General features: G+C 68.2%; 61 protein-coding genes (2 of these 61 cut by a window edge). 48 read left to right on the top strand and 13 right to left on the bottom strand.

Annotated elements, in window-relative coordinates:
* Positions 1–691, top strand: the 3' portion of a protein-coding gene (gene prfA, locus AMK34_RS35665; RefSeq protein ID WP_037341383.1) for a peptide chain release factor 1. 380 nt of this gene lie to the left of the window's left edge; 691 of the gene's 1,071 nt are visible here — the last part of the coding sequence; its start codon lies beyond the left edge, outside the window; it ends in the stop codon at positions 689–691.
* 11 nt (positions 692–702) lie between these two features.
* On the opposite strand, the gene AMK34_RS35660 is transcribed toward prfA, so the two are convergent.
* The gene (locus tag AMK34_RS35660; RefSeq protein ID WP_073848280.1) at positions 703–1,191 is read right to left on the bottom strand and encodes a hypothetical protein; all 489 of its coding nucleotides are present in this window, start codon (positions 1,189–1,191) and stop codon (positions 703–705) included.
* Positions 1,192–1,220: 29 nt separating this feature from the next.
* Entirely contained in the window at positions 1,221–1,958 is a 738-nt protein-coding gene (locus AMK34_RS35655) for a hypothetical protein (RefSeq protein WP_073848279.1), read from the bottom strand.
* Between the two features lie 144 nt (positions 1,959–2,102).
* On the opposite strand from AMK34_RS35655, the gene AMK34_RS35650 reads away from it, so the two are divergent.
* Positions 2,103–3,830 carry a hypothetical protein gene (locus AMK34_RS35650; RefSeq protein WP_073848278.1) on the top strand — a complete coding sequence of 576 codons (1,728 nt, stop codon included), beginning with the start codon at positions 2,103–2,105 and terminating at the stop codon, positions 3,828–3,830.
* Positions 3,831–3,834: 4 nt separating this feature from the next.
* Here the strand turns inward: AMK34_RS35650 and wsfD are convergent, their stop codons facing one another.
* Positions 3,835–5,268 carry a glycan biosynthesis hexose transferase WsfD gene (wsfD, locus tag AMK34_RS35645; RefSeq protein WP_038522471.1) on the bottom strand — a complete coding sequence of 478 codons (1,434 nt, stop codon included), beginning with the start codon at positions 5,266–5,268 and terminating at the stop codon, positions 3,835–3,837.
* Between the two features lie 31 nt (positions 5,269–5,299).
* Positions 5,300–6,085, bottom strand: a complete 786-nt coding sequence (locus AMK34_RS35640; RefSeq protein WP_073848277.1) for an alpha/beta fold hydrolase — start codon at positions 6,083–6,085, stop codon at positions 5,300–5,302.
* 59 nt (positions 6,086–6,144) lie between these two features.
* Between AMK34_RS35640 and AMK34_RS35635 the strand changes: the two genes are divergently transcribed.
* From AMK34_RS35635 to AMK34_RS35550, 18 genes are all read left to right on the top strand, one after another.
* Complete coding sequence (locus AMK34_RS35635; RefSeq protein ID WP_073848276.1) at positions 6,145–6,492, top strand: MerR family transcriptional regulator; 348 nt, start codon at positions 6,145–6,147, stop codon at positions 6,490–6,492.
* A gap of 7 nt (positions 6,493–6,499) precedes the next feature.
* Entirely contained in the window at positions 6,500–7,048 is a 549-nt protein-coding gene (locus tag AMK34_RS35630; RefSeq protein ID WP_073848275.1) for an HD domain-containing protein, read from the top strand.
* Positions 7,049–7,132: 84 nt separating this feature from the next.
* On the top strand, positions 7,133–7,999 hold the full coding sequence (gene prmC / locus AMK34_RS35625) for a peptide chain release factor N(5)-glutamine methyltransferase (protein WP_007028336.1): 867 nt from the start codon (positions 7,133–7,135) through the stop codon (positions 7,997–7,999).
* Positions 8,000–8,198: 199 nt separating this feature from the next.
* A complete protein-coding gene (locus AMK34_RS35620; protein ID WP_073848274.1) occupies positions 8,199–10,184 on the top strand; it encodes a M6 family metalloprotease domain-containing protein in 1,986 nt (661 codons plus the stop codon).
* A 340-nt stretch (positions 10,185–10,524) separates the two neighbouring features.
* Positions 10,525–11,175 (top strand): L-threonylcarbamoyladenylate synthase, encoded by a 651-nt coding sequence (locus AMK34_RS35615; protein ID WP_038508918.1) that lies wholly within the window; start codon positions 10,525–10,527, stop codon positions 11,173–11,175.
* 73 nt (positions 11,176–11,248) lie between these two features.
* Complete coding sequence (locus AMK34_RS35610) at positions 11,249–12,400, top strand: glycosyltransferase family 4 protein (RefSeq protein WP_038508920.1); 1,152 nt, start codon at positions 11,249–11,251, stop codon at positions 12,398–12,400.
* Between the two features lie 57 nt (positions 12,401–12,457).
* On the top strand, positions 12,458–12,913 hold the full coding sequence (locus AMK34_RS35605; RefSeq protein WP_038508922.1) for a hypothetical protein: 456 nt from the start codon (positions 12,458–12,460) through the stop codon (positions 12,911–12,913).
* 379 nt (positions 12,914–13,292) lie between these two features.
* Entirely contained in the window at positions 13,293–14,087 is a 795-nt protein-coding gene (gene atpB, locus AMK34_RS35600; protein WP_005150355.1) for a F0F1 ATP synthase subunit A, read from the top strand.
* A gap of 61 nt (positions 14,088–14,148) precedes the next feature.
* Positions 14,149–14,403: an ATP F0F1 synthase subunit C gene (locus tag AMK34_RS35595; protein ID WP_038508924.1), complete on the top strand. Its 255-nt coding sequence runs from the start codon at positions 14,149–14,151 to the stop codon at positions 14,401–14,403.
* 33 nt (positions 14,404–14,436) lie between these two features.
* Complete coding sequence (locus tag AMK34_RS35590; protein ID WP_038508926.1) at positions 14,437–15,003, top strand: F0F1 ATP synthase subunit B; 567 nt, start codon at positions 14,437–14,439, stop codon at positions 15,001–15,003.
* Between the two features lie 6 nt (positions 15,004–15,009).
* Positions 15,010–15,831, top strand: a complete 822-nt coding sequence (locus tag AMK34_RS35585; RefSeq protein ID WP_038508928.1) for a F0F1 ATP synthase subunit delta — start codon at positions 15,010–15,012, stop codon at positions 15,829–15,831.
* A gap of 53 nt (positions 15,832–15,884) precedes the next feature.
* The gene (gene atpA / locus AMK34_RS35580; protein ID WP_038508930.1) at positions 15,885–17,522 is read left to right on the top strand and encodes a F0F1 ATP synthase subunit alpha; all 1,638 of its coding nucleotides are present in this window, start codon (positions 15,885–15,887) and stop codon (positions 17,520–17,522) included.
* An 11-nt stretch (positions 17,523–17,533) separates the two neighbouring features.
* A complete protein-coding gene (locus AMK34_RS35575) occupies positions 17,534–18,472 on the top strand; it encodes a F0F1 ATP synthase subunit gamma (RefSeq protein ID WP_038508932.1) in 939 nt (312 codons plus the stop codon).
* The gene (atpD, locus tag AMK34_RS35570) at positions 18,472–19,896 is read left to right on the top strand and encodes a F0F1 ATP synthase subunit beta (protein WP_038508936.1); all 1,425 of its coding nucleotides are present in this window, start codon (positions 18,472–18,474) and stop codon (positions 19,894–19,896) included. The genes AMK34_RS35575 and atpD overlap by 1 nt, the downstream gene beginning before the upstream one ends.
* Before the next feature lie 114 nt (positions 19,897–20,010).
* Positions 20,011–20,376, top strand: coding sequence for a F0F1 ATP synthase subunit epsilon (locus AMK34_RS35565; RefSeq protein ID WP_016336851.1), 366 nt, complete (start codon positions 20,011–20,013; stop codon positions 20,374–20,376).
* A gap of 25 nt (positions 20,377–20,401) precedes the next feature.
* Entirely contained in the window at positions 20,402–20,836 is a 435-nt protein-coding gene (locus tag AMK34_RS35560; protein WP_016336850.1) for a DUF2550 domain-containing protein, read from the top strand.
* A 104-nt stretch (positions 20,837–20,940) separates the two neighbouring features.
* Entirely contained in the window at positions 20,941–22,176 is a 1,236-nt protein-coding gene (gene aroA, locus AMK34_RS35555; RefSeq protein ID WP_073848273.1) for a 3-phosphoshikimate 1-carboxyvinyltransferase, read from the top strand.
* A gap of 59 nt (positions 22,177–22,235) precedes the next feature.
* Positions 22,236–22,388 carry a hypothetical protein gene (locus AMK34_RS35550; protein WP_228694870.1) on the top strand — a complete coding sequence of 51 codons (153 nt, stop codon included), beginning with the start codon at positions 22,236–22,238 and terminating at the stop codon, positions 22,386–22,388.
* A gap of 32 nt (positions 22,389–22,420) precedes the next feature.
* Here the strand turns inward: AMK34_RS35550 and AMK34_RS35545 are convergent, their stop codons facing one another.
* A complete protein-coding gene (locus AMK34_RS35545) occupies positions 22,421–22,993 on the bottom strand; it encodes a cob(I)yrinic acid a,c-diamide adenosyltransferase (protein WP_038508942.1) in 573 nt (190 codons plus the stop codon).
* Positions 22,994–23,054: 61 nt separating this feature from the next.
* Here AMK34_RS35545 and murA point away from each other — a divergent pair, with 61 nt between their 5' ends.
* Positions 23,055–24,329: a UDP-N-acetylglucosamine 1-carboxyvinyltransferase gene (murA, locus tag AMK34_RS35540; RefSeq protein WP_038508944.1), complete on the top strand. Its 1,275-nt coding sequence runs from the start codon at positions 23,055–23,057 to the stop codon at positions 24,327–24,329.
* Here the strand turns inward: murA and AMK34_RS35535 are convergent, their stop codons facing one another.
* The 4 genes from AMK34_RS35535 to AMK34_RS35520 form a co-directional block, all read right to left on the bottom strand.
* A complete protein-coding gene (locus AMK34_RS35535) occupies positions 24,330–25,202 on the bottom strand; it encodes a trypsin-like serine protease (protein ID WP_083650093.1) in 873 nt (290 codons plus the stop codon).
* 71 nt (positions 25,203–25,273) lie between these two features.
* Positions 25,274–25,936, bottom strand: a complete 663-nt coding sequence (locus AMK34_RS35530) for a hypothetical protein (RefSeq protein ID WP_241832937.1) — start codon at positions 25,934–25,936, stop codon at positions 25,274–25,276.
* A gap of 62 nt (positions 25,937–25,998) precedes the next feature.
* The gene (locus AMK34_RS35525) at positions 25,999–26,622 is read right to left on the bottom strand and encodes a LysE family translocator (RefSeq protein ID WP_073848271.1); all 624 of its coding nucleotides are present in this window, start codon (positions 26,620–26,622) and stop codon (positions 25,999–26,001) included.
* On the bottom strand, positions 26,619–27,245 hold the full coding sequence (locus AMK34_RS35520; RefSeq protein ID WP_037341425.1) for a LysE family translocator: 627 nt from the start codon (positions 27,243–27,245) through the stop codon (positions 26,619–26,621). The genes AMK34_RS35525 and AMK34_RS35520 overlap by 4 nt, the downstream gene beginning before the upstream one ends.
* Before the next feature lie 746 nt (positions 27,246–27,991).
* Here AMK34_RS35520 and AMK34_RS35515 point away from each other — a divergent pair.
* From AMK34_RS35515 to ehuA, 7 genes are all read left to right on the top strand, one after another.
* A complete protein-coding gene (locus AMK34_RS35515; RefSeq protein WP_073848417.1) occupies positions 27,992–28,543 on the top strand; it encodes a hypothetical protein in 552 nt (183 codons plus the stop codon).
* Between the two features lie 87 nt (positions 28,544–28,630).
* Positions 28,631–29,254 (top strand): hypothetical protein, encoded by a 624-nt coding sequence (locus AMK34_RS35510; RefSeq protein ID WP_038508949.1) that lies wholly within the window; start codon positions 28,631–28,633, stop codon positions 29,252–29,254.
* A 144-nt stretch (positions 29,255–29,398) separates the two neighbouring features.
* The gene (locus tag AMK34_RS35505; protein ID WP_073848270.1) at positions 29,399–31,420 is read left to right on the top strand and encodes a protein meaA; all 2,022 of its coding nucleotides are present in this window, start codon (positions 29,399–29,401) and stop codon (positions 31,418–31,420) included.
* 117 nt (positions 31,421–31,537) lie between these two features.
* Entirely contained in the window at positions 31,538–32,431 is an 894-nt protein-coding gene (ehuB, locus tag AMK34_RS35500; RefSeq protein WP_073848269.1) for an ectoine/hydroxyectoine ABC transporter substrate-binding protein EhuB, read from the top strand.
* A gap of 13 nt (positions 32,432–32,444) precedes the next feature.
* Positions 32,445–33,140, top strand: coding sequence for an ectoine/hydroxyectoine ABC transporter permease subunit EhuC (ehuC, locus tag AMK34_RS35495; RefSeq protein ID WP_073848268.1), 696 nt, complete (start codon positions 32,445–32,447; stop codon positions 33,138–33,140).
* Positions 33,140–33,796, top strand: coding sequence for an ectoine/hydroxyectoine ABC transporter permease subunit EhuD (gene ehuD, locus AMK34_RS35490; protein WP_038508955.1), 657 nt, complete (start codon positions 33,140–33,142; stop codon positions 33,794–33,796). Before ehuC ends, ehuD begins: the two co-directional genes overlap by 1 nt.
* Positions 33,797–33,803: 7 nt before the next feature.
* Positions 33,804–34,568 (top strand): ectoine/hydroxyectoine ABC transporter ATP-binding protein EhuA, encoded by a 765-nt coding sequence (gene ehuA, locus AMK34_RS35485; protein WP_073848267.1) that lies wholly within the window; start codon positions 33,804–33,806, stop codon positions 34,566–34,568.
* 203 nt (positions 34,569–34,771) lie between these two features.
* Here ehuA and AMK34_RS35480 read toward each other — a convergent pair whose 3' ends face one another.
* Positions 34,772–35,335: a cysteine hydrolase family protein gene (locus AMK34_RS35480; RefSeq protein WP_073848266.1), complete on the bottom strand. Its 564-nt coding sequence runs from the start codon at positions 35,333–35,335 to the stop codon at positions 34,772–34,774.
* Positions 35,336–35,407: 72 nt separating this feature from the next.
* Between AMK34_RS35480 and AMK34_RS35475 the strand changes: the two genes are divergently transcribed.
* Positions 35,408–36,394 carry a GlxA family transcriptional regulator gene (locus AMK34_RS35475; RefSeq protein ID WP_073848265.1) on the top strand — a complete coding sequence of 329 codons (987 nt, stop codon included), beginning with the start codon at positions 35,408–35,410 and terminating at the stop codon, positions 36,392–36,394.
* A complete protein-coding gene (locus AMK34_RS35470; RefSeq protein ID WP_037341443.1) occupies positions 36,367–37,140 on the top strand; it encodes an enoyl-CoA hydratase-related protein in 774 nt (257 codons plus the stop codon). The genes AMK34_RS35475 and AMK34_RS35470 overlap by 28 nt, the downstream gene beginning before the upstream one ends.
* A 7-nt stretch (positions 37,141–37,147) precedes the next feature.
* On the opposite strand, the gene AMK34_RS35465 is transcribed toward AMK34_RS35470, so the two are convergent.
* Positions 37,148–37,690 (bottom strand): NUDIX domain-containing protein, encoded by a 543-nt coding sequence (locus tag AMK34_RS35465; protein ID WP_073848264.1) that lies wholly within the window; start codon positions 37,688–37,690, stop codon positions 37,148–37,150.
* 37 nt (positions 37,691–37,727) lie between these two features.
* Here AMK34_RS35465 and nucS point away from each other — a divergent pair, with 37 nt between their 5' ends.
* Entirely contained in the window at positions 37,728–38,387 is a 660-nt protein-coding gene (nucS, locus tag AMK34_RS35460; protein ID WP_034308895.1) for an endonuclease NucS, read from the top strand.
* A 72-nt stretch (positions 38,388–38,459) separates the two neighbouring features.
* Here the strand turns inward: nucS and AMK34_RS42885 are convergent, their stop codons facing one another.
* Positions 38,460–38,660, bottom strand: a complete 201-nt coding sequence (locus tag AMK34_RS42885; protein ID WP_143202714.1) for a hypothetical protein — start codon at positions 38,658–38,660, stop codon at positions 38,460–38,462.
* Here AMK34_RS42885 and AMK34_RS42880 point away from each other — a divergent pair.
* The 15 genes from AMK34_RS42880 to AMK34_RS35385 all read left to right on the top strand — a co-directional run bounded on the left by AMK34_RS42880 (position 38,638) and on the right by AMK34_RS35385 (position 53,359).
* Entirely contained in the window at positions 38,638–39,138 is a 501-nt protein-coding gene (locus AMK34_RS42880) for a hypothetical protein (RefSeq protein WP_143202713.1), read from the top strand. The two genes, AMK34_RS42885 and AMK34_RS42880, sit on opposite strands and share 23 nt — an antisense overlap.
* 6 nt (positions 39,139–39,144) lie before the next feature.
* Entirely contained in the window at positions 39,145–40,107 is a 963-nt protein-coding gene (locus AMK34_RS35450; RefSeq protein WP_037341448.1) for a patatin-like phospholipase family protein, read from the top strand.
* A gap of 44 nt (positions 40,108–40,151) precedes the next feature.
* Positions 40,152–40,928 (top strand): hypothetical protein, encoded by a 777-nt coding sequence (locus AMK34_RS35445; RefSeq protein ID WP_038508970.1) that lies wholly within the window; start codon positions 40,152–40,154, stop codon positions 40,926–40,928.
* 147 nt (positions 40,929–41,075) lie between these two features.
* Positions 41,076–42,509 (top strand): DUF4331 domain-containing protein, encoded by a 1,434-nt coding sequence (locus AMK34_RS35440; protein ID WP_073848263.1) that lies wholly within the window; start codon positions 41,076–41,078, stop codon positions 42,507–42,509.
* A gap of 75 nt (positions 42,510–42,584) precedes the next feature.
* Positions 42,585–43,922: a tetratricopeptide repeat protein gene (locus AMK34_RS35435; protein WP_073848262.1), complete on the top strand. Its 1,338-nt coding sequence runs from the start codon at positions 42,585–42,587 to the stop codon at positions 43,920–43,922.
* Positions 43,923–43,963: 41 nt separating this feature from the next.
* Positions 43,964–44,335, top strand: a complete 372-nt coding sequence (locus tag AMK34_RS35430; protein ID WP_073848261.1) for a hypothetical protein — start codon at positions 43,964–43,966, stop codon at positions 44,333–44,335.
* Positions 44,336–44,499: 164 nt separating this feature from the next.
* Positions 44,500–46,197 carry a sodium:solute symporter family protein gene (locus tag AMK34_RS35425; protein WP_037342516.1) on the top strand — a complete coding sequence of 566 codons (1,698 nt, stop codon included), beginning with the start codon at positions 44,500–44,502 and terminating at the stop codon, positions 46,195–46,197.
* 10 nt (positions 46,198–46,207) lie between these two features.
* The gene (locus tag AMK34_RS35420) at positions 46,208–46,471 is read left to right on the top strand and encodes a hypothetical protein (protein ID WP_038508976.1); all 264 of its coding nucleotides are present in this window, start codon (positions 46,208–46,210) and stop codon (positions 46,469–46,471) included.
* 47 nt (positions 46,472–46,518) lie between these two features.
* Positions 46,519–47,520 (top strand): DUF3558 domain-containing protein, encoded by a 1,002-nt coding sequence (locus tag AMK34_RS35415; protein WP_241832936.1) that lies wholly within the window; start codon positions 46,519–46,521, stop codon positions 47,518–47,520.
* A 69-nt stretch (positions 47,521–47,589) separates the two neighbouring features.
* Positions 47,590–48,591, top strand: a complete 1,002-nt coding sequence (gene dhaK / locus AMK34_RS35410; protein WP_073848259.1) for a dihydroxyacetone kinase subunit DhaK — start codon at positions 47,590–47,592, stop codon at positions 48,589–48,591.
* Positions 48,591–49,214: a dihydroxyacetone kinase subunit DhaL gene (gene dhaL, locus AMK34_RS35405; protein ID WP_073848258.1), complete on the top strand. Its 624-nt coding sequence runs from the start codon at positions 48,591–48,593 to the stop codon at positions 49,212–49,214. Before dhaK ends, dhaL begins: the two co-directional genes overlap by 1 nt.
* Positions 49,211–49,885 (top strand): dihydroxyacetone kinase phosphoryl donor subunit DhaM, encoded by a 675-nt coding sequence (dhaM, locus tag AMK34_RS35400; RefSeq protein ID WP_073848257.1) that lies wholly within the window; start codon positions 49,211–49,213, stop codon positions 49,883–49,885. The genes dhaL and dhaM overlap by 4 nt, the downstream gene beginning before the upstream one ends.
* Positions 49,886–50,369: 484 nt before the next feature.
* Entirely contained in the window at positions 50,370–52,145 is a 1,776-nt protein-coding gene (locus AMK34_RS35395) for a 3-hydroxyacyl-CoA dehydrogenase family protein (protein ID WP_038508985.1), read from the top strand.
* A 10-nt stretch (positions 52,146–52,155) separates the two neighbouring features.
* Positions 52,156–52,515, top strand: coding sequence for a hypothetical protein (locus tag AMK34_RS35390; protein WP_038508987.1), 360 nt, complete (start codon positions 52,156–52,158; stop codon positions 52,513–52,515).
* A gap of 10 nt (positions 52,516–52,525) precedes the next feature.
* Positions 52,526–53,359 (top strand): hypothetical protein, encoded by an 834-nt coding sequence (locus tag AMK34_RS35385; protein ID WP_073848256.1) that lies wholly within the window; start codon positions 52,526–52,528, stop codon positions 53,357–53,359.
* Here AMK34_RS35385 and AMK34_RS35380 read toward each other — a convergent pair whose 3' ends face one another.
* Positions 53,360–53,833 (bottom strand): Lrp/AsnC family transcriptional regulator, encoded by a 474-nt coding sequence (locus AMK34_RS35380; RefSeq protein WP_016336815.1) that lies wholly within the window; start codon positions 53,831–53,833, stop codon positions 53,360–53,362.
* Between the two features lie 59 nt (positions 53,834–53,892).
* Here AMK34_RS35380 and AMK34_RS35375 point away from each other — a divergent pair, with 59 nt between their 5' ends.
* Complete coding sequence (locus tag AMK34_RS35375; protein WP_073848255.1) at positions 53,893–55,011, top strand: trans-sulfuration enzyme family protein; 1,119 nt, start codon at positions 53,893–53,895, stop codon at positions 55,009–55,011.
* Positions 55,012–55,071: 60 nt separating this feature from the next.
* Positions 55,072–55,405: the 5' portion of a DUF6401 family natural product biosynthesis protein gene (locus AMK34_RS35370; protein WP_038508993.1), read on the top strand. The gene runs 50 nt beyond the window's last position; 334 of the gene's 384 nt are visible here — the first part of the coding sequence; it begins with the start codon at positions 55,072–55,074; the stop codon falls past the right edge of the window.

Here is a 55,405-nt window from a genome sequence, read left to right as displayed (position 1 = left end):
CATGTACCTGCGCTACGCCGAGCGTCACGGCTGGAAGGCGGAGGTCCTCGACTCGGTCGACTCGGATCTCGGCGGCTTCAAGGACGTCACCGTGTCCATCAAGAGCCGTTCGGCCGAGGCCGACGGCGTCTGGGCGCGGCTGAAGTTCGAGGGCGGGGTGCACCGCGTGCAGCGCGTGCCCGCCACCGAATCGCAGGGCCGCATCCACACCTCCGCCTCGGGCGTGCTCATCTACCCCGAACCCGAGGACGTCGAGGTCGAGATCGACCCCAACGACCTGCGGATCGACGTCTACCGCTCGTCCGGCCCCGGCGGCCAGAGCGTGAACACGACCGACTCGGCCGTGCGGATCACGCATATCCCCACCGGCGTTGTCGTCTCGTGCCAGAACGAGAAGTCGCAGATCCAGAACCGCGCCCGCGCCCTGCAGGTGCTCCAGGCTCGCCTCCAGGCGATCGCCGAGGAGGAGGCCGCCGCGAAGGCGTCGGACGCGCGCCGTTCGCAGGTCCGTACCGTCGACCGCTCCGAGCGGGTCCGCACGTACAACTTCGCCGAGAACCGCATCGCCGACCACCGGGTGAACTACAAGGCGTACAACCTGGACCAGGTCCTCGACGGCGACCTCGACGGCGTGCTGGACGCGCTCATCACCGCGGACCGCGAGGAGCGGCTCGCCGCCCACGCGGGCTGATCCGCGCCGTCCTAAGGAATCTCGAAGTTCTTGGAAACCGACAGCAAATAGTCGCCTGGCCGTACTCCCAGGTCCTTTTCGTCGAATCTGCTGAACATCGCCGTCACCGCTGTGCCGGCGACACGAATCACGGACTGGCGATCGATGAGGTACGGCTCTTCGATCGAGTACCCGATATGGGCATCGTCGAGGGCGGCCCGGAACTCGTGTTTGGTCACGGTCGACTCGTGCGGCCCGCCCTTGGGTGTCAAAGGTGACGGCACGGAAAAGGTGTGCCCTGGCCATGTTTCGAGTTTGATGGACGAAACCCGGTCGCGGGTGACGTCCAAATACAGGCTGTCCCAACGGTAGGGATATCCATCGGCTTTGCCGCCGAGCAGACGGATCGCCGGATGGGGATGACCCGGACCCAGCACGGCGGAGGCCGCTGCCAACGTCATACCGCCGTGGATCGGCCCGACGCGGCCGGTGCCGGCGAACTCGATCAGCAGGTCCATCATGCCGCGATATTAGCCAGCCGGGGCGGGTATCAGCCCGGCTCGGTGTAGAACGGATCGTCCTCCAGCGCGGTGTGGATCGCCCGGACGGACATGCTCACGTGCGAAAGCCTGTCGGTCACCTCGTGCGTCACCCGGCTGAGCGCCTCTTCGCCGCTTTCCCCGGCGAGAGCGGGAAAAGCCGACAGCAGCACCGCTTCACAAGGGCCCGCGTCCGTGCTGATCCGGACCAGCGACGCCGAAAGGTCGGTCGCGGGGCGGCCGCACAGGTCCACGGCCAGCCGAAGGTCGCCGGTGGGGACGTAGAGATGCACCCGTGAAATGACATCGGTTTCCGCGCGCGGGGTGAAATCGTGCCTGGTGACGTACGCGGGTTCGCGGGGATCGGTGCCGCCGACGGACGCCATCAGCGAATAGAGTGTGAATCCGTCGGCCGGGGTGTCGTAGGCGTCGTAGCTTCCGTATTGGCCGGTCTCCGGCGTGCCGTGGATTTCGAATAATTCCGCATTCAGACCGAAGTGAAAAAGTGCGGGTACCGCGGCCCGATGCAGTGTTTCGACGGGATCTTCGCCGTCGGCCGGAGGCGTGCGATAGCCGACGGAGACCAGGTATCCCGTCCAGCCGCCTTCCGGGTCCGCCCGGCAGATCTCCAGCTCGGTGGCCTCGAACTCGCCGATGAGACGTTCGCCCAGCGCGGCGGCCGCGGCGAAATCCTCGGTTTCGATATTCGCCGATATCCGCGTGACGACCGTCGTTTCCCGGAGATCCATGACTGTTTCTTGAGCCCTTCGGCGCGTACAGGTTCGTTCAGCCTACGGGTGGCGGGGAGCGGCGTCCGATCGGGCCTGTCGTCGATTCCCCGCTTCCGCTACGGTCCCTGGTCGATAAGGGGAACCCGTCCCGGGAGAACACGAATGGAAAGATCGTTTCCGGCGACCCGGAAACGTGTTCCGCGAGCTCTCGTTCTCGTCGCCGGAACGGGACTGCTGAGCGCGGCCGTCGTCGCGAGGATCGGCCGGTTCGGGTTCAACCCGACCGACCAGGGCTTCGTGCTCGCCCAGGTGTGGCGCGTCCTGCACGGCGAGATCCCGCAGGTCGATTTCCTCGGGCCGAGGCCGTTCGGTTCGGCCTATCTGCATCTGATCGATCATCTCGTCCCCGCGCCGCTGATGATCGGCTCGGGTTTCGTGATGATGGTGCAGCTGACCGTCGCCACGGTCGCCCTCGCCGCGTTCCTGACCGGGACCTCGCCGCTGGACTGGGGCCCGACGCGGCTCGGGCTGGTCTTCACCGCCGTTCTGGTCGGCCTGAACACGTATCCGGTGATGGCCTGGCACACCGTCGACGGTGTCTTCCTGGTCGCGGTCGGCTGGTGGCTGCTCGACGGCGGGCTGCGTTCGGGCTCGCGATGGCGGCGTCTGTCCGGCCTGTTCTGCCTCGGGTTCGCGGTGATCGTCAAGCAGAGTTTCCTGTTCGCGGTCCCGATCGGGGTGCTGATCCTGCTGTTCCACCCCGCCGCGCCGCCGAGAAAGGTGCCGCGTCTGCTGGGTGACCTTCTGATGCTCGGCGCGGCGCCGTTGCTGTACTTCGGCATGGTCACCGCCGCCGGAGGCCTGCGGTCGGCGACCGCGCAGCTCTCCAGCGGCACTCAGACCTGGGGTGAAGGCCTTTTCCGGTTCTGGACGGCGGAATTCGCGGGCCGGGCGGACCCGCGGACGTATTTCGTCCCGGTGCTGCTCGGGATATGCGTGCTGGCCGTGGCGTGGTCGGCCCGCGACCAGTTCGGCGAGCCGGGCCGATGGCTCCGGGGCGCGACGGGCTTGTGCGTCGTGGCGGTCGTGGTCTTCGTCGTGGCCGACGGCGGATTCGAGCACGCGGGCGGCTGGCCGGTCACCCTGCTGTGGCTCTTCCTGGCCGCCGCCGTGCTCGACACCGTCGTCCGAAGACGGTTGCCCTGGCGGTACCTGGCGATCGCCGCGCTCGGCTGGATGGCCAGCCTGTCCTGGGGCTACCCGCTTCCCGGCCTGCTGGCCGGGATCTTCGCGCTGGGAGTGCTGGAAGCGGTGCCGCCGCCGCGCCCGTCCGAGTCCGCGGGCGGGGTTTTCGCCGCGGCCGCGTTCGTGCTCGCCGGGCTGCTGCTGATGTCCGCGCACGACAAGGCGCCGTACGCGGACCGGCCGCAGGGCGAACTGACGAAGGATCTGGGGGACATCGCCCCGGCGCTGCGCGGCGTCCGCACGAATCCCAGCGTCTACACCTACGTCGCCCAGATCCGGGGCTGCCTCGACCGTTATCCGGCGTCGAAGGTCGCGGTCCTGCCGGACAATCCGTTCGTCGCCCCGGTTTTCGGGGTCCGCAACCCGTTCCCGCTGGACTGGCCGTTGCCGATGGAACTGACCGGCGACAGTCCGGAAAGGATGGTCGCTGCGGCGGAAAACCTTGACCCCGAGGGGGATTACCTCGTGCTCTTCCAGACGGTGAAAGCCGTTTCGCTGACCGCGGGCGCCCCCGTCCCTGAAGCCGTCGGCCCGGACACGCCGACGATCGCTTACACCGGCGTGGAAAAGCGGATCCAGGACGAGCTCACGGGCGCGAGGGTCGCGTGCGGCAGCTTCGCCGGATTCTGGGAACCGGCGCGTTGATGCCTCAGGCGGAGAGGGAGGCCGTCTCCGGTTCGCGTTCCTCGGCCACCGGCGGTTCTTCCTTGCGCTTCGGCAGGAACGAGAGTGCGGCGAAGGCGGCGGCGAGCAGGGTCGGGTAGATCGTCAGCTGCTGGTGCTTGACGTTCTCGATGCCTTCCGCGAGGCCGGACACCAGGATCTGGCCCATCGCGAAGAGCAGGAACATGAGCACCACGATGCCGACGTCGCGGCGTCCGGTGCGGTTCCGGAAGGCGCGGAGGCCCGCCCACCCGATGAGCAGCCAGATCGGCAGCAGGGCGAACAACCCCAGCGGCGCGAGCCAGCCGGTGATCCCGGACAGGACCGGGACCCGGTACTCCTTGGCGAGCGGCGGCTGCCCGGCGTGCTCACCGAAGCTGCCGAGGTTCGGCACCCGCGCGGTCAAGGTCTCCTGCGCGGACCGGTGCAGCATCTCGACCACGCGCACCGGGTGGTCGAGGTAGTACTGGGCGACGTTGCGGCGGCTGATCTTGTCGCGGTACTTCGCGTACTCGGGGTCGCGCCAGGCCGCGTTCGCGCTCCACCAGCCGGTGCCGACGTACTTCGCGAACTCGGGCGGGAGGCCCAGCGCGGCGAGGTCGCCGGTGGTGTCGTGCTTCCCGTCGACGATCCCGTTGAACACGACGTGGTACATGTTGGCCTCGCGGTACTCCGCGTTGGCCGAGTCGCCCGCCCCCTGCACCAGCGCGGTACCGGTGCCGACGACGGCGAGCACGGCCAGCGGTAGCGCCCACCGGGCCAGGCCGCGGCTGCCTTCCGGCCGGACGAACAGCAGCGCGAGCGCGAACAGCGGGATCAGCAGCAGCGTCTGCGACTTCGCGTTGATCCCGATCATCGCGCCGAGCACGGTGACCGCGGCGCCGGTGTAGCGCCACGGCCCGGTGCGGTGCATGAGCAGGAGCCCGCCGGCGAGCAGCAGCATCCCGACGAAGGCGGCGCCCTCGCTCAGCACGGAGGCGAAGTACCCGAAGAAGGCCGAGTCCGCCGCGACCAGCAGCAGCGCGGCCGTGGCGATGACGCTGTTCCGGACCGAAAGGCGCAGGCCGACGACGATCGCGGCGATCCCGCCGGCGACCAGCAGACAGCCCAGCACACCCAGTACCAGCAGGTTCAGGATCGCGGACGAGCCGAGCAACTGCCCGATCTCGCTGGCGATCTTGTCGATCCAGCTCTGGCTGGAGATGTACTCGCTGTTGCAGGCCGGGGCGGGGCCGTAGGAGAAGCGGACGAAGTATTCCGAAGGCCGGTCGAGCTCGCGGGCGCCGAGCCGGCACAGAATGCGCCAGCCGTCGCCGTTGTCCGCCATGCCGATCGGACGCGGCACCAGGAAACGGACGAGGAGCACCCCGAGCGCGGCGAAAAACACGCCCAGGGTCAGTCGGATTTCCCGGATCTTCACCCGCGTCACCTTAGAAGATTCCGCAGGGTGATCAGTTCGTACCCTCTCTAACACTTGCGGAGAGGAACTTCTGGATCACGCCGAGCCATTCGTCGCGGGCCTCGACGCCGATACCGTGCCCGGACTCGATCTCGACCAGTTCGGCGCCGGGGATCCCGGCCGCGAGTTCGCGGGAGTGGGCGGGCGGGGCGAGTCCGTCGAGCGTCGTGGCGATGACGAGGGTGGGGACCGAGATCCCGGCCAGCTCGGCCCGGGTGTCGACGCTCGCGACGAGGCCGACGTGTTCGGGGCTGCCCTCCGGGATGAATCCGGCGAGGCCTTCGATGGCGGCTTCGAGATCCGAAGGTGACAGCGCGTTCAGGTGCTTTTCGCCGGTGGCGGCGAAGGTGAGGAACTTCGCCAGCAGCTTCCGGTCGCCGCCCAGCAGTTCGCGCCAGATGTCGACGGCCAGCAGGAGCCGGTTGTCCGGTTTCGTGAACCCGGCGGTCAGGATGAGCCCGGTGACCCGATCGGGGTGCCGGGTGGCCGCGCGGACGGCGACTCCGGTGCCGAGCGAGTAGCCGAGGATCGCGAAGCGTTCGAGGCCGGCATCGACGGCGATGGAGACCAGCTCGTCCGCGACGGTGTCGAGGTCCAGCGGCTCGCTGCTGCGCGGCGTGGCCCCGGAGCCGGGGTAGTCGGGGCCGACGACGGTGTGGGTGCGGGCGAGGTCGTCGAGGATGCTCCCGAAGTTGCCCTCGACGCTGCCGCCACCACCGTGGGCGAGCAGCAGGCCGGGACCGGAACCGCGGACGACGTGCGCGAAATGATTCGTCATGCCGGCGACGTTAGGTACTGACATCGATGTGAAGGTCAAACTCGGATGACGGGGGTCACATGCTGATCGGCGAGCTGTCCCGGCGGACCGGCGTGAGCCAGCGGCTGCTGCGCTACTACGAGGAGCAGGGTCTGCTGGTGTCGCGGCGCGATTCCAACTGCTACCGCACCTTCGACGAAGACGCGGTCACCACGGTGCGGCAGATCCGCGCGCTTCTCGCGGCCGGGCTGAGCACGCACGTCATCGCGAAAATGCTGCCGTGCGCGAACGGTGAACTGCCGGAACTGGACATGTGCCCGACCGTGGTGGCGGAGATCCGGCGCGAACTGGCCGAAATGGACGACCGCATCGACACGCTCAGGCAGCGGCGCGGGACACTGGCCGGATATCTCACCGTCGACGCCTAGGAGAACTGTGGAAGCCCTGGCCAGATTCGGCTTCGAACTGGGTGTGCTCAAGCGGATCCGGCGGGCCGGATGGTGGCAGGCGGGCGTCCGCGATCCCGAATCGGTGGCCGAGCACACCACGCGGGTCGCGCAGCTGGCCGGCCTCCTCGCGGCCGAGGGCGGCGCGGACCCGGCGAGGGCGGCGTATCTCGCGCTGTGGCACGACACGCAGGAGACGCGCACGGGCGATCTCCCGCACACGATCAAGGGTTTCGTCGAGAAGCCGGATCCGCGGGCGATCACCGCCGCGCAGACGTCGGCCCTGCCCAGCGTGGCGCGTGACTCGGTGCGTGACGCCGTCGACGAGTACGAGTCCGCCGAAAGCCCCGAAGCGCTCTACGCGCGCGACGCGGACAAGCTCGAAATGCTGCTTCAGGCCGTCGAGTACCGCGACATCGGTGTACGGAACGTGGACGAATGGATCGCTTCGGCGACGAAGAGCCTTCAGACCGACCTCGCGCGGCGGGTGGCCGAAGCGGCCCTGACGTTGTCCTCGCTCTCGTGGCGGGTGCGCTGAAAGGAATCGATACCCTGAGCCCGCGTGTATCGACCCCGGCACGCGTGCCTCGTGTGTCAGGCTTGACTCTGTGAAGGAACACCAGTGAACCGGCAGCCGTTGCGCCTCGCCATCATGGAAGCGACCCGCATCCTCACCGAGGCCGGAGTGGCGTCACCGCGTTCGGACGCGGAACTGATCGCCTCCCACGTCCTCGGTGTCGAACGCGGCCGCCTGCCGATGGTGCCGCTGGTGGACCCGCCCGTCATCGACGCGATCGGCCAGCTCGTGAACCAGCGGGCCAAACGGATCCCGCTGCAGTACCTCACCGGCTGGGCCGCGCTCGGCGACATCACGGTCAACGTCGGCGCCGGGGTGTTCGTCCCGCGCCCGGAGACCGAACTGCTCCTGGAATGGGGCCTCAAACTGCTGCACGGGCGCGAGTACCCGGTGGTGGTCGACCTGTGCACCGGCTCCGGCGCGCTGGCGCTGGCCGTGCAGCACGCGCGGCCGGACGCGGTCGTCTACGCCGTCGACATCGACGCGCAGGCCCTCGCGTGGGCCCGGCACAACGCCGACGTCCACGCCGACGCGGGGGACACGCCCATCCGGCTGTACTCCGGCGACGTGGCGGACAGCACGATGTTCGCCGAACTCGACGGGCTCGTCGACCTGGTCCTGTGCAACCCGCCGTACGTCCCGGAAGGCACGCCGGTGCCGGCGGAGGTCGCCGAGCACGACCCGCCGCGGGCGGTGTTCGCGGAGGAGAGCGGGCTGGCGGTGATCCGGCACGCGATCGCGGCCGCCGCGCGCCTGCTGCGGCCCACCGGCGGGATGGCGATCGAGCACGACGACACGCACGGTTCCGCCGTCCCGGCGCTCGTGCGGGCGCGGCGGGTGCTCACGGACGTGCAAGGTCACCTCGACCTCGCCGGACGCCCGCGTTTCGTCACCGCCCTGCGCGTCTCCTGACCCCCGCGTTTCGTCCTCTGGATGCGGTAGTTCGTGGTGCGAACCACCGCATCCAGAGGACGAAACGCGGGATGGAGCAGGGCGTTGGGCCGGATAGTTAGCGAGACTCACGACTTCCGGCGGTGCCGAGGGCAAAGCCCACCTCCTAACGTCGATCACGGCCGCCTCATCGGCGGTCCGACTGGGAGGTGTACCCCGAATGCGATCGTCTCTCCGACGAGCCCCACTCAGAACACTCGCCGTCCTCGCCACCGTCGCGCTACTGCCGGGTCTGGTCGCCCAGCCCGCGTCCGCCGCGGCGCCGGTCCGAGGCTGGCCCGCCGCGATCGACGGGTCGACCTGGGAGAACCAGGACCACATGACGTGGGACGACTACCGCAAACCGCCCGGCACCAACTGGGCCGACCCGGCGCTGAAGCCCACCAAGCGGATGTTCAAGGGTGCCGTGGTGCTCGCGGACTACCCGGATCAGGAATTCGCCGTCACGCAGCCCCCGCGTTCGACGGTGTTCGGCAACCCCGGCCCCGCCGCGAGCAACATCCCCCGCGCGGAGGTCGCGAAGTTCTACCAGGACTTCCTCAACAAGCCGCAGGCGCTCAACCAAGGCCACACGATCAACGAGTACTGGATGGAGGACTCCGGCGGCAGGCTGGGCGTCGAACTGACCGCGTTCGGCCCGTACCGCCTGCCCGGCAAGTCCTTCGAATACGGCATGGAGTTCCAGCCCGACGCGTGTCCGCCGGGCGCGAACTGCAAACGTGACCTGCGCGCCGACGCGGGAGCCGCCTGGCGGGCCGACGTGGGCGACGTGTCCAAGCAGTTCGACTTCGTCTTCTATCTTTCCGCCGGTCAGGACGAGAGTTCGACCTGGCAGGAATTCGGCGTGATGAAGTTCGGCGAAAAGGAGAACGTCCCCGACGCGTTCGGCCCCGGCGTCGCCGGGATGCCGAACGCCGCGTCCACCCGCTACGTCCCGTGGACGTCGTGGAAATCCGCGGCGAGCATCTGGCCGAACGCGGTCACCGGCTCCTCGACCCAGGCGGAAAGCTCGGGCCAGGGCGTCTACGCGCACGAGTTCAGCCACATCCTCGGCATCGGAGACAATTACAACAATCCCTTCGGAAACCCGCCGTCCCGTACCTACACCGGGCCGTGGGAAATGATGTCGCGCGGCAGTTTCAACGGCCCCGGCGGACCGCACACCCGCTGGCAGATCCCGGCGACGCAGGGCGGCTCGATGGGCTCGCACCACATGCTGCGCACCAAGATGAAGCTCGACATCATCGACCCCGAAGACGTCCTGAAGCTCGACCGGAACTCCCTCGCCAAGACCGGCCCGGTTTCGGCAAGGATCACGGCGCGTTCGGTCCTGCCGGGACAGGGCGCCTACAGCGGTATCAACATCGCGCTCACCGGCGGTGACCTTTCGCCGAAATGCGACCGCTCGAAGGATCCGTTCTGCGACGGCGGCGGCTACAACAATTACACCGTCGAGGTCGTCGACCGGATGGGCAGCGATTCCTTCGCCCCCGATTCCGGTGTCCTCATCGCGAAGACGAAGAACCAGGACAACGCGCCGTTCGAATGGATCGTGGACGCGAACCCGGCCGACATCGGCATGACCGACTACAAGAAGCCGGACGGCACCCCGGTGCCGATCCCGATCGGCGACTACCGCCAGCTCAACGACGCCGCGTTCAAGGCGGGCACCGGCTCCGCGAGCAAGTACGAGTACACCGACGAGGCGAACAGGCTGAAGTTCCTCGTCTCCGACGTCGAGCGCGACCGCAAGGGCGTGCTGTCCTACGTCATCACGGTGGCTTCGCTCGACGGCTCCGGCTCGCAGGCAAGGGGCGTTTCGCTGTGGCCGTCGGCACCGGCGTTCGCCAAGCAGGGGCTCGCGAGCTGCTCGTTCCCGGTGATCAACACGGGCAACGCGAAGGGCTCGGCGGCGCCGTTCAACACCGACACCTACCGCCTGAGCGCGTCCACCAGCGCGAAGGGCTGGGAGGTGCGGCTGCCGAACGAGCTGTCCACCGTCCCGTTCGGCGGGCGCTCTTCGGCGACCGCGCACGCCAAGCGGGCCGCGGGCGGTGACCACGTCGCGCACATCAAGCTGACGGCGACGTCGATCGCGGACCCGGCGAAGACGGCGACGTCGGTCTGTACCGCTTTCGCCTTCTGACGGTCGCTCCGCATGCCATGAAAGGTCCTTTCCTTGCAAAGTTTGCAAGGAAAGGACCTTTCATGGCGCGGGCGTGGCTCATTGGTGACGATTCGGGTTCTGGCGGCGAGTGGGGAGGATTGGGGACGTCCAGCGTCCGAAATCCTCCCCACTCGGTTGCGTACCGAGTCGTAGCAGCCAAACCTCGCACGGTCAGGTGACCCGTCACATTCGTCCTGCTCAAGTCTGACTGGGCAGATAACCGGTCCGCTCCACCCCGGATCGCCACCCCGGCCGACGCGGCGGCCGAGACGGGCACCTTGGCGAGACCCGCGACACCGCAGCGCTACGCTCACTGGCCATGAGCGCGGTGTACGACTGCAGCAAGCACGAATCCCGGGCCGACGGGCTCGCCGCGGCGGCGAGCGCGGTGCGCTCCAGCCGCCTCGTCGTCCTCCCGACCGACACGGTCTACGGAATCGGCGCGGACGCCTTCGACGGCGGCGCCGTCCAGTCCCTCCTGCGGGCCAAGCAGCGCGGCCCGGACATGCCGGTCGGTGTCCTGGTCGGCTCCTGGTCCACTGTGGACGGACTCGTGCTCGGCACGCCCCCGCAGGCCCGCGCGCTCATCGAGGCGTTCTGGCCCGGCGACCTGTCCATCGTCCTGCCGCACGCCCCGAGCCTGCAGTGGGATCTGGGCCAGTCACGCGGAACGGTGATGCTGCGGATGCCGCTTCACCCGGTCGCGTTGGAACTGCTGCGCGACGTCGGCCCGATGGCGGTCTCGAGTGCCAACGTCTCCGGTCGCCCGCCCGCCTCCACCGCGCAGGAGGCCGTCGACCAACTCGGCGACAGTGTCGCGGTGTACCTCGACGGCGGATCCACCGGAGAGCCCGTTCCGTCCACGATGGTCGATCTCACCGGCGACGACCCGGTCATCCTGCGGGAGGGCGCGGTCAGCCGTGCCGCCGTCGCGGAAGTACTGGGTGTGCCCGCGGAGTCACTGGCCTAGGACCGTCGGCCGCCGTATCCCCCGCACGCGGTAGCGTGTTCGAGTGACTTGGACCTCGGCGGCGTAACGCACCATGCCTCCTACGCAAGGCCTCCCGATCCGGGAGTACATCCTCGTCGCCCTCACCGCGGCGGCCGTGACCTTCCTGCTCACCGGTGTCGTGCGCCGGGTCGCCATCCGGATCGGCGCGATCGCCAACCCGCGGGCCCGCGACGTCCACGTCACCCCGATCCCGCGGATGGGCGGTATCGGCATCTTCCTCGGTGTCGCCGCCGCGATGGGGCTGGCGCATCAGCTGCCCGCGCTGAGCCGCGGCTTCGACTTCTCCTTCGACTCGCTGGGCGTCCTGCTCGCCGCGGGCGTGATCTCCCTGATCGGCGCGCTCGACGACCGGTTCGAACTGGACGCCTGGACGAAACTGGCCGGCCAGGTCATGTGCGCCGGGATCCTGGTGATCTTCGGGGTGCAGTGGGTGTCGTTCTGGGTGCCGTGGGGCGGCGGTGGCGAGTCCTTCGGCCAGGTGTTGGTGCTGGACAAGAACCAGGGCGCGTTGCTGACCGTCGTGCTGGTGGTCGTCATGGTCAACGCGATGAACTTCGTCGACGGTCTCGACGGGCTCGCCGGCGGCCTCGGCTTCATCGCCGCCGCGGCGACTTGTTCCTTCTCTCTCGGCCTGCTCGACTCCTCGGGCGGCGACGTCGGCGCGTACCCGCCCGCGCTCATCGCCGCCACGCTCGCGGGGGCCTGTCTCGGCTTCCTGCCGTACAACTTCCAGCCCGCGAAGATCTTCATGGGCGATTCGGGCTCGATGATGATCGGGCTGATGCTGGCCGGCGCGACGACGTCCGCGTCGGGCCGCGTGCCGTATCCGCAGTTCAGCGGCAAGGACGCGCTCGCGCTGCTCTCGCCGCTCGTCGTGGTCGCCGCGGTGCTGTTCGTGCCGCTGCTCGACCTGATCATGGCGGTGATCCGCCGCACCCGCCGCGGCGAGAGCCCGTTCGCGGCGGACAAGATGCACCTGCACCACCGCCTGCTGGAGATCGGCCACTCCCAGCGCCGCGCGGTGCTGCTCATCTACTTGTGGGCGGGTCTGCTCGCGTTCGGCGCCGTTTCGGTGACGCTCTTCGACAGTGTCGCGGTTTTCTGGATTGTCGGATTCGGTTTCCTGCTGGCGACCCTGGTGTCGATCGTGCCCAGGCTCCGGTCCCGGAACCGGACCGCCTGAACCGCGCGCATCGGCACGGGCCTACACTGGCGGGCTGAGACGACCAGGGAGTTTTCTGTGAGCGAGACCGAGAAGACCGTCGAGGCGGAGGAGAACCCCCACGCCAAGGTGGTTCTGCAGGCGGCCAACTCGATGATGAAGGCTTCCCTGAAGCTGGTTCCGCCCGCGGTGCTGATCTGCGTCGTGCTCTTCACCATCCTCAATGGACTCCCGGGTCTGCTCGGCTCGGTCATCGGTGGCGTGCTCGCCATCGTGTCCGCCCTCGCGACGCTGGGCCTGATGCGCTTCAGCGCGGGCATGGACCCGATGTTCGTGATGGTGATCGCTCTCGGTGGTTACGTGCTCAAGATCCTCCTGCTCTTCGGGGCGCTGAGCCTGCTTCGCGGAGTGTCCTCGATCCACCCGACGGCCTTGGGTGTCACCATGATCGTCGCGATCCTCGTGGCCGCCGCGGTGGAGTTCGCCGCCTTCCGCAAGACCAAGATCCCGACGATCATCCCCGCCTCCCGCTGAGGTCGGGACCGAGGTCCTGACCTGGGACGGGACCTAGGTCCTCGGCCGATCGGGGGCAATGTAGTACGCCTGTACGGCCCGTCCGAACCTGCTGATATGGTCCGCGTATGGGCGGCGGCCTCGGCTGCCGGCTCCTGATGACGAACCCCGAACAGCAGTGTGGCGGCGGCGTTGAATCGTCCCTCATTACCCGCTGGTAGGCGTCTGTCTCCCGGGAGCACTGCATCGAGAATCCTCGTGTGCGGAACGTGAAACCGTGTTCAGCACATCGTGGGGTGGCCGCCTCCGACGGCCCGATACGTGTCGGGTACGTTAAGTCCAGATCGTGACGATTCCCCCGGCGGAGTGAACGCCGGCCGGGAGAACCGGAAGGAGCCCAGTGGGCGCGCTGGTACTAGCCGAGGGTGCGGAGTTCGCGCCGCCTGGTGTCAAAGACTTCAACCTGCCGCCGTTGTTCGGTTCCGGCTGGTTTGCTTTCACCAAGCCGATGCTGCTGGTGGTCATCTCCCTGATCATCATCATCACCTACTTCATGGTGACGTCTCGCCGGTTGAAGGTCGTCCCGGGCAAGGGACAGTTCATCGCCGAAAGCATCTACAACTTCGGCCGCAACAACATCGCGCGTGAGCAGATCGGTTCGGCCGACTTCAAGCCGTTCATTCCGCTGATCCTGGGTCTGTTCAGCTTCGTGCTGGTGAACAACCTGTTCGGGATCATCCCGTTCTTCCAGTTCCCGACGATGGCGCGAATCGGTTTCCCGGTCGCCCTCGCGTTCCTTGTCGTTTACCCGGTGTACCACTACGTCGGGTTCAAGCGCCACGGTTTCAAGGGTTACCTGAAGAAGGAACTGGCGCCGGCGGGTATTCCCGGGTTCGTTCTGCCGCTGTACTCCACCATCGAGTTCGCGCAGAAGTTCTTCATCGCGCCGGCGACCCTGGCCATCCGGGTTTTCGCCGCGATGTTCGCCGGCCACCTCATCATCATGGTCTTCACGCTCGGTGGCAGCTTCCTGCTGACCGAGGGCGAAGGTCTCGTGAAGGTCGCGTCGCCGGTGGCGTTCCTCTTCGCCATCGCGATGACCTTCCTGGAGGCATTCATCCAGGTCCTGCAGGCATTCATTTTCGCACTGCTGTCCGCAGGCTACATCGGCGCCGCGCTGGCGTCGGAGCACTGAGAACACCAAAAGACCCCCGATCCGCGTGAGTCGCGCGGACCGAGTTTGAAGGGAAACGCACGTGAGCAACATCGTTCTTGCGCAGGCCGCCACCGAGGCCGTCAGCATCAACAAGGGTCTCGCCGCCATCGGTTACGGCCTCGGCGCGATCGGCCCCGGTATCGGTGTGGGTCTCATCTTCGCCGCCGTCATCAACGGCACCGCCCGTCAGCCGGAGGCCCAGGGCAAGCTGCAGAGCATCGCCTTCTCGACCTTCGTGCTGACCGAGGTGCTGGCGCTGATCGGTATCGTCATCTACTTCCTCGCCTCCGCCTAAGGCTGAGTTTCGCTCATCGCTTAAGGAGACGTTGTGCTGAAGACCGAATTGGTGTTGGCCGCCGAAGAGGTGCCCAACCCGATCGTGCCGCACGTTCCCGAGCTCATCCTCGGGTTCATCGCCTTCCTTCTGCTGCTGTTCGTTCTGAAGAAGTACGTCGTCCCGCGTTTCGAGGCGACCTACGAAGAGCGGACCAAGCTGATCGAGGGTGGCATCGAGCGAGCCGAGAAGGCGCAGGCCGAAGCCGAAGAAAACCTTGCGCAGTACAAGGCGCAGCTGGCGGAAGCCCGTGCCGAGGCCGCGAAGATCCGTGACGACGCCCGGCTCGAAGCCGAGCAGATCAAAGCGGAACTGCGGGCCGAGGCCGAAGCCGAGTCCCAGCGCATCGTCGCCCAGGGTCAGGCTCAGCTGCAGGCCCAGAAGGCGCAGATCATCGCCGAGCTGCGCGCCGAACTCGGCCGTAACTCCGTCGAGCTGGCCAGCCGCATCGTCGGCGAGTCGCTCGCGGACGACGCGCGCCGTCACGGCACCGTGGACCGGTTCCTGGCCGAATTGGAGACCGCGGGCGCCAACGGTGCCGGTCTCGGAGCGGGGAAGTAGACCAGAATGACGCTGCATGCTGCGAGCCGTGAAGCGCTCGACCTCGCCGAGAAGCGTCTCGGCGAGGTTCTGGCCGAAGCGGGTACTGACCCGGCGACGGTCGGCGACGAGCTGCTTTCGGTCGTCGCCCTGCTGGACCGGGAGATCGGCCTGCGCCGGGCCGTCGCCGACGGTTCGGCCTCGTCCGAAGCCCGGATCGGCCTCGCCCGCGGGATCCTCGCGGGCAAGGTTTCCGAACCGGCCCTGCAGGTGCTCGACTCCGTGGCGGGCAGCCGCTGGTCGAGCCCGCGCGAACTGACCGACGGGCTCGAGGCCCTCGGCCGCTCGGCGCTGCTCACCAGTGCGGAGAAGTCCGGGAACATCGACGCTGTCGAAGACCAGCTGTTCCGGGTCAGTCGTATCGTCGCGGGTGAGCCGGAGCTCGAACGGGCACTCTCCGACCTGACCGCCCCCGCGGAGGCGAAGCGGACCCTGGTCCGCACCTTGTTCGCCGACAAGGTGGACGTGGTCACCAAGACCCTCGTCGAGCAGGTCGTCCTGCGCGCCAAGGGCCGCGGGGTCGGCAACGCCCTCGAAGAGCTGGTCCAGCTGGCCGCGGAACGCCGTGAGCGCTCGGTCGCCCGGGTGACCAGCGCGAGCGCGCTTTCCGACGAACAGCAGGCTCGGCTGAGCGAGAAGCTCAACGCCCTTTACGGGCGGCAGCTCGCGCTGCACGTCGAGGTCGACCCGTCACTCGGCGGCGGACTTGTCGTCCGCGTCGGCGACGAGGTCATCGACGGCAGCACCGCGGGGCGGATCGACGCCCTGCGTCGCCGGTTGGCCGGCTGACCCACAACAACGACTTTGCACACTGGCACGAACGAAGCGAGAGCGGGAACGAAATGGCGGAGCTGACGATCTCCTCGGATGAGATCCGTAGCGCGATCGAGAACTACGTCTCGAGTTACGCCCCGGACGTGAGCCGGGAAGAGGTTGGCGTCGTCGTCGACGCCGGTGACGGTATCGCCCACATCGAGGGTCTTCCCTCGGCGATGGCCAACGAGCTGCTCGAGTTCCCCGGCGGGGTCCTCGGCGTGGCGCTGAACCTGGACGCGCGCTCCATCGGTGCCGCGATCCTCGGTGACTTCGAGACCGTCGTCGAAGGTCAGGAAGTCAAGCGGACCGGTCAGGTCCTCTCGGTTCCGGTCGGCGAGGGCTACCTCGGCCGCGTCGTGAACCCGCTGGGCGCCCCGATCGACGGCCTCGGCGAGATCGAGACCACCGAGCGCCGCCCGCTGGAGGTCAAGGCCGCTTCGGTGGTCGAGCGCCAGCCGGTGGCCGAGCCGCTGCAGACCGGTATCACCGCGATCGACGCGATGACCCCGATCGGCCGTGGCCAGCGCCAGCTGATCATCGGTGACCGCAAGACCGGTAAGACGGCCGTCGCGGTGGACACGATCATCAACCAGAAGGCCAACTGGGAGACCGGCGACCCGAAGAAGCAGGTTCGCTGCATCTACGTCGCGGTCGGCCAGAAGGGCTCCACGATCGCCGCGGTCAAGAAGTCCCTCGAGGACGCCGGCGCGATGGAGTACACCACCATCGTCGCGGCCCCCGCGTCGGACTCCGCCGGCTTCAAGTGGATCGCGCCGTACACCGGCTCGGCCATCGGCCAGCACTGGATGTACGAGGGCAAGCACGTCCTCATCGTGTTCGACGACCTGACCAAGCAGGCCGACGCCTACCGCGCGATCTCGCTGCTGCTGCGTCGCCCGCCGGGCCGTGAAGCCTTCCCCGGCGACGTCTTCTACTTGCACTCCCGTCTCCTCGAGCGTTGCGCGAAGCTCTCGGACGAGCTGGGCGCGGGCTCGCTGACCGGTCTCCCGATCATCGAGACCAAGGCGAACGACGTGTCGGCCTACATCCCGACGAACGTCATCTCGATCACCGACGGTCAGTGCTTCTTCCAGTCGGACCTGTTCAACGCCGGTCAGCGCCCGGCCATCGACGTGGGTATCTCGGTTTCCCGCGTGGGTGGTGCCGCGCAGGTCAAGGCGATGAAGGACGTTTCGGGTTCGCTCCGTATCGACCTGTCGCAGTACCGCGAGCTGGAGGCCTTCGCGGCCTTCGCTTCGGACCTCGACGACGCGTCGAAGGCGCAGCTCGAGCGCGGTGCCCGCCTGTACGAGGTGCTCAAGCAGCCGCAGTACTCGCCGATCCCGGTCGAGGAGCAGGTCGTCACGGTGTACCTCGGCACGAACGGTCACTTCGACACCGTTCCCACCGAGGACGTGCGCCGCTTCCGCGACGAGTTCGTCGACTCCGCGCGTCGCAAGCACGGAGAGCTCCTCAAGGACATCCGCGAGTCGGGCAAGTTCTCCAAGGAGACCGCTTCCGGGCTGGTCGACGCGGTGAACGAGTTCAAGAAGGAGTTCACCACCTCCGAGGGCAAGAGCCTGGTCGAGGTCTCCGACGCGATGGACGCCGAGAAGGTCGGGCAGGAGACCGTCAAGGTCAACAAGCCCGCCCCGAAGAAGTGAGCTGATAGCTCATGGCCGCACAACTCCGAGAACTCCGGTCGCGTATCAAGGCGACCAAGTCCATCGGCAAGATCACCAAGGCGATGGAGCTCATCGCCACCGCGCGCATCACCAAGGCGCGGGCGAAGGTCGCGGCTTCCCGGCCGTACTCGGACGAGATCACGAACGTGCTCTCGGCCCTGGCCGGAGCCTCGGCGAACCTCGACCACCCGCTTCTGGTCGAGCGTCCGAACCCGAAGCGCGCGGCGGTCCTCGTGATCACCAGCGACAAGGGCCAGTGCGGTGGGTACAACTCCAACGTGCTGAAGGCGACCGAGGAGCTCCTCACGCTGCTGCGTGAGCAGGGCAAGGAGCCGGTGCTGTACGTGACCGGCAACAAGGGCCTGAGCTTCTACCGCTTCCGTGGCCGCGAGGTGGCCGAAAGCTGGACGGGCTTCTCCGACCAGCCCGGTTACGTCAACGCCGCGGAGGCCGGTGAACTCATCGTCGAGTCGTTCCTGAACGGCGCCGACGACGAGGCGGGCAACGCCGACGGCATCCTGGGTGTCGACGAGATCCACGTCGTCTACACCGAGTTCGTCTCGATGCTCACCCAGCGTCCCGTCGCCAAGCGCGTCGCGCCGCTCGAGGTCGAGTACACCGAGGGCGAAGAGGAGAAGCCCGAAAGCCTGCTCCCGAGCTACGAGTTCGAGCCCAGCGCCGAGAAGCTGCTCGCCGCGTTGCTGCCGAAGTACATCAACACGCGGCTCTTCGCGGCGATGCTCGAGTCGGCGGCGTCCGAACTCGCGGCCCGCCGTACCGCGATGAAGGCGGCGTCGGACAACGCGAACGAACTGGTGAACACGCTGACGCGGGAGGCGAACCAGGCCCGCCAGGCGCAGATCACCCAGGAGATCTCCGAAATCGTCGGTGGGGCGAACGCTCTCACCGCAGCAGGAAGTGATGACTGATGACCAGTACTGAAGCCCGTGCCAAGGGGCGCATCGTCTCGGTGACCGGCCCGGTCGTCGACGTCGAATTCCCGCGCGGTTCCGTTCCCGACCAGTTCAACGCGCTCAAGGTCGAAATCGAGTTCGAGCAGCTGCGCAAGACGGTGACGCTCGAGGTCGCCAGCCACCTCGGTGACAACCTCGTCCGCACCATTTCGCTCCAGCCGCAGGACGGCCTCGTCCGTGGCGCCGAGGTCACCGACACCGGCGGCCCCATCACGGTCCCGGTCGGCGACAAGGTCAAGGGCCACGTCTACAACGCGCTCGGCGAGTGCCTGGACGAGCCCGGCTACGGCGAAGACCTCGAGCGCTGGGGCATCCACCGCAACCCGCCGTCCTTCGACCAGCTCGAAGGCAAGACGGAGATGCTGGAGACCGGCCTCAAGGTCGTCGACCTGCTGACCCCGTACGTGCAGGGTGGAAAGATCGGCCTGTTCGGCGGTGCCGGCGTCGGCAAGACGGTGCTCATCAAGGAGATGATCACCCGTGTCGCCCGGAACTTCGGTGGTACCTCGGTGTTCGCCGGTGTCGGCGAGCGCACCCGTGAGGGCAACGACCTCTTCCTGGAGATGTCCGAGGACGGCGTCATCAACGACACCGCCCTCGTCTTCGGCCAGATGGACGAGCCGCCGGGCACCCGTATGCGGGTCGCGCTGTCCGCGCTGACCATGGCGGAGTACTTCCGCGATGTGCAGAACCAGGACGTGCTGCTCTTCATCGACAACATCTTCCGGTTCACCCAGGCCGGTTCCGAGGTGTCGACCCTGCTGGGCCGCATGCCTTCGGCCGTGGGTTACCAGCCGACGCTGGCCGACGAGATGGGTCAGCTCCAGGAGCGGATCACCTCGACCCGTGGTCGTTCGATCACCTCGATGCAGGCGATCTACGTCCCCGCGGACGACTACACCGACCCGGCCCCGGCGACGACGTTCGCCCACCTGGACGCCACCACGGAGCTTTCCCGGGGCGTGTTCCAGAAGGGCATCTTCCCGGCGGTGGACCCGCTGGCGTCGACGTCGACCATTCTCGACCCGGCCATCGTCGGTGAGGACCACTACCGCGTGGCCTCCGAGGTCATCCGGATCCTGCAGAAGTACAAGGAGCTGCAGGACATCATCGCGATCCTCGGTATGGACGAGCTGTCGGAAGAGGACAAGCTCACCGTTCAGCGCGCGCGCCGCATCGAGCGGTTCCTGTCGCAGAACATGCTGGTCGCCGAGGCGTTCACCGGTCAGCCGGGTTCGACCGTGCCGCTGTCGGAGACCATCGAGTCCTTCGACCGCATCACCAAGGGCGACTTCGACCACTACCCGGAGCAGGCGTTCCTGGGTATCGGTGGCCTCGAAGACCTCGAGAAGAAGTACAAGGAAATCACCAAGAAGTGATGTTCCGATGAGCGGCGGGATCAGTGTCTACTGTGGACGCTGGTCCCGTCGTTCGCATACCGGGATCGTTGACTATTACACTCGGTGCCAGCACCTGAGGTGAAGGGAAGCTACGTGGCTGAGATTTCTGTCGAGCTGGTAGCCGTCGAGCGCCGTCTCTGGTCCGGTACCGCCACGTTCGTGGTGGCGCAGACCACCGAGGGCGAGATCGGCATCATGGCCGGTCACGAGCCGGTTCTCGGCCAGCTCGTCGAGGGTGGTGTCGTGAAGGTGACGACCACGGACGGCGAGACCGTGACCGCCGCGGTGCACGGCGGGTTCCTGTCGGTCACCGCGACCGGCGTGAGCATCCTCGCCGAGAGCGCGGAGCTTTCGGACGAGATCGACGTCGACGCGGCCAAGAAGGCGCTGACCGGCGAAGACGAGCAAGAGCGGGCTAGGGCGACCGCCCAGCTTCGCGCGGCCGGTCAGTCGGTCTGACCGGGCGAAGGACAGGGGCCGGGCCGTGGAAATCGCCGTGGGTGTTCTCGGGGCCCTGACCGTCCTGGCCGTTCTCGCGGCCTGGTATTCGTTGCGGTGGGTCCGGATGCGCCGCGGTGGCGGCGTGAGCGTCGCGCTGCGGTGGCGTCCGGACGAGGCGCGGTCCAGCTGGCATCTGGGGCTGGGCCGCTACGAGGGCGAGAAGTTCGTCTGGTTCCGGGTGTGGAGCCTGCGGACGGGCCCGGATCGCGTGTTCGAGCGCGAAAGCATGGAGATCGCGGACCGGCGAGACCCCTCCGGCACGGAGGCGTACGCCGTCCCCGAAGGTTCGATCGTCCTGCGGTGCGAGTCCGCCAAGCAGGAGGCGATCGAGATCGCGATGGGTCCCGGCGCCCTCACCGGCTTCCTGTCCTGGCTCGAGTCGGCCCCGCCGGGCCGCCGCCTGCCGCGCGCTTCCTGATCACGCGTGTCGTCCGTCTGATCACGCGTGTCCCGCCTTCAATCACGCGAGTCCCGCGTCTGATCACGCGAGTTCGCCGTTCGGGCACGCCGTATGCTCACGCCGTGACCATCGTCGACATCCCCGGTTCGAAGTCGATCACCGCCCGAGGCCTGTTCCTCGCGGCCGCCGCCCACGGGACGACCGTGCTGAGCAGGCCGCTGCGTTCGGACGACTCCGAGGGCTTCGCCGAGGGCCTCCTCAAACTCGGCTACCAGGTCTCCCGCGCTCCCGGCGAGTGGACGATCGAGGGCAGGCCCGAGGGCCCCGCCGTCGACAGCGCCGACGTCTTCTGCCGTGACGGCGCCACCACCGCGCGGTTCCTGCCGGCACTGGCCGCCGCCGGCCACGGCACCTTCCCTTTCGACGCCTCCGAGCAGATGCGCGCCCGGCCGCTGGGCCCGCTCACCGACGCGTTGCTGGAGCTGGGCGTCGACCTGACCTTCGAAGGCTCGCCGGGCCACCATCCGCTGGTGGTGCGGGCCGCCGGGATCAAGGGCGGCGAGCTGACGCTGGACGCCGGGCTGTCGTCGCAGTTCCTGACCGCGTTGCTGCTGGTCGGCCCCTTGACCGCCGAGGGCCTGCGGATCACCGTCACGGACCTCGTTTCGGTGCCCTACGTCGAGATCACCATCGCGATGATGCGGCGCTTCGGCGTCGAGGTCGTCCGGGACGGCGACACGTTCGTCGTGCCGCCCACGCCGTATCAGGGCTGTCGCTACGAGATCGAGCCCGACGCTTCGACGTCCAGCTACTTCTTCGCGGCCGCTGCGCTGACCGGCAACTCGGTGACCGTGCCGGGGCTCGGTGAGGGCGCTCTGCAAGGGGATCTGGCCTTCGTCGAGGTCCTGCGGCAGATGGGCGCGGACGTCGAAGTCGGCCCGGACGCCGTGACCGTGACCGGAACGGGTGGCCTGCGCGGGGTCACGGTGAACATGCGCGACATCTCCGACACCGTGCCGACGCTCGCGGCCATCGCTCCGTTCGCGGACGGGCCGGTACGGATCGAGGACGTCTACAACACGCGCATCAAGGAATGCGACCGGCTCGCGGCGTGCGAGGAGAACCTGCGCGCGATGGGTGTTCGGGTCGAGACGGGGCGGGACTGGATCGAGATCCAGCCCGGCGTGCCGACGGGGACGTTGGTGAAATGCCGCCGGGACCACCGGATCGCGATGGCGTTCAGTGTCACGGGGCTGCGGACGCCGGGGATCACGCTGGACGACCCCGGTTGCGTGAAGAAGACCTTCCCCGGTTTCCACGATGCCCTCGCTTCGCTCCGAACCTCCTGGGGCATTTAGTCCTCTGAATGCGGCATTTCTACCGGGCTGCGGACGTGATCCACGTCTATTCTCGGTCCATGACTCAGAGCGAGGACACGAACCGCTGGAGCCACCTTCCCGAGTCCGTGTCCCTGGAGGACACGATCACGATGAAGGCGATCGACCCGGGCAAGGACGGCACGCCCGACGTCGACCTCGAGCGCTATTGGGCAGCACGCGAACAGGGCTGAACGTGAGCTGAAGGGCGCGATGAAAGCGTCCTTCAGCTCGCCCCGCCCGGCTGCCACAGGATGTCGCCGTCCGGATTCGCCAGCCGCGACAGGATGAACAGCAGGTCCGAAAGCCGGTTCAGGTATTTGATCGCCAGCTGGTTCGTCGTGGCCTGCTCGGCTTCGAACAGCGCCCAGCCGGACCGCTCGGCCCGCCGCGCGACCGTGCGGGCCTGGTGCAGGAAAGCCGCCCCCGGGGTGCCACCCGGCAGAATGAACGACGTCAGCTTCGGCACGCGCTCGTTGAACTCGTCGCACCAGCCTTCCAGCCGTTCGATGTACCGCTCGGTGATGCGCAGCGGCTCGTACGGCGGGTTCTCCACGATCGGCGCGCACAGATCCGCGCCGACGTCGAAGAGATCGTTCTGCACCGCACGCAGCACCTGCGTGATCTCCTCGGGAAGCGCGCCCATCGCGAGCGCGAGCCCGATGACGGAGTTGGCTTCGTCGACGTCGGCGTACGCGCCAAGGCGGGGCGAGGTCTTCGGCACGCGGGAGCCGTCGCCGAGCGCCGTGGTGCCGTTGTCGCCGACCTTCGTGTACACGCGGTTGATGCGAACGACCATGAAGCCGACTCTACCGGCCCGGCGTAAGGCAAATCCGGGCGAGAGGGCATGATTGGCGCCCATGAGCGAGCACTTCGACGTGCACGGCGGAGCACGGCTGGTCGGCGAGGTCGACGTGGTCGGGGCCAAGAACAGCGTCCTGAAACTGATGGCCGCGGCCCTGCTGGCCGAGGGTACGACGACCATCACGAACTGCCCCCAGATCCTGGACGTTCCCCTGATGGGCGACGTCTTGCGCAGTGTCGGCTGCGAGGTCGTCATCGACGGCGACACCGCCACGATCACCACCCCGGCCGAGCTGTCGCACCGGGCCGATTCGGCCGCGATGGGCAAGCTGCGCGCGTCGGTGTGCGTGCTGGGTCCGCTGGTCGGACGGCTCAAGCAGGCCGTCGTGGCGCTGCCGGGCGGGGACGCCATCGGCTCGCGGCCGCTGGACATGCACCAGAACGGACTGCGCAAGCTGGGCGCCACCAGCACCATCGAGCACGGCTGCGTCGTGGCGAAGGCCGACGGGCTGCGCGGCGCGCAGATCTGGCTGGACTTCCCGAGCGTCGGCGCCACCGAGAACATCCTGATGGCCGCCGTGCTCGCCGAGGGCACCACGGTCATCGACAACGCCGCGCGCGAACCCGAGATCGTCGACATCTGCACGATGCTGACCGAGATGGGCGCGAAGGTCGAAGGCGCGGGCACCTCGACCCTCACCGTCGAGGGCGTCGAGAAGCTGCACCCCACCGAGCACCGCGTGATCGGCGACCGGATCGTCGGCGCGACCTGGGCGTTCGCCGCCGCGATGACCCGGGGCGACCTGACCGTCCGCGGTGTCAACCCGCACTACCTCGACCTGGTCCTCGACAAGCTCCGCCTGGCGGGTGCCGAGGTCGAGACGTTCGACGACAAGGGCTTCCGCATCGTCCAGAACGAGCGCCCGAAGGCCGTCGACTGGGTGACGCTGCCGTACCCCGGTTTCGCGACCGACCTGCAGCCGTTCGCGGTGGCACTGTCCGCGGTCTCCGAGGGCACCTCGATGATCACGGAGAACATCTACGAAGCCCGGTTCCGGTTCATCGAAGAGATGATGCGGCTTTCCGGCGACGCGCGCACCGACGGGCACCACGCCGTCGTCCGCGGCGTGGAGAAACTTTCGAGCGCCCCGGTGTGGGCCGCGGACATCCGCGCCGGTGCCGGGCTGGTGCTGGCGGGGCTGTGCGCGGACGGCGTCACCGAGGTCTGGGACGTCTTCCACATCGACCGCGGTTACCCGCATTTCGTGGAGAACCTGAACCGGCTCGGTGCCCGCATCGAGCGCGTCGCGGGCGAACCCGAGCGGGCTTGATCAGGGCAGGGCGACGAACGGCGCGAGGAAGTCACGCGACGTCGGCGAGTCCAGCCGATAGGTGACATTGGTGGCGTAGCAGGGCCCGTCACCGGTGATGGTCGTCGACACGAGGACACGCTTGCCGTCGATCGTGGCGAAGTTCGGCCCGCCGGAGTCGCCGTAGCAGGCGCCGCCGTTGCCCTGCGGTGCCGTCATCGCGAGCCGGACCCAGGTCTTGTTGAGCGCGTCGAAGGTGACGGGCGCCTTCATCCGGACGCCGCCGCCGGGATGCGTGTGCCCGCCCGGCCCGTTCACGGCTTCCTGCGTGCCGTAGCCGGCGACCACGAACGGCGTCGAGTTCAGCCCCTGCGGGCCGAGCTTGTCGAGCTGACCGGCACTGGGCAGCTTCGCGGGGGTGAAGCTCCAACGTGCGGCGACCTGCTTCGCGGGCAGCTGGACGACGGCGATGTCGTGCGAGTCGGCGGAGTTGCCGGGGTAGCCGGGCTCGCTGTGCGCGACGCCCTCGACGGCGACGGCCTTGGCGACCGCCGCCGGGTCGCCGGGGTACTTCTTCGCGGCCGCGTCGAGACCCGCTTGCACGTCCTGGTCGAGCGAGACGAAGAACCGCACGTTGGCGGGCCAGTCGGTGGTGCAGTGCGCGGCGGTGAGGAAGGTGTCGGCGTCCACCATGGTGCCGGAGCACACCCAGTCGACCCGGTCCGGTGTGGCGGGGTCGCCGTCGTTGTCCCAGGTGGCGACGAGGGCGCCGACCTCGGTGCGCTCGGGCGCGGGGGTCGCGTTGTAGGAGTTGATCGCGGTCGCGGCGGTGGCGCCGCCCAGCAGCAGGGCGGCGGCCATCGCCGTGACGGTGGCGACGGGGGTGAACCTCACGAACGGCCTCCTTGGCTAGGTGCTCCGGGATTCAACGTGGTGAACGCCGGAAAGTCACCCGCCGAAAGTAGTCATGCGTCCCTGCGCCGCCGCGTTCCCGCGTAGACCGCGGCACCGCCCGCGGCCAGCGAACCCAGCCCGGTCAGCAGTACGGGTTCGAGATCGAAACCGGTCTTGGCCAGTGACGGCGAGCTCGCGACCGCGACGTCGGCGCGGGGCGCGGCGGCCGCGGCGACGGCCGCCACCGGCACGACCGCGGGTGGGACGGCTTCGGCGCGTGGTCCCCCGGGCGGGGGAGTCTCGACCGGCGGCTTCGTGGCGGGCGGCGTCCGGTCCGGCACGCAGGCGGTGTGCGCGGGATTGCCGCGTCCGACGCCGTGGTTGCGGTCGCATTCGTAGCCCGCGTTCGCGTCGGAACCGCCCGGCTGCTGCCCGGGCGGGTTCTTGTTGTCGGCCTTGCCGACGCAACCGGCGCAGGGCTTGCCGATGGCTTCGCCACCGCCGTTGCCGTTGGCCGACGGCGAACCGTCTCGGGTGGAGTCGTACGGCCCGTGCTTGTTCGCGCCGTGCCCGGAGAAGTCCGCTTTGGACGGTGGCTGCGGTTTGGTGGTGTCCTGCGCGTGTCCGGGCGGGGCTCCGGAGTTACCGCGCTCGCCGGCGTCGGCGGGACCCGCGCCGAGGAGAATGAGGGAGAAGGCGGCTCCGGCGAGAACGCCGTAGGTCTTCTTGTGCATCGAAGCCTCCCTGAGGTCGCGCCATTGCGACATCCGGAGTATCGCGTGAACGACCGAAGGGGTTACTCCAGCACGAGCGCGGCGCCGAAGCCGACCAGCGCGGTGCCGGTGACACCGTCGAGCGCCCGCCGGACCTTGCGGCGTTCGAGCCAGGTCCGCACGCGGTGCACGAAGAACAGCAGCAGGAGCTGGGCGACCGTGCCCGCGGCCGCGATCGTGTACGCCAGCAGCAGCGCGTCCCCGGTGCCGGTGACGCCCGGGGTCAGGAACTGCGGCAGCACCGACAGGTACAGCACAAGCACCTTCGGGTTGGTGACGTTGGAGAGGAAGCCTTCCCGCCAGCGGCGGAATCCGCTCCGCCGGGCGGCTGCGGTCTCGGCGAGCCCGTCGTAGTCTCCGCGGAAGGCGCCGATCAGAGCCCGGACGCCGAGGTAACAGAGGTACGCCGCGCCCGCCCATTTCACGGCTTCGAACACCGGCCGCGAGTTCATGATGACCGCGCCGAGACCGAGCGCGGCCGCGGTCGCCTGCGCGAGATTCGCGGCGCCGACGCCGAAACAGGCCCAACCTCCGCCGCGGACACCGCCGGACAGCGCGTTCTTCAGCACCACCATGTTGTCCGGGCCGGGGACGAGCGCGAGCGCCAGCATCATCAGCGCGAAACCGCTGTACACACCCCAAGTCATGACTCGAACACCAAAGCCGCGCCGAAGCCGACCAACGCGGTGCCGGTGACGCCGTCGAGCGCCCGCCGGACCTTGCGGCGTTCGAGCCAGGTCCGCACGCGGTGCACGAAGAACAGCAGCGTCAGCAGCCAGATCGCACCCAGCACGGCGACCGTGTACGCCAGCAGCAGCGCGTGCCACGCCGACGTCGTCACCGGATCGAGGAACTGCGGCAGCACCGAGAGGTACAGCACGAGCACCTTCGGGTTGGTGATGTTGGAAAGGAAGCCCTCGCGGAAGCGGCGGAACCCGCTCGACCGTTGCTGCTTCACCGCCGTGACACCGGAGTAGTCGCCCCGCCACGCGCCCCGCAACGCCTGGAAACCGAGGAAGACCAGGTATGCGGCGCCGACCCATTTGAGCGTCACGAACACCGGCTGCGACTGCGCGATCACGACACCGAGGCCGAGCGCGGCGGCGGTGCCCTGGACGGCGTTGGCCACGAAGATCCCGGCCGTGGTGAGGAAACCGCCGCGGGTGCCGCCGGACAGCGAGTTCTTGAGCATCACCATCGTGTCCGGCCCCGGCGCGAGGACGATCAGGACGACGATGACCAGATAGCTGCTGTACGAACTCCACGTCACGGTCACCCACGCTAGACGTCGGTGGCGGGGGAGTCTCGCGGATTTCGGTCACAGTCCCACGGCGCGGTCGGCTGTCCTGGGGCGCCACTCACGAGGACTCGTGTCGCTTCGGCGGTCACGCGTGTTCGAAGGGACGGCGCGCGTGATCAGGTGGACGACACGCGTGACTGGACGGACGACACGCGCGTAGCCGGCCGGGCCAGCCCCGAGCCGTCCGCCTGGACACGCGTGTCGTCCGTCGGATCACGGGTGTCGGCCATCCAGGCACGGCGAGGCCGGGGCCGGGTGGGGTCGTGAGTGGCGTTTCGGGTTCTATTGAGAGGTAAGTCGAAAATGGCGTGATCGAACCCCATGCCACGCGGGATTCCAGAATGACTCACGGGGATGACCGTGCATCCGATTGATGTCATGATGTCCGGTTTCCGGGTGGGTCGTGAGTGGTAAAGGGGGTTAGAACGACCATTGCCACTCACGACCCTCGGGTAATACTACGCAAAGCACCCAAATCGGACGTTTGATCTCGGAAAGTGTCCTTTTTGGACAGTCTGAGGGGTATGCCAGGCCTCGGCGGTGCGAGCCCACTCGCACCGCCGACTCCATCACGCCACCTCTGACTTACCCCTCAATAACCCGAATCGCCACTCACGACCACCTGTACCGAAGGCTCGCCAGGTCCGTTCGGCCCGATGGGCGACCGACGAACGGACACTCCTCGCCCGTCCCCCGGACGGGTAATGTGCCGTGGCATGCATGAGGGGCAGATCGACCTCCTTCCAGGCGAACGGGTCATCTGGGCCGGGCAGCCGGTGCACAGGCCCCTCTTCAATCCCGGCGACTACTTCAACGTCCCTGTCGGCCTCATCTGGCTCGGCGCCGTCACGGTGTTCTTCGCGGCCAACCACGACACGGCGTTCCACACGGCCGCGTGGGTCGTGCTCACCGTCGCGGGCGTCCTGCATCTCGCCGGCAGGCCGCTGATCCGCTACCTCAGGCTCGCCTCGACCACGTACGCCGTGACGGACGGCCGGGTCATCGCGACCAGTTCGCTCGTCCGCCGCAAGGAGGAGTCCGCGGCGCTGGCCGGCCTCGCGGATCCCGTCGTCACCCCCGGGCCGGGCAAGACCGGGACGATCACCTTCGGCAGGCTCGGCGTGCTCGCGTGGGCGTCGGCGAACTTCGGCGCCGGCACCGGGAAGGACCGGAAGCCGCCGGTCATCCTGGTGGGCGTCAGCGACGTGGCGAAGGTCCGGGAGAAGCTGGCGAAAGCCGTCGAAGAGGCGCGAAACCGGAACCCTTAGCGGCCACAACACCTTCACAACATTTCCCGGTGGTGCCGGATGTGAATCTCTCCGCGTTGGCACGGATTCCCGACAGGAGAGAGAGAAATGCGCAAGCTTTGGAGCAGCACCCTCGCCCTGCTCGCCGCGGGTGGGCTGTCCGTCACCGTCTCCCCGGCGATCGCGGAGGCGGCGCCGCCGAACTTCAGGATCGGCATCCAGCTGGCCGACAACGGCGGCCGGGGCGGATTCGGGGTCGAGCAGTTCACCGGATTCGCCAACTTCGGCACCAGCGTGTCGCAGTGGGCCGGGGACAGCAACAACTTCGACCCGGACGGCGCCAGGATCGATCTCAATCCCGCGTTCGGTGGTGGCCAGCTGAACCAGATCGACTTCCGGATCGGCGGGCAGGCCCGCGACCGCGGCAGGGAACTCGGTCCGGTCACCTACACCCCGTGGGCGAGCCAGGGCGGTGGCACGACCGACCTGATCACCGACAGCAACTCCTTCGACCCGGATCAGTACCGGCTGTTCCTGGAGACGCGTCCGCTGCCGCCCGGCGTCCAGATCACCGACCTGCGCCTGTCCATCCTGGCCGTCGACCGCGGCGAGCCGGAGGGCGTGCCCACCTTCACCCGATGGGCGAGCCAGGGCGGGGGCCAGAGCGACTTCGCCCTGGACGCCAACGCCTTCGACCCGGACGGGTTCCGGATCGGGCTCGAAGTCGTCTGATCCCGGTGCTCGGGTCCCGTGTCGTCCACCGGGGCCCGGGCACCTTCCAGCCGGGAAGAATGACCCGACTGTGTTCGATTCAACTGCGCGGCGCATGTTACCGGCCGGTACACTCAAGCGGTCGTCCAGCGCCGGAGGTAGACCGTGCCCTATCCCACGGACCGTGAACGGGACCGCCCCTGGGTGATGCGGACCTACGCGGGTCACTCGTCCGCGGCCGCGTCCAACGAGCTGTACCGCCGTAACCTCGCGAAGGGGCAGACCGGCCTCTCGGTCGCCTTCGATCTGCCGACGCAGACCGGTTACGACCCGGATCACCAGCTGTCCAAGGGCGAGGTCGGCAAGGTCGGCGTCCCGGTCTCGCATATCGGCGACATGCGGCGCCTCTTCGACGGCATCCCGCTCGCCGAGGCCAACACGTCGATGACGATCAACGCGCCCGCCATGTGGCTGCTGGCGCTCTACGTCTCCGTGGCGCGTGAGCAGGCCGAAGCCGAGGGCCGTGACGTGGACGAGGTGCTGGCGAAGCTCACCGGCACCACGCAGAACGACATCATCAAGGAATACCTCTCCCGCGGCACCTACATCTTCCCGCCGGGCCCGAGTCTCCGCCTGATCACCGACATGATCGCGTGGACCGTGCACCACGTGCCGAAGTGGAACCCGATCAACATCTGCAGCTACCACCTGCAGGAAGCCGGTGCGACGCCGACGCAAGAGGTCGCGTACGCGTTGTGCACCGCCATCGCCGTCCTCGACGCGGTCCGCGATTCGGGTCAGGTCGAGCAGGCGGACATGGCCAAGGTCGTCGCGCGGATCTCGTTCTTCGTCAACGCCGGGGTGCGGTTCGTCGAAGAGATGTCGAAGATGCGCGCGTTCACCGCGCTCTGGGACGAGATCACGCGGGATCGTTACGGTGTCACGGATCCCAAGGCGCGGCGGCTGCGCTACGGCGTGCAGGTCAACTCGCTGGGTCTGACCGAGGCGCAGCCGGAGAACAACGTCCAGCGCATCGTGCTGGAGATGCTCGCGGTCTCCCTTTCCCGCGGTGCCAGGGCCCGCGCGATCCAGCTGCCCGCGTGGAACGAGGCGCTCGGCCTGCCCCGCCCGTGGGATCAGCAGTGGGCGCTGCGGATGCAGCAGGTGCTGGCGTTCGAGACCGATCTGCTGGAGTACGAGGACATCTTCGACGGCTCGCACGTCATCCAGGCCAAGGTCGACGAGATCATGACGGGCGCGCGCGAGGAGATCGCGCGGGTGCAGGATCTGGGCGGCGCGGTGGCGGCCGTCGAGAGCGGCTACATGAAGTCGCAGCTCGTCGCTTCGCTCGCGGAGTACCGGCGTGGCATGGAGAACGGCGAGCGGATCCTGGTCGGGGTCAACAAGTTCGAGACCACCGAGCCGTCCCCGCTGCAGGCCGAAGGCGCGAAGGCGATCGAAACGATCGACCCCGCCGTCGAGAAACAGGCGGTCACCGCGATCGAGGAATGGCGGACGCACCGCGACAACGCGGCCGCCGAGTCGGCGCTGGAGAAGCTGAAGACCGTCGCCAAGACTTCGGAGAACCTGTTCGAAGCCACCATCGAGTGCGCCCGCGCCGGGGTCACCACCGGTGAATGGTCGGGTGCGCTGCGCGAGGTGTTCGGCGAATACCGTGCTCCCACCGGGGTTTCCGCGTCGGCGGCCGCGGGCGAGGGCAACGAGGAGATCCGCCGCGTCCGTGACCGGATCAAGGCGACGAACACCGAAATCGGCGAGCGGCTGCGGATCCTGGTCGGCAAACCCGGTCTCGACGGGCATTCCAACGGCGCCGAGCAGGTGGCCGTGCGGGCGCGTGACGTCGGTTTCGAGGTGGTGTACCAGGGCATCCGGCTCACGCCGGAGCAGATCGTCGCGGCCGCCGTCCAGGAGGGCGTGCACGTGGTCGGGCTTTCGGTGCTCTCGGGTTCGCATCTCGAGGTCGTGCCGCAGGTCGTGGACGGTTTGCGGGCCGCGGGCGCGGGCGACATCCCGGTCATCGTCGGCGGCATCATCCCGCCCGACGACGAGAAGCTCCTGCTGGAGCGGGGAATCGCGCGGGTGTTCACGCCGAAGGACTACGAACTCACCGACATCATGGACGGAATTGTCGGATTGGTACGGGAGCGCCACGGTCTGAGCACCTAAAGTCACCGTAAATCTCGGTACCGTAACAGCGGGTGGTTCGTCACCCGCTCACACTGCTCGCGTGTGGGTACCCACCTACGTTTCGATTAAACCGATTAATCGAAAAGAGGTGCCGCGATGGTGCACGGCGAATGGTCGAGGCGAGAGTTCTTCCGGCGGTCGGCGGTACTGGGAGCGGTGACGATCGGCGGCCCGGTGCTGTTGTCCGCGTGCACGTCGACGTCTTCCGGTGACGCCCTGCAGGCCGCCAAGGACGCGAAGAAGATCAAGATCGGGATCGCGAACGAAGCGCCGTACGGTTTCACCGACCAAGCCGGCAAGGTCACCGGTGAGGCGCCGGAGGTCGCGCGCGCCGTCTTCAAGGCCATGGGCATCGACAACGTGGAAGCCGAAGCGGTCTCCTTCGACCAGCTGATCCCCGCGCTCAACGCCAGGAAGTACGACATCGTCGCGGCCGGGATGAACATCAAGAAGGAACGGTGCGACGCGGCGGCCTTCTCGATCCCCGACTACTCGGCGCTGACCGCTTTGCTGGTACCCAAGGGAAATCCGCAGCAGGTGCTGAAGTTCGAGGACATCGCGGCGAAGAAGGTCAAGGTCGCCGTGCTCTCCGCGGCCGTGGAAAAGGGATACGCCACCGACTCCGGTGTCGCCGAGGACCAGATCGTCACCCTCGACTCGCAGGACAACATGCTCCGCGCGGTCACCGACGGCCGGGTCTACTGCGCCGCGCTCACTGACATCTCCCTCAAGGACGTCCTGGCGAAGAGCCCGGGCGCCGCGGCCGAGGTGACGCCGGGCTTCGACCCGATCAAGGACGGCAAACCGGTCGTCTCCGCCGGCGCGTTCGTCTTCCGCAAGGACGACAACCCGTTGCGCGAGGCCTTCAACGCCGAGCTCAAGAAGCTGCACGACAGCGGCGAATGGACCAAGATCGTGACGCCGTTCGGGTTCTCGGCGGACAACCTGCCGAAGGCCGACGTCACCACCGAGAAACTCTGCGCGGTGTAGCGGGGCTGACGTCATGTCGTCGTCGGTATCGCATATCATCACGACCGTCCTCAGTGGACTGACCGCGACCGTCACCGCCGCCGTGGGCGGGATCGCGCTCACCGTGGTGCTCTCCCTGGTCGCCGGGCTCGCGCTGGGCTCGCCGTCCCGGACGGTGCGGGGGATTTCGCGCGTCTACGTCGAGATCTTCCGCGGCACTTCGGAAGTCGTCCAGCTGTTCTGGCTGTACTTCGTGCTGCCGGTGCTGGTCGGCTTCCAGCTGGTGCCGATGTTCGCCGGGATCCTGGTACTGGGCCTCAACCACGGGGCGTACGGCGCGGAAATCGTCCGCGGCGCGGTGAACTCGGTGCCCCGCGCGCAGTTCGAAGGCGCCGTCGCGCTCAACCTGACCCCCGCCCAGCGGATGCGGCGGGTGATCCTGCCGCAGGCGTTCGCGGAAATGCTGCCACCGTTCAACAATCTCTTCATCCAGTTGCTGAAGAGCACCGCGCTGCTTTCGTTCATCGCCGTCCCGGAGATGGCACGGCAAGGTGAATTGCTGCGGCCGGTGTTCGGCGCCGAGCTCGGCTGGATCTACGGCACCGAACTCGTGCTCTATCTCCTGATCGCGTTGCTGATCACCAGCGGGATGCGGCTGCTGGAACGGATCGCGGCGCGGCGCCTCGGCCGGGCCCCGGCCAAGATGACGGCCACCGTGGGAGGTGTGTGATGGACTGGAGCTGGGAATCCGCCGCGAATTCGGTTCCCCTTCTGCTGGAAGGGCTTCTCGTCACCGTCGAGATCACCTTGCTGGCCTCGGTGGTCGCGTACGCGCTCGGTCTGGTGTTCGCGCTGATCCGCCGGACGGGGATTCCCGTGCTGTCCCAGGCGGTTCTGCTGTTCATCGAGTTCGTGCGCAGTACGCCCTTGCTGATCCAGGTGTTCGTGCTCTACTACGTGATCCAGCCGGTGGGCGGGATGACGTTGTCCCCGTTCGCGACCGGCGTCATCGCGCTCGGCGTGCATTACGCGACGTACGCGGCCGAGGTCTACCGCGCCGGGATCGAAGCCGTCCCGAGAGGACAGTGGGAGGCCACGACCGCGCTGAACCTGCCGAGGTCGCGGGTGTGGACCGCGGTGGTGCTGCCGCAAGCCGTGCCGCGGGTGCTGCCCGCGCTCGGCAACTACACGATCTCGATGTTCAAGGAAACCCCGTTGTTGCTGGCGATCGGCGTCGTCGACGTCCTGGCGAGGGCGAAGGAGGTCGGTGCCGACACGTTCCGCGTCACCGAGCCGTACACCCTGGCCGGGGTGCTGTTCCTGCTGGTGAGCCTGCCGGCTTCGATTCTGGTGAGAAGGTTGGAGCGACGTGCCGCCCACAGTTGATTCCCCGATGATCCGGTTCTCGCAGGTGGTCAAGTCCTATGGGGACCACGTGGTGTTGCAGGACCTCGATTTCACCGTCGCGCCGGGGGAGTTCGTCTCGCTGATCGGGCCGAGCGGGTCCGGGAAGACGACGATCCTGCGGCTGTTGATGACACTGGAGAAGGTCGACGGCGGCACCATCGAGGTCTGCGGTGACTACCTGAGTCACATGAAGCGCGGTGAAAAGCTGGTGCCCGCGGACGAGAAGTACCTGCGGGAAGCGCGCAAGCGGATCGGCATGGTGTTCCAGCAGTTCAACCTGTTCCCGAACATGAACGTGCTGCGCAACATCACCGAAGCGCCGATCCACTCGCTCGGCGTCTCGCGGGACGAGGCCGAGGCGCGAGCCGTCGAACTGCTGGAGATGGTGGGGCTCGCCGACAAGAAGGACGCGCACCCCACCCGGCTTTCCGGTGGCCAGCAACAGCGTGTCGCGATCGCCCGCGCGCTCGCGATGCGGCCGGACGTGCTGCTGCTGGACGAGGTGACTTCGGCGCTCGACCCGGAACTGGTGGCCGACGTCCTGCGCGTGCTGCGCGAGATCGCGACGTCCACCGACATCACGATCCTTTGTGTCACGCACGAAATGCAGTTCGCGCGGGACGTTTCGGACCGGGTGATGATGTTCGACGAGGGGCAGGTGCTGGAGGACGCCGCGCCGGACAAGCTGTTCAACGATCCGGAGCACGACCGGACGCGGCGGTTCCTCAAAGCGGTGATCGACCGGGCGTGAGGCTCGCGCTCACGATCCGGTGAGGATGTCGCGAAAGCCACTTTCGAGACATCAGGCGTCGCGAAAGTGGCTTTCGCGACGCCGTCGCACGCCGAAGCCTTGTTGAAAGGTGAGGCATAGGCCTAGCGTTGTGAAAGCCACTTTCGCAACCTTCAACGTTGCGAAAGTGGCTTTCACAACGTCGGTGGGCGTGAGGCTCGCGCTCACTGGAGCGCGCTCAAGATCTCCTTCGTCGAGGTGACCGTGGCGAACCCGCCGCCGTGCAGGTTCGTCGCGGTCGCCCGGTACAGCTCGTCCGCGGTCAGGACGCCGCCGTCCGGCCCGGCGAGGTCGAAGGTGAACGTGGCGTCGAGCGCGAAAGTCACGTCGTAGCCGAGGTTCCCGCCGACGCGCGCGGTGGTCTCGCAGCAGAAGTTCGTCTGGATGCCGGCGAGCACGAACGAGGTGATGCCGCGCGTCTTCAGCCAGCCGTCGAGATCGATGTCGCCGTGGAAGGCCGAGTTGACCTTCTTGCCGAACACCAGATCCGCGCGCACGCCGTCGAGTTCCGGCTTGAAGTGGTTGCCCTCCTGCCCGGGCCGCAGCGACGAGCCGGGCTTCACGGAGTCGTGGTGCACCAGCACGATCGGCAGCCCGCGCTCCTGCCAGGCGTCGACGAGCGCCTTGATGTCGGCCTCCGCGCCGGGATTGTTGCGCGGGCCCCAGACGGGCCGGTCGAAGCCGCGCTGGACGTCGATCACGATCAAGGCCTTGGTTTCAGTGGTCATGGCCTCGAGTCTCGTGCTCGGAGCGGCCGCCGAGGGAGTGGCAGAAGATGCGCGATGCGGTACTTTCCTGCCATGCGAACCGTGGGTGTGCTCCTCCTGCCGGGCAGCCGGGCCTTCGATCTGGGCGTGATCGGCGAGGTCTGGGGCGTGGACCGGACCGACAGCGGCATCGGCCCCTTCGAGGTCCGGCTCTGCGCGTCCGGCCGTGGCCGGGTCGCCATCCACCCGTTCGGCCAGGTCGAGGCGACGCATGGGCTGAGCGGGCTGGCGGGCTGCGATCTCGTCCTCGTGCCCGGCCGGGTCGATCCGCGCGCCGACGTGCCCGCGGCCGCCGTCGCCGCGCTGCGCAAGGGGCACCGGGCCGGGATCACCGTGGCGTCGCTGTGCTCCGGTGCCTTCACCCTCGCGGCGGCAGGGCTGCTCGACGGCCGGTCCGTCACCACGCACTGGCGGCTGCTGGACGACCTCGAAACCGCCGCTCGTGACGCGGTCGTCCAGCGGGACGTCCTGTTCACCGACGAGGGTGACGTCCTGACCTCCGCCGGAGTGGTCGGCGGGCTGGATCTCTGCCTGCACCTGGTGCGCCGCGACCACGGCGCCGAAGTCGCGGCCGCCCTCGCCCGGCGGCTCGTGATGCCCCCGGCGCGGGAAGGCGGCCAGCGGCAGTACGTCGACAACCCCTTGCCGCCCAAGCCGTCGCGGCCGAGCGTTTCGTCCACAATGGACTGGGCGCTGGAGCGTATCGCCGACGACATCGGCGTCGACGACCTCGTCGGGCACGCCGGGCTCAGCGAGCGGACGTTCCATCGCGAGTTCGCCGCGGCCACCGGTGTCACGCCGGGACGCTGGCTGCGCGCGCAGCGGGTGCGGCTCGCGCGGCGGCTGCTGGAGACGACCGAGCTGCCGGTCGAGCGGGTCGCGCAGCGGTCCGGCCTCGGCACCGCCGCCAACCTGCGGCGACGGCTCCGGGCCGACGTCGGTGTCGGGCCCGATTCGTATCGCCGGACGTTCCGGTCGGTTACCGTCGAAGCATGGCCGAGTACGAGCACATCCTCGTGAAGCGGGACGGCGACACCGTCACGATCACCATGAACCGCGCCGCGCGGCGGAACTCGTTGTCCGCCGACCACCTCGCCGAGCTGCTCGCGGCGTTCCGCGAAGCGGGGGACACCGACGCCACCGGGATCGTCCTGGCCGGCGCCGGGCCGGTGTTCTCGGCGGGACACGACTTCGGCGACGTCGCCGCCCGCGACCTGATGGGCGTGCGCGAGCTGCTGCGGCTGTGCACGGACCTGATGGGCACGATGCAGTCCGTGCCGCAGGTCGTCGTCGCGCGGGTGCACGGGCTCGCGACCGCGGCGGGCTGCCAGCTGGTGGCGTCGTGCGACCTCGCCGTCGCTGCGGAATCCGCCGGGTTCGCCCTGCCCGGCGGCAAGGGCGGCTGGTTCTGCCACACGCCCGCGGTGCCGGTCGCCCGCGCGATCGGGCGGAAACGGCTGATGGAGCTGGCGCTCACCGGCGACGTCGTCGACGCCGCGACCGCGCTGGACTGGGGTTTGGTGAACCGCGTGGTCCCGGACGACTCACTCGACGAGGCCGTTGCTTCGCTGCTGGGACGTGCGACGCGGGGCAGCCGGGCGAGCAAGGCGATGGGCAAGCAGACCCTCTACGCGCAGCTGGACCGGCCCGAGGCCGACGCCTACGCGCTCGCGCTGGAGGTGATGGCTTCGGCCTCTCAGCTGCCCGGCGCCCGCGAGGGGATGGCGGCGTTCCTGGAGAAGCGCTCCCCGGTGTGGCCGGACTGAGCGGCCGTTACAACGTGCGCTCGCGCACGAGCAGGAGCGCGTAGGCGGCCAAGGTCTGCGCGTCGGTGATGTCGCCCGCGGCGATCATCTTCTCGAACTCGTCGCGGTCGAACCACGCCGTCCGCATGTCCTGCTCTTCGACCTCGCGCTGGGCTTCACTCTGCGTGAGATCGGTGGCCAGGAAGACGCGCCCGCGCTGGCTCGACATCCCGGCGGCGACGTCCGTCACGCCGAGTTCGGCCATCGAGCCCGCGACCAGGCCGGTCTCTTCGCGCAGCTCGCGCGCGGCGAGTTCGAGCGGCGGGACGTCGGCCAGTTCGGGTGCGGTGCCCATCGGGAACTCCCAGCGCCGAAGCCCGAGCGGATAGCGGAACTGCTCGACCAGGTGAAACCTCGCCCCGTCGAAGGGGATCACGACGGCGCAGGTGGGTTTGTCGACGACCGCGTAGATCCCCTCGGAACCATCGAGCCGCCGGACGTCGTCCTCGCGCAGGGTCATCCAGTTGTTCCGGTACACCTCACGCGAGCTGACACGCTGAACGGGGTCCATGCGCACAGTATCGCCGTGCTTGTCCTACCCTCGCGGGGTGCGCCTTGTGATCGCTCGCTGCCAGGTCGACTACGCCGGCCGTCTGACCGCCCATCTGCCGATGGCCACCCGGCTGCTGCTCGTGAAGGCCGACGGCTCGGTGTCCGTGCACTCGGACGACCGCGCCTACAAGCCGCTGAACTGGATGAGCCCGCCGTGCTGGCTGATCGAGGACGGCAAGCTGTGGATCGTCGAGAACAAGCAGGGGGAGAAGCTCGTCATCACGATCGACGAGATCTTCCACGACCACGCCCAGGAACTCGGCGCGGAGCCGGGCCTGCAGAAGGACGGCGTCGAGGCGCACCTGCAGGAACTGCTCGCCGAGCACATCAAGACCCTCGGTGACGGCTACACGCTGGTGCGGCGGGAGTTCCCGACCGCGATCGGCCCGGTCGACATCATGGCCCGCGACGCCGACGGGGCCAGTGTCGCCGTCGAGATCAAACGGCGCGGCGAGATCGACGGTGTCGAGCAGCTGACGCGCTACCTCGAACTGCTCAACCGCGACCCGCTGCTGGCGCCGGTGCAGGGCGTGTTCGCGGCGCAGATCATCAAACCGCAGGCGCGGGTGCTGGCCGAGGACCGCGGGATCCGGTGCCTCACGCTGGACTACGACGCGCTGCGCGGCATCGAGTCGGACGAGTTCCGCCTGTTCTGAGCTAGCTCGCAAGTACGTGAAGGCCCCCTTCACTGCGCTAGACGCAGTGAAGGGGGCCTTCACGTACAGCGATCACCAGCAGGTGTGTCCGCCAGGATGGGTTTCGGAATAGCGCTTGATCGCTGTGCAGTTGCCCAAGTAGGAGCTGTAGTCCTCCATCGTGCCGAGGACCCCGTCCGGTGAAGGTTCGGCGTAGACGCCGGGTGCCAGCATCACCATCTTGTCACCGTCGACGTACTGCGTGTACCGCTTGTCGACCTTTGCCTTCGGCACGAACTTCGGATACTCGCTCGTCGGGGTCGATGTCGTCGGGCTCGGCGAACTCTTGGTCGGGCTGATCGGCTGGGTCGATGTTGTGGAGGTCGTCGACGATGACGGTGGCGAGCTTGCGGTCACCGTCGACGCGGTGGGGTTCTCCGCGCATCCCGCTGAGAACCCGCAGAGCAGGACGACTGTGAAGATCATCGCGACGCGCTTCATGACGCGAAGTCGGGCACGGCTCCCCACACGTTACGGCGCTGAACAGCCGATACCGAATCGAGTCCATGATTCGGGTATCTGCATTCTTTCTCGCGCCACAGAATGCCCTAAAGGGCGGCGGGAAATTAACGAACTCGCGTTCTCCCGCAAAAGAACCAGCTACTTCCGGGCCATTCGGGTGAACGCCGGATTCCTCGGTCTCGCGCTGTGTCACACTCGATTTCCGCGAGGGGTACCACCGACATCCGGTGGTCGCGGGGTCCGAAGGTGAAGTGCCATGGCTGATTCTCCGAAGTGTGTCGATCTGGTGCTGGAAGGCGGCGGCGTCAAAGGCATCGGGTTGCTGGGCGCGGTGCTGGAGTTGCACGAAGCGGGTTATTCGTTTCCCCGGATCGCCGGGACGAGTGCCGGTGCGATCGTGGCGACACTGGTCGCCGCTTATCAGAAGGCCGGGAAGGATCTCGGCGGTCTGGAAGCGGTGATGAACGACATGGACTGCCGCCGTTTCCAGGATCAGTCCCTGTTCGACAAGGTCACCGGCCCGATCGGCGACGGCGTGGATCTGCTCCTGCACGACGGGATGCACTCCGGCGACTATCTCGCGGAATGGCTCACCCCGTTGCTGGAAGACGTCGGCGTGCGCACTTTCGCCGACCTCGCCATCGACGATCCGGAAAGTACTTTGCTTCCGTACCAACGGTATTCCCTCGTCGTCCACGTCAGTGACCTGACGCGCCGCGTGCTCGTCCGGCTGCCTTGGGATTATTCCCAGTACGGCCGCGATCCCGGTGCGGAGAAGATCGTCGACGCGGTCCGCGCGTCCATGTCGATCCCGCTGTACTTCCGGCCGGTGCAGTTCGCCGTCCGCCCCGAGGGCACCGTCACCTGGGTCGACGGCGGGCTGCTGTCGAACTTCCCGATCACCGTCTTCGACCGGACCGACACGAAGAAGCCGCGCTGGCCGACCTGGGGCGTGAAGCTTTCCGGGGAACCGGTGGGCGGCAGGGACAAACCGGTGAAGAGCGCGTTGCGGATCGCCATCGGTTCGCTCGAAACCCTGCTCTCGGACTGGAATCGTTACCGGTTGCACGAGGAGGGTGTGAACCGGCGGACGGTGTACGTCGACACGACCGGGGTTTCCGCCGTCGACTTCGGGCTCGGCGAAGAGGAGAAGAAACGCCTCTTCGAAAGCGGGCGGGAGGCCGCGCGGCGGTTCCTGGAAAAGATCGTGCCGCAATGAACTCGCCGGCGGTATTCCGGTGGGATGAGGGATAGGAGGATCCCATGCGTTATCGCCCGATCGGTAGTGACCCGGCGGACGGCAGGCTCGGCCGGTTCGTCCCGGACGACTGGCGCCACGTCGAGCGCTATCCGCTGACCGCGCTGGCCACCGAGGACCGGCCCACCCGGTCGCCGGTCGTCATCGGTGTCAACTGGTACAAGGAATTCGACGTACCGGAGAAGGACGAGAAGTCCGGCGAATTCTTCGTCGCGAAGGGCGGCGCGAAATCGCTCACCAGGATCCGCGGCGGGCATTGCGTCTGCCTCGAACCCGGTGAGTCGACCGACGGCGAAAAACAGTACGCCTTCTACGACCAGGGCCGGGAAGGCGCGTGCGTCGGCTTCGGCTGGTCGCGCTGCATGTCGATGTTCAACGGCGACCTCTACGCCGCGCGGTGGCTGTGGGACCAGTCGAAGATGCGTGACGAATGGGACGAGACCAACCCCGGGGACAACAACGGCACCTCGTGCCGTGCCGCCGCCGAGGTCCTGCTCGAACTGGGGCACGTCCCGTGGTCGGAGACCTACGCCGACGACGATCACGTCAAGCGGGCCGCCTACACGCCCGACGTGAAGAACGGAATCCAGGCCTATCGCTGGGCGACGTCGGTCGAGGAGGTGCACGAGGTCCTCGGCAATCCGCGTGCCGACGAACTCGGTGCCGTGCCGTTCCTCAACTCGTGGGGTCCGGGCTACCCGCACCGCACGTACATGCCGGACGACGTCCTCGCCCGGTTGATCAAGGAGGACGGCGAAGTGGGCCTGCCCACGGACCGGTAAACCCCCACCGGTCACGGGAGAGGGCCGTTCTCGGCGGAAACGCCGGGAGCGGCCCTTTTTCGCGCCCTTTTCCCGGCGCCACAACACTTCCACAACATCCCCACTGACGACGGCGGGCACCATCGGCCTCGGTGAAAGGGGAATGAAATGGCTACATCCCATCTCGCTCGCCGCCGGCGAGCGACCGTCTCGATCTTCTTGGCCGGGGCGACGGTGCTCGCGAGCGCACTCGCCGCCCCGGCGTCGGCCTCCAGCCACCGGGAAGCCCCGCTGATCTCGGGCGACCCGGCGGTGGACAACACCGACGTGTACGCGTTCGTCAGCCCTGACAAGCCGGACACCGTGACCCTGATCGCGAACTGGTATCCGTTCGAAGAACCCAATGGGGGACCGAACTTCTACCCGTGGGCCACGGACGCGAACCACGACATCAACATCGACAACAACGGTGACGCGAAAGCGGACCTGACCTACCGGTGGACCTTCCGCACCGAAGACCGGCGCGGGAACGACACCTTCCTCTACAACGACGATCCGGTCACTTCGCTGGACGACGAGGACCTGTTGTTCCGCCAGTTCTACACGCTCTCGGTGATCGACCGGGGGACCGGGCGGACCACGAACCTGGTCACCAACGGCAGGGTCGCGCCGTCGAACGTCGGCCCGGCGTCGATGCCGAACTACGGCGTGCTCCGGAACCAGGCGATCACCCCGGTCCCCGGTGGCGGGCAGACGTTCGCCGGGCAGGCCGACGATCCGTTCTTCCTGGATCTGCGGATCTTCGACCTGCTCTACGGGAAGAACCTGTCCGAGGTCGGGCAGGACACGCTGGCCGGCTTCAACGTGAACACCGTGGCGTTGCAGCTGCCCAAGAGCGCGCTGACACTCGGGGGCAATCCGGCCAGGAACCCGGTGATCGGGGTCTGGAGCGACACCGAACGCAAGACGATCACGCTGCGCACCCCCGGTGCGGAGCGGGCGCTCGGCGCCGACGTCCAGGTTTCGCGCCTGGGCAACCCGCTGGTGAACGAGGTCGTCGTGCCCGCCGGGCTGAAGGACCGGTTCAACTCGCTCCTGCCGGAGCAGGACCGGACGGTGCCCGCGCTGGTGAACAAGGTGACCAATCCGGAGGTGCCGGACGTCGTCCAGCGGATCTACGGCATCCCCGCGCCCGCCAAACCCCGCGACGATCTGACGGAGATCTTCCTGACCGGGATCACCACCAAATCCGGTGACAAGATCAACCTGGATCTCAACTCGCAGCTCAACAACGCCGACGTCAACCCGGCGCGCTTCGCGCCGTCGGAGCAGCTGCGGCTGAACACGTCGATCCCGGTCACCGCGCAGCCCAACCGGCTCGGTGTCCTCGGCGGCGACCTCCAAGGGTTCCCGAACGGCCGTCGGCTGGCCGACGACGCGCTCGACATCAGCGTCCAGGCGCTGGAAGGCGCGGCGGTCAGCGGCATCGTCAAGGCACTCGCCGCGGGCGACCGGGTGGACCGGAACGACGTCCCGTTCGGCGCGGTGTTCCCGTACGTCGCCCTGCCGAACAACAAGGCGGTCAACTCGACCGTCCGTTGATCCCCCCTCCCCTCGGTGGCCGCCGCTGACCCCCGGCGGCGGCCACCACCCCCATCTCCGCGGAAGGCGGACCCGATGTCCCACGACGTCCCCGAAAGCACGACAGGTATCCGATTCGGGAAGCGCACTCGCCGGTTCGCGCTCCTGGCGGTCTTCGGCGCGAGCCTGCTCACCGTGGGTGTCGCCGCGTTGATCCCGCCCGAACCCGTCCTCGGCGAAGGGCCGCAGGGCGGCGTGAGCACTCTCGACAGGGCGGTCCGGACGGCGGAAGCCAAGCTCGCGAAACACGAGCAGGATCCGCGGGCCTGGGCGGAACTCGGCGCCGCCTATGTCGAGGTGGCCCGGGTCAAGGCCGACCCGGCCTACTTCCCGAAGGCCGAAGAGGCGTTGCGGAAGTCGTTGGGGCAGCAGCCCGACGGCAACGGGATCGCCTTGGCGGGCATGGGCGCGCTCGCCAACGCGCGGCACGACTTCGCCGGCGCTCGCGACTGGGGCGAGAAGGCGAAGGCCGCGCTGCCGGACAACGCCGAGATCCACGGCGTGCTCAACGACGCCTACACCCAGCTCGGGGACACGGCCGCGGCCACCGCCGCGTTGCAGCGGATGCTCGATCTGAAACCGGGTGTCTCCTCGTTCACCCGCGCCGCCTACGAATTCGAAATACACGGTCGTGTCGACGACGCCCGGCACGCGCTCGATCGGGCACTGGCGGACGCCGTCGATCCCAGCGACGTCGCGTTCTGCCGCAATCTCCTCGGCGAACTCGCCTTCGACAACGGGGATCTCGACACCGCACAGCTGCATTTCGAGGCGGGCGAGCGCGCATTGCCGCAGGAAACCTCGCTCCAGCAAGGAAAGGCCAAGGTCGCGGCGGCACGCGGGCAGACCGCCAAGGCGCTCGCCGGCTATCGGGACCTCGTGGCCCGTCAGCCGAACGTGGGGAATCTGCGCGAGTACGCCCTGCTGCTGTCGGCGTCGGGGGCACCGGAATCCGCCGCACGTCAGTACGAGCTCTTCGAGGAGCAGCGACGCCTCGAAGTCGACTCCGGTGCGAACGTGGACCTCGAAGCGTCCTTGGTGGCCGCGGACCGCGGCGACGCCGTGCAGGCCCTCCGGTTCGCGCAGGCGGAATGGGAGCGCAGGCAACCCGTGTTCGTCGCCGACGCCATGGCCTGGGCACTGCACCTCAACGGCCGGAACGCCGAAGCCCTCACCTTCGCCGACCGGGCGGCGAGCACCGGCTGGCGCAGCGCCTCGTTCTCCTACCACCGCGGCATGATCCTCGCCGCGCTCGGGCGGCCGGGTGAAGCCGTCAAGGCGCTCGCCGAAGCGCTGCGCATCAACCCGAACTTCTCCTTGACCGACGCGCGGACGGCACGCACCACGCTGGCGAACCTCGGCGGTGCCGGATGAGTCCGCGACGGCGGGACCACGACCGGAAAGGCGGCCGACCCATGCGCAATCTGCCCACCGAAAGGGTTCCGCGCCGGTTGCGCGGCGCCGCGCTGAGCACGCTGGTCTTCCTCGCCGTCGTCGTGGCGTGCTCCGAGACGGGGTCCGACGCCGGGCCACGGTTCGACGACGAGACCACCGAGGGCGTCGTGACCGAATTGACCTGTATGAAGCATCAGCCGCGGGCGCCGGGTCCCCGCTACACCGACGACTCGATCCGGCGCACCGACGAGACCCTCGCCCTGCTCCGCTACTACACCGCGAACGGGGCCAAACCGTACTGCGACGGCGGCGACGTCACCGACATCGATCGCCAATGGATCGACGTGTACATCGCACTGGGCGCGGACGAGGAAAAGGTGAAACGTCCCTGAGTGCGCCTCGACCGGACAGGAATTGTCAAGAATCGCCCTGAAACAGACACTTCAGGGCACTCGTCGCGCACCCGCACTGCCGTTCCTGAATCCATGCAGTATGGTCCGCGATTGACGCGATACCGGCGTTTCTCGTGGACATTTTCACTATGGAGGTGGGTCGGTTGCACGTGCTGGCCGATGCGAACCTGCGGCTCGACGCAAGTCCGATCGACTACGTCCTGCTCGCCTTCTATTTCGCGCTGGTGCTCGGCATCGGGTACATGGCGCGGAGGTCGGTCTCGAGCAGCCTCGACTTCTTCCTCTCTGGCCGGTCGCTGCCCGCCTGGGTCACCGGTCTCGCCTTCATTTCGGCGAACCTCGGCGCGGTCGAGATCATGGGCATGTCGGCCAACGGTGTGCTCTACGGCCTGCCGACCGTGCACTACTTCTGGATCGGCGCGATCCCGGCGATGCTGTTCCTCGGCATCGTGATGATGCCGTTCTACTACGGCTCGAAGGTCCGCAGTGTCCCGGAGTTCATGCTCCGCCGGTTCGGCAAACCCGCCCACCTGGTCAACGGCATCAGCTTCGCGAGCGCGCAGATCCTCATCGCGGGCGCGAACCTGTTCCTGCTCGCGAGCGTGGTGAACCTCCTGCTCGGCTGGCCGCTGTGGGTGTCGATCATCGTCGCGGCCGCGGTCGTGCTCTCGTACACCGCGCTCGGCGGTCTCTCCGCCGCGATCTACAACGAGGTCTTGCAGTTCTTCGTGATCGTCGCGGCGCTGCTGCCGCTGACCATCGTCGGCCTGGTGAAGGTCGGCGGCTGGCAGGGCCTGGTCGACAAGGTCACCGCGAGCCCCGGCGGCGACGCGCAGCTGCACTCGTGGCCGGGTGACAACCTCACCGGCTTCGGCAACAGCTTCCTGTCGATCCTCGGTCTCGTCTTCGGTCTCGGTTTCGTGCTGTCCTTCGGCTACTGGACCACGAACTTCGTCGAGGTCCAGCGCGCGATGGCGTCGAAGAGCATGTCGGCCGCGCGGCGGACGCCGATCATCGGCGCCTTCCCGAAGATGCTGGTCCCGTTCATCGTGATCATCCCCGGCATGATCGCCGCGGTCACCGTTTCCGAGTACGTCCAGGACAAGCAGGTCCTGCTCGACGGCGGCGACGCGCCGAGCGGCGTGACCGCGAACAACGCCATCCTGCTGCTGATGCGCGACCTGCTGCCCAACGGCATGCTCGGTGTCGCGCTCGCCGGGCTGCTCGCCTCGTTCATGGCCGGGATGGCCGCGAACCTGAGCTCGTTCAACACCGTGTTCACCTACGACATCTGGCAGTCGTACGTGAAGAAGAACGAGTCGGACGGCTACTACCTCCGGCTCGGCCGCCTGGTCACCGCCATCGGCACCGTGCTCGCCATCGGCACCGCGTTCATCGCGTCGAACTCCGGGAACATCCTGACCTACCTGCAGGACCTGTTCTCCTTCTTCAACGCGCCGCTGTTCGCCACCTTCATCCTCGGCATGTTCTGGAAGCGGATGACGCCGACCGCGGGCTGGGTCGGCCTGGTGTCCGGTACCGCCTCGGCGATCACCGTGTGGCTGTTGTCGCAGGCCGGGGTCCTCGGGCTCACCGGGCAGGGCATCAGCTTCGTGGCCGCGGGTACGGCGTTCGTCGTGGACATCGCGGTCAGCGTCGCGGTCTCGCTCGCCACCGCGCCGAAGCCGGAGGCCCAGCTGGTCGGCCTCGTCTACTCCCTCACTCCGAAGGAGTCGCTGAAGCACGACGAGACGGGCGACGACGCGGGCTGGTACCGCAAGCCGGGCCTGCTCGCGGGCATCGTGCTGATCCTGACCATCGCGCTCAACATCATCTTCTAGGAGGCCGGAGATGGCTGCTTCGCAAGCTCCCAAGAAGGCCGGCGTCTTCGACATCCGGCTGATCATCGCCCTGCTCATCGGCGGTTACGGGCTGGTGCTCACGATCATGGGCATCGGCTTCACCACCGAGGAGGAGCTGGCCAAGGCCGCCGACGTCAACATCAACCTGTGGGCGGGTATCGGCATGCTGGTGTTCGCGGCGTTGTTCATGCTCTGGGCGAAGCTGCGGCCCATCGTGGTGCCGCCGAGCACCGACGGCGAGAGCGGCGAATAGCCGGGTTGTCCGGACAGCGGCGAGGGGCTCCGGCTACCGTGCATCTCGTGCTGCTCAACGCTCGACGTCGCCGGATCGCGTCCGTGCTGGCCCTGGTCGCCGCACTGGGCGTGCTCTCGGCCTGCGGTCAGAACCTCGGCAAGTCCAACTTCGCCCGCACCACCGTCGCCGCCGAACCCGGCTCCGGTTCCGGTTCGGTGCCCGACGGGGACATCAACGATCCGGCGGTCACCCCCGCGGTGCTGCGCACGATCGACCCGTGCGGCCTGGTGAACAAGGAAGTGATGAGCGGCCTCGGCACGCCGGAGGACCCGACGTCGAATCTCACCTCGTTCGGCACTTGCCGGGCGAAGGCCGTCGACGCCGGAGGCAAGGAAGTCGCCGTCCGGGTCGAGATCGGCGCTTCGACCTACTCCTCGATCAACGGCGTCACCGTTTCGGCGGTCGACGGGCTGCCGCAGATCGAGCGGAAGGACAAGGACGGGAAGAGCTGCGACGTCGGCATCATGACCCTGCGCAAGCCCGAGCGCGGGATCTCCTTCTCGGTCACCTACGACGGCGGCGACCCGTGCGCGACAGGGCGTGCGGTGGCCGCGAAGGCCGTGAAGAGCCTGCACGCGTCACCGGCGAAGTACCCGTCGGCCGCGGGCACGCTCACCACGGTCGATCCGTGCACCGCCGCCGACACCGCCGTCCTCAACGAGGTGGTGCCGCACGGCGCGACCACCCTCACCTCCTTCCACTCCTGCGACTGGACCCCGGGCTCCAACCCGAGGATCTCGATCGGCTTCCGCAAGGGCCTGCCGCCGGAGGAACGCGACGGGACCAAGAAGGTCGACATCGACGGCGTCGCCGTGTACCAGAAGGTCGGCAGCGGCAGCGACGCCGAGTGCAAGATGGAGTGGCAGCACAAGCCGTGGGCCGACGAGGACGTCGAGATCGTCAGCGTGATCTACAAGAACTACGACGAGAAGAAGGACGAAGCGGCGTCGTGCGGGAAGGCGGCGAAGATCGCCAAATCGGTGATCTCCAAGCTGCCGAAGCCCTGACGCTGGCGGCATCCGGCCGGGAGAGGTAGGAAGGGGACACCCCACCCGCCGACGTGCCGGAGGCCACCCTTGAAGAAGATCATCAACGACCCGAAGACGGTGGTCGCGGAATCGTTGCGCGGGCTCGCCGCGGCGCATGCGGACGTCCTGCGCGTGGAGGACGACCCGGCGATCGTGGTACGTGTGGACGCGCCGGTGGCGGGCAAGGTCGCGGTGATCTCCGGCGGCGGTTCCGGGCACGAGCCGCTGCACGGCGGTTTCGTCGGGCAGGGCATGCTCGCCGCCGCCGTCCCGGGCGCCGTGTTCACCTCGCCGACGCCGGACGCCGTGGAAGCCGCGGTCAAGGCGACCACCGGGGACGCGGGCGCGCTGCTGATCGTGAAGAACTACACCGGTGACGTGCTCAACTTCGAGACCGCCGGGGAACTCGCCGCCGCCGAAGGGCTGGACGTGCGCAGCGTGGTCATCGACGACGACGTCGCGGTCAAGGACTCCACGTACACGGCCGGCCGTCGCGGCGTCGGCGGCACGGTGCTGCTGGAGAAGATCACCGGCGCCGCCGCCGAACGGGGCGACACGCTGGACGCGGTGGAGGCCTTGGCACGCAAGGTGATCGGCCAGGTGCGGTCGATCGGGGTCGCACTCACCGCGCCGACCGTGCCGCACGCGGGCGAGCCGAGTTTCGACCTCGCGGACGACGAGATCGAGTTCGGCATCGGCATCCACGGCGAGCCCGGTATCGAGCGCACCGCCGTGACGACGGCCGACGAACTCGTCGCGCGCATGGTCGAAGCGGTGGTCACGGACCTGCCCTTCGCCGAGGGCGACAAGGTCCTGCTGTTCACGAACTCGATGGGCGGGACCCCGCTGGTCGAGCTGTACCTCGCCCACGGGATCGCCGAGCGGCTGCTGGCCGAGCGTGGGATCGTGGTCGAACGGCGGCTGGTGGGGCCGTACATCACCAGCCTCGAGATGCAGGGGATGAGCCTGACGTTGCTGAAACTGGACGACGAGCTGACCGAGTTGTGGGACACGCCGGTGAACACCCCGGCCCTGAGGTGGGGAGTCTGATGGCCTGCACCGCCGAGACGCTCGCCGCCGCCTTGCGGGCGGCGGCCGCGGTGATCGCCGAGCATCGTGCCGAACTGGTCGACCTCGACCGCGCGATCGGCGACGCCGACCACGGCGAGAACATGGACCGGGGCTTCACCGCCATCGTGTCCGCTTTGGACTCCGCCACGCCCGAGACCCCCGCCGCGGTCGCGAAGCTCGCCGCCACGACGCTGATCTCAAAGGTCGGCGGCGCGGCGGGCCCGTTGTACGGCACGGCTTTCCTGCGCGCGTCGGTCAAACTGGGCGACGCGGCCGAAGTGGACGGTCCGCTGCTGGTCGAGGCCCTGCGCGCGGCGCTCGAAGGAGTGCAGGCACGCGGCAAGGCCGTCGGGGGAGACGCGACCATGGTCGACGCCCTGATCCCCGCCGTCTCCGCCGCCGAGGAGGCCGTCGGCGACGGCGTCGCGGCGATCCTGGCCGCGGCCGCCGCCGCCGCGGACAAGGGCGCCGAGTCCACTGTGGACCTCGTGCCGCGCAAGGGCCGGGCGTCGTACCTCGGAGAGCGGGCGAAGGGGCATATGGACCCTGGTGCCCGTTCGACGGCACTGCTGCTGCGCGCCTTCGCGGAGGCCGCCAAGTGAGCGTCGGAATCGTGCTCGTCTCCCACAGCTCCAAACTCGCCGAAGGGCTCGCGGAACTCGCCGCGCAGATGGCGCCGGACGTCACCATCGCGGCGGCGGGCGGCCTGGCCGACGGCGGGATCGGAACGGACTACGACGAGGTCGTCGCCGCGACGCAGCGCGCCGATTCGGGATCGGGCGTCGTCCTGCTGTACGACCTGGGCAGCGCGCAGATGACCGCGGAACTGGCGGTCGAATCGCTCGCCGACCCGTCGGCCGCGGTCGTCGTGGACGCGCCGCTGGTCGAAGGCGCGATCGCCGCCGCCGTCGCGGCGCAGGGCGGGGCGGACCGCAAGGCCGTCGGCGAAGCGGCCGCCTCGGCGGGCGCACCGCCGGACCTGACGTTCGACGAAGGCGCGCAGGACGGCGAGAGCAGTGTCGAACTCACGCTGCGGAACGACGTCGGGCTGCACGCGCGGCCGGCCGCGGTACTGGTGCGCAGTATCGCGGGGCTGGACGCGCAGGTCACCGTGCGGCTGGGCGACGAGACCGCGGACGCCAACAGCGTGCTCGCGCTGATGGCGCTCGGCGCGCGCCAGGGCGACCGGATCGAGGTCCGCGCGAAGGGCTCGCAGGCCGATGAAGCGCTCACCAAGGTCAAGGATCTGGTGGAGCAGAACTTCGGCGAGTGAGCTGGGGCCTTCATGGAACGCCCCAAGTACATGAAGGCCCCCTTCCTTGCGTCTAGCGCGGTGAAGGGGGCCTTCATGTACTTGGCCCCCGCCGGAGGCAGAACTTCGGCGAGTGAGGTGAGGCCTTCACGCACCAGGCGCCTCCCTGATTGTCCATAGAGGACGCCCGCTGTGGTGAATTGCCCGATTTGCGAATATTTGTCCATATCCTCAGGTCCGTGAAGGCCTCCTTGAGGGACTCTGGGTCCCTCAAGGAGGCCTTCACGGACCTGAGGGTCCTCGCTGGCGGACCATCGGCGCCCGACATCGGCCGGCTGGTGGCAAAGGTCCCTTGATCCGGCCATCGGCGCCGGAGGAAAAGCGTCCTTCAGCCCTCGTCCGCGAGTGACACTTACTCGATTCGGAGGGTGACAGCCGCTGCTTTCCGCGCCCCGGCATGGCACGATCGGAGAAACTACCAGCGAGTAACCTCCGGAGGCCGGTTGTGGCGCGGGAAATCTCGAGTGTGGGAGTCATCGGTCTCGGCACCATGGGTGCCGGGATCGCCGAGGTGCTCGCGCGGAGCGGCGTATCGGTCGTCGCGGTGGAGATCGACGACGACGGCGTCCACCGCGGACGGGGTCATCTGGAGCATTCGACCGAACGGGCGGTGTCCGGCGGCAAACTCGACGCCGACGGCCGGAGCGCGCTCCTGGACCGGATCCGGTACACCACGTCGCTGGCGGAATTGTCCGATGTGGACCTGGTGATCGAGGCGATCCCGGAGAACCTCGAAGCGAAATCCGACGTGTTCGCGCAGCTGGACAAGATCACCGGTCCGGACACGATCTTCGTCTCGAACACCTCTTCGCTGTCGATCACCGAGATCGGCGTCCACACCGCGCGGCCGGGCAAGGTCGTCGGGATGCACTTCTTCAACCCGGCGCCGATCCTCAAGCTGGTCGAGGTCGTCCGCACCGTCGTCACCGAGCCCGACGTGGTCACCGACGTCGTCGCGTTCGCCGAACGGCTCGGCAAGACTCCGGTGGTGATCGGCGACCGCGCCGGGTTCATCGCCAACGCCCTGCTCTTCGGGTATCTCAACCACGCCGTGCGGATGTACGAGCAGCGCTACGCCACCCGCGAGGACCTCGACGCGGCGATGCGGTTCGGCTGCGGATATCCCATGGGGCCCTTGGCTTTGCTCGACCTCATCGGGCTGGACACCGCGTACGAGATCCTCGACACGATGTACCACCAGTCGCGCAACCGGCTGCACGCGCCGGCGCCGCTGCTCAAGCAGATGATCACCGCCGGGCTGCTCGGCCGGAAGACGGGCCGGGGTTTCTACACCTACGACGAGCCCGATTCGCCGACGGTGACCGACGCGGTCACGAAGTCCACAGTGGACACGGCGACGGCGCGCGAAGTGCGCAAGGTCGGCGTCGTCGGGACCGGGACCATGGCGACGGGCATCGTCGAGGTGTTCGCGAAACGCGGCTACGAGGTCATCCTGCGCGCCCGGAGCGCGGAGAAGGCCGCGGCGTCGGTCGCGCGGGTGAAGAAGTCGCTGGACAAGGCCGTCGTCAAGGGCAAGCTGTCCGAAGAGGACGCCGCCGCCGCGCTCGGCCGGATCTCGCCGGCGGTGGAGTTCGAAGAACTGGCCGACGTCGACCTCGTCGTCGAGGCGGTGGCCGAAGACCTGGCCGTCAAGCAGGCCGTCTTCGCCGCGCTCGACGACGTCGTGAAGCCGGGCGCGGTCCTGGCGACGACCACGTCCTCGCTGCCGGTCATCGAATGCGCGGCCGCCACTTCGCGGCCTTCCGACGTGGTCGGCGTGCACTTCTTCAACCCGGCGCCGGTGATGAAACTCGTCGAGGTCGTCTCCACCATCGCCACCGCTCCCGACGTGATCGCGACCGTCGACGCCGTCTGCGCTGCCGTGGGCAAGCACCCCGTGCACTGCGGCGACCGGGCCGGGTTCATCGTCAACGCGCTGCTGTTCCCGTACCTGAACGACGCGGTGAAGATGCTCGAAGCGCACTACGCGGAAGCCGACGACATCGACACCGCGATGAAGGTCGGCTGCGGGCTGCCGATGGGTCCCTTCGAACTGCTCGACGTCGTCGGGCTGGACGTTTCGCTGGCGATCCAGCGGACGCTGTACAACGAGTTCCGCGAAGAGGGCTTCGCGCCGGCGCCGTTGCTGGAGCACCTCGTGACCGCCGGTCGGCTCGGCCGCAAGACCGGGAAGGGGTTCAAGGACTACTCGGCGCGGTAACTTGGATGCCATGCCGGTTTCCGCGGGGGTCAGGAAACGGATCAAGGAACTCCTCGATCCGGACGACGAGATCCATTACGTGTTCCCAGCCGACGTCTTCGGCAGCACCAACCCCGGTGTGTTCTTCGCGGTGACACGCAAGACGATCACGATCCTGACCACCGGGTACCTGAGCCGGAAGATGCCGAAACGCGTCGTCGCGACGACGTTGCGGAACCATCGGATCGGGCCGGTCGACACCTCGACCGTCCCGTGGTTCAAGTTCAACGGCGTCGACTACGAGATCGACGACGAGTACATCTCCGTCGTGCACGCCGCGGATGCCGAGATCATGCGGGGAAAACCTGAAGATCCGCTGCCGGACCTCTAAGCTCCCGGGAGTGCGTCAGCTCACATACGACGGGGTGCCCATCCCCGGTCTGAACGACCTGGTCCGGACGGCCATCCGGCTGCACCCCGCGCCGGGATTGCCCCGTCCGGACGAAAGCCACTTCGGCGGGCCGCTGCTCTGGCCGTCGGACGAGCCATGGCCGGAGTGCCCGGTGACCTGGCCGCCGGACCCCGACGCGTCCGACGACGCGTGGCCGGGTGGGCATCCGCTCGACGAGCCGGTCCCGGCGATGGTCGGCGCGGCGCAGTTCTTCCGCGACGACTTCCCGGAGCTGCCCTTCCCGGAGGGCACCGACGTCCTGCAGATCCTGTTCTGCCCGCTGGAACACGACAACCCGTACCACCGCGGCCCCGCCGTCCGGCTGGTGTGGCGCGATTCCGCCGAGGTGGGGGACATCGCGGAGCCGCCGCCCGCCCCCGAGGACGCCCAAGCCGCCTACCTGCCGGAACCGTGCGTCTTCGAACCGTGCTCGATCGACGAGCTGCCGCGCCTCTGCGATTTCCCGCCGGAGACCCGCGCCGCGCTCGGCATCCCCGAAGGCGCGAGCGAAGACCCGGAGGGCTGGCCCGAACTCGACCACTACGCGAAGATCGGCGGCTGGACGGCCTGGCACGTGGCCGAACGCGTCGACCTGGGCTGCCGGGAGTGCGGTGCCGAGCTGAGACAGACGCTCGCGCTGGCCACGGAGGAACACGAGGTCGGCTGCGGTTGCGGGGTCGACGACGAAGAACCGGCGTGCTGGGCGTTCGGTGACCGGGGAGTGCTGAACGTCTTCACCTGCCCCACCGATCCGCGGCATCCGTTCAAGGTCCGGATCGCCTGATCAGCCGGGTGGTAGCAAAGGTCCCCCGCTCCAGTGCTGGAAGACGAGGTTCGTGTGCACCCTGGCGACCTCGTCGCGGGCGGTCAGTTCGTCGAGCACCAGCCGTTGCAGTTCGGTCGCCGAGGCGGTGGCGACATGCGCGAGGAAGTCGTCCGGGCCGGTCAGGTGATAGACGGCGCGGACCTCGGGCAGCGCCAGCAGATGCTCGACGAACGAATCGACCAGTGCGCGCCGGTGCGGGCGGACCTGCACGAACAGGAGCGCTTCGAGCGGGCGGCCGAGTTTGGCCGCGTCCACCTCGGCGCGCTGGCCGATGATCACTCCGAGCTCGCGCAGCCGGTTGACGCGGTCGAGACAGGTCGAGGGTGCGACGCCGACTTCGGCCGCCAGATCCTTGTTCGAGATCCGGGCGTCGTTCTGCAAGAGCCGCAGAATTCGAAGATCAACCGTGCTCAGTTCGACGGAATCCGACATCAGCGAATGATATCCGAGGATATTGCGGTCGATCCGGAGAAAATCGCACCATCTGGGGTATGACCGCAACGCTGCGCACCCGAGCCGTCCACGCCGGCCGTGACGATCTCACGGACCTCGGCGTCCACGCCGCTCCGCTCGACCTGTCCACGACCTACCCGTCGCGGGACAGTGTCGAGGAGGCGGGCCGCATCGACGAATTCGCCGCCTCGGGCTCGCTGTCCGGGCTCCCGGTCTACGGGCGGCTGAGCAACCCCACCGTCGAGCGTTTCGAGAAGGCGCTGGCCGAACTCGAAGGGTTCGAGGACGCCGTCGCGTTCGCTACCGGCATGGCCGCGGTTTCGGCCTCGCTGCTCGCGGCCGTCGCCCAGGGCAAGCGGCACGTCGTCGCCGTCCGGCCGGTCTACGGCTGCACCGACCACATGCTGACGTCCGGGCTGCTCGGGACCGAGGTGACCTGGGCCGATCCGGAGGGCGTCGCCTCGGCGCTGCGTCCCGACACCGGGCTGGTGCTGCTCGAAACCCCCGCGAACCCGACCCTGCGCGAGGTCGACATCGCCGAGATCGTGCGCGCCGCGGGCGAGGTCCCGGTGCTGGTCGACAACACCTTCGCGACCCCCGTTCTCCAGCGGCCGGGACGGCACGGCGCCCGGTTCGTCCTGCACAGCGCGACCAAGTTCCTCGGCGGGCACGGCGACGTCATGGGCGGCGTGGTGGCTTGCGGCGCCGAAGACGCGGGGATGCTGCGGCAGATCCGCTTCGCCACCGGAGGCGTGCTGCACCCGCTCGCCGGGTACATGCTGCTTCGCGGCCTCTCGACCCTTCCGCTGCGCGTCAACGCCGCGTCCGCGACGGCCGCCGAACTCGTCGAGCGGCTTCGCGGCCACGCGAACGTGAGCGCCGTGCACTACCCGGCCATCGGTGGTCCGCTGATCGCGTTCGAGGTGGACGGCGATCCGCACGCGCTCATCGGCGCGGTCCGGCTGATCACCCCGGCCGTCAGCCTCGGAAGTGTGGATTCGCTCATCCAGCATCCCGCGTCGATCAGCCACCGGATCGTCGCCGAGGACGACCGGCGCGGCGCGGGGGTCACCGACCGGCTCATCCGCATGTCGGTGGGGCTGGAGGACGTCGAGGACCTGTGGCACGACCTCGATCAAGCACTCAAAGCTTGCTGAGTTCTGCGATCGTCATCACCGGGATGTCGACAAATCGTCCGGCCTGGCTAACCTGGTCGGGTGAAAGATCTGGTCTCGTCCTGGGTGGAATCTTCGGCTCGTAGCACGCTTTCCCGGCTGCACCAGCAGATCGGTGTGGCCGGGCTCGCCGCCGCGGCGGCCGTGCCCGCGCTGTCCGCCGTCTTCGATCAGCACTCCGCCGCGGTGCGCGACATCCTCGCGGTCGGGGTCGAAGGCTCGGCGGCGGTGGCCGGGGTCGTCCTGCTCGCCGGCTACACGCGCGGGCTGCTCGACGAGGCGAAGGCCAAGGGCTGGACGTTCCGTGCTCCGGCCGATCTGACCGCGTGGACCACCAGCGACTGGTTGACCGCGCGGCTGGTCGGCGTTTGTTCGC

Origin of the sequence: Amycolatopsis sp. CB00013 (genome assembly GCF_001905755.1) — a bacterium.
In the GTDB taxonomy this organism is placed as follows: Bacteria; Actinomycetota; Actinomycetes; order Mycobacteriales; family Pseudonocardiaceae; genus Amycolatopsis; species Amycolatopsis japonica.
This window is presented reverse-complemented; position numbering and strand designations above follow the sequence as displayed.

What these genes read in the sequence shown, in the direction of transcription:
- AMK34_RS35660 (WP_073848280.1), bottom strand. Translation starts at nt 1,191, where the DNA reads ATGATGGACCTGCTGATCGAGTTCGCCGGCACCGGCCGCGTCGGGCCG.
- AMK34_RS35655 (WP_073848279.1), bottom strand. Translation starts at nt 1,958, where the DNA reads ATGGATCTCCGGGAAACGACGGTCGTCACGCGGATATCGGCGAATATC.
- AMK34_RS35650 (WP_073848278.1), top strand. Translation starts at nt 2,103, where the DNA reads ATGGAAAGATCGTTTCCGGCGACCCGGAAACGTGTTCCGCGAGCTCTC.
- AMK34_RS35640 (WP_073848277.1), bottom strand. Translation starts at nt 6,085, where the DNA reads ATGACGAATCATTTCGCGCACGTCGTCCGCGGTTCCGGTCCCGGCCTG.
- AMK34_RS35635 (WP_073848276.1), top strand. Translation starts at nt 6,145, where the DNA reads ATGCTGATCGGCGAGCTGTCCCGGCGGACCGGCGTGAGCCAGCGGCTG.
- AMK34_RS35620 (WP_073848274.1), top strand. Translation starts at nt 8,199, where the DNA reads ATGCGATCGTCTCTCCGACGAGCCCCACTCAGAACACTCGCCGTCCTC.
- AMK34_RS35615 (WP_038508918.1), top strand. Translation starts at nt 10,525, where the DNA reads ATGAGCGCGGTGTACGACTGCAGCAAGCACGAATCCCGGGCCGACGGG.
- AMK34_RS35610 (WP_038508920.1), top strand. Translation starts at nt 11,249, where the DNA reads ATGCCTCCTACGCAAGGCCTCCCGATCCGGGAGTACATCCTCGTCGCC.
- AMK34_RS35585 (WP_038508928.1), top strand. Translation starts at nt 15,010, where the DNA reads ATGACGCTGCATGCTGCGAGCCGTGAAGCGCTCGACCTCGCCGAGAAG.
- atpA (WP_038508930.1), top strand. Translation starts at nt 15,885, where the DNA reads ATGGCGGAGCTGACGATCTCCTCGGATGAGATCCGTAGCGCGATCGAG.
- AMK34_RS35575 (WP_038508932.1), top strand. Translation starts at nt 17,534, where the DNA reads ATGGCCGCACAACTCCGAGAACTCCGGTCGCGTATCAAGGCGACCAAG.
- atpD (WP_038508936.1), top strand. Translation starts at nt 18,472, where the DNA reads ATGACCAGTACTGAAGCCCGTGCCAAGGGGCGCATCGTCTCGGTGACC.
- AMK34_RS35550 (WP_228694870.1), top strand. Translation starts at nt 22,236, where the DNA reads ATGACTCAGAGCGAGGACACGAACCGCTGGAGCCACCTTCCCGAGTCC.
- AMK34_RS35545 (WP_038508942.1), bottom strand. Translation starts at nt 22,993, where the DNA reads ATGGTCGTTCGCATCAACCGCGTGTACACGAAGGTCGGCGACAACGGC.
- murA (WP_038508944.1), top strand. Translation starts at nt 23,055, where the DNA reads ATGAGCGAGCACTTCGACGTGCACGGCGGAGCACGGCTGGTCGGCGAG.
- AMK34_RS35530 (WP_241832937.1), bottom strand. Translation starts at nt 25,936, where the DNA reads ATGCACAAGAAGACCTACGGCGTTCTCGCCGGAGCCGCCTTCTCCCTC.
- AMK34_RS35525 (WP_073848271.1), bottom strand. Translation starts at nt 26,622, where the DNA reads ATGACTTGGGGTGTGTACAGCGGTTTCGCGCTGATGATGCTGGCGCTC.
- AMK34_RS35515 (WP_073848417.1), top strand. Translation starts at nt 27,992, where the DNA reads ATGCATGAGGGGCAGATCGACCTCCTTCCAGGCGAACGGGTCATCTGG.
- AMK34_RS35510 (WP_038508949.1), top strand. Translation starts at nt 28,631, where the DNA reads ATGCGCAAGCTTTGGAGCAGCACCCTCGCCCTGCTCGCCGCGGGTGGG.
- ehuB (WP_073848269.1), top strand. Translation starts at nt 31,538, where the DNA reads ATGGTGCACGGCGAATGGTCGAGGCGAGAGTTCTTCCGGCGGTCGGCG.
- ehuC (WP_073848268.1), top strand. Translation starts at nt 32,445, where the DNA reads ATGTCGTCGTCGGTATCGCATATCATCACGACCGTCCTCAGTGGACTG.
- ehuD (WP_038508955.1), top strand. Translation starts at nt 33,140, where the DNA reads ATGGACTGGAGCTGGGAATCCGCCGCGAATTCGGTTCCCCTTCTGCTG.
- ehuA (WP_073848267.1), top strand. Translation starts at nt 33,804, where the DNA reads ATGATCCGGTTCTCGCAGGTGGTCAAGTCCTATGGGGACCACGTGGTG.
- AMK34_RS35480 (WP_073848266.1), bottom strand. Translation starts at nt 35,335, where the DNA reads ATGACCACTGAAACCAAGGCCTTGATCGTGATCGACGTCCAGCGCGGC.
- AMK34_RS35475 (WP_073848265.1), top strand. Translation starts at nt 35,408, where the DNA reads ATGCGAACCGTGGGTGTGCTCCTCCTGCCGGGCAGCCGGGCCTTCGAT.
- AMK34_RS35470 (WP_037341443.1), top strand. Translation starts at nt 36,367, where the DNA reads ATGGCCGAGTACGAGCACATCCTCGTGAAGCGGGACGGCGACACCGTC.
- AMK34_RS35465 (WP_073848264.1), bottom strand. Translation starts at nt 37,690, where the DNA reads ATGGACCCCGTTCAGCGTGTCAGCTCGCGTGAGGTGTACCGGAACAAC.
- AMK34_RS35450 (WP_037341448.1), top strand. Translation starts at nt 39,145, where the DNA reads ATGGCTGATTCTCCGAAGTGTGTCGATCTGGTGCTGGAAGGCGGCGGC.
- AMK34_RS35445 (WP_038508970.1), top strand. Translation starts at nt 40,152, where the DNA reads ATGCGTTATCGCCCGATCGGTAGTGACCCGGCGGACGGCAGGCTCGGC.
- AMK34_RS35440 (WP_073848263.1), top strand. Translation starts at nt 41,076, where the DNA reads ATGGCTACATCCCATCTCGCTCGCCGCCGGCGAGCGACCGTCTCGATC.
- AMK34_RS35435 (WP_073848262.1), top strand. Translation starts at nt 42,585, where the DNA reads ATGTCCCACGACGTCCCCGAAAGCACGACAGGTATCCGATTCGGGAAG.
- AMK34_RS35430 (WP_073848261.1), top strand. Translation starts at nt 43,964, where the DNA reads ATGCGCAATCTGCCCACCGAAAGGGTTCCGCGCCGGTTGCGCGGCGCC.
- AMK34_RS35420 (WP_038508976.1), top strand. Translation starts at nt 46,208, where the DNA reads ATGGCTGCTTCGCAAGCTCCCAAGAAGGCCGGCGTCTTCGACATCCGG.
- dhaL (WP_073848258.1), top strand. Translation starts at nt 48,591, where the DNA reads ATGGCCTGCACCGCCGAGACGCTCGCCGCCGCCTTGCGGGCGGCGGCC.
- AMK34_RS35390 (WP_038508987.1), top strand. Translation starts at nt 52,156, where the DNA reads ATGCCGGTTTCCGCGGGGGTCAGGAAACGGATCAAGGAACTCCTCGAT.
- AMK34_RS35380 (WP_016336815.1), bottom strand. Translation starts at nt 53,833, where the DNA reads ATGTCGGATTCCGTCGAACTGAGCACGGTTGATCTTCGAATTCTGCGG.
- AMK34_RS35375 (WP_073848255.1), top strand. Translation starts at nt 53,893, where the DNA reads ATGACCGCAACGCTGCGCACCCGAGCCGTCCACGCCGGCCGTGACGAT.